General features: G+C 65.4%; 53 protein-coding genes, 2 tRNA genes and 1 pseudogene (1 of these 56 running past the window's edge). 27 read left to right on the plus strand and 29 right to left on the minus strand.

Translation table 11 applies throughout. The features are described from left to right. The 3 genes from G7007_RS02530 to G7007_RS02540 all read left to right on the plus strand — a co-directional run. The coding region (locus tag G7007_RS02530) for a transposase (RefSeq protein WP_181098880.1) at positions 1 to 313 on the plus strand (313 nt) is incomplete at its 5' end. Positions 314 to 589: 276 nt separating this feature from the next. After that, positions 590 to 895, plus strand: coding sequence for a DUF6482 family protein (locus G7007_RS02535; protein WP_181098881.1), 306 nt, complete (start codon positions 590 to 592; stop codon positions 893 to 895). A gap of 85 nt (positions 896 to 980) precedes the next feature. Then, on the plus strand, positions 981 to 1,598 hold the full coding sequence (locus tag G7007_RS02540; protein WP_060392548.1) for an FKBP-type peptidyl-prolyl cis-trans isomerase: 618 nt from the start codon (positions 981 to 983) through the stop codon (positions 1,596 to 1,598). A 229-nt stretch (positions 1,599 to 1,827) separates the two neighbouring features. Here the strand turns inward: G7007_RS02540 and G7007_RS02545 are convergent, their stop codons facing one another. From G7007_RS02545 to G7007_RS02555, 3 genes are all read right to left on the minus strand, one after another. Continuing rightward, the gene (locus G7007_RS02545) at positions 1,828 to 2,073 is read right to left on the minus strand and encodes a PA4570 family protein (RefSeq protein ID WP_181098882.1); all 246 of its coding nucleotides are present in this window, start codon (positions 2,071 to 2,073) and stop codon (positions 1,828 to 1,830) included. Between the two features lie 150 nt (positions 2,074 to 2,223). Continuing rightward, a complete protein-coding gene (locus tag G7007_RS02550; protein WP_181098883.1) occupies positions 2,224 to 2,562 on the minus strand; it encodes a zinc ribbon domain-containing protein YjdM in 339 nt (112 codons plus the stop codon). Positions 2,563 to 2,686: 124 nt separating this feature from the next. Further along, positions 2,687 to 3,655: a polyprenyl synthetase family protein gene (locus G7007_RS02555; protein WP_181098884.1), complete on the minus strand. Its 969-nt coding sequence runs from the start codon at positions 3,653 to 3,655 to the stop codon at positions 2,687 to 2,689. Positions 3,656 to 3,900: 245 nt separating this feature from the next. On the opposite strand from G7007_RS02555, the gene rplU reads away from it, so the two are divergent. The 5 genes from rplU (at position 3,901) to G7007_RS02580 (ending at position 7,693) form a co-directional block, all read left to right on the plus strand. Continuing rightward, positions 3,901 to 4,215 carry a 50S ribosomal protein L21 gene (rplU, locus tag G7007_RS02560; RefSeq protein ID WP_060392552.1) on the plus strand — a complete coding sequence of 105 codons (315 nt, stop codon included), beginning with the start codon at positions 3,901 to 3,903 and terminating at the stop codon, positions 4,213 to 4,215. A gap of 36 nt (positions 4,216 to 4,251) precedes the next feature. After that, positions 4,252 to 4,509, plus strand: a complete 258-nt coding sequence (rpmA, locus tag G7007_RS02565) for a 50S ribosomal protein L27 (protein ID WP_060392553.1) — start codon at positions 4,252 to 4,254, stop codon at positions 4,507 to 4,509. 207 nt (positions 4,510 to 4,716) lie between these two features. After that, positions 4,717 to 5,940, plus strand: coding sequence for an Obg family GTPase CgtA (cgtA, locus tag G7007_RS02570; protein WP_181098885.1), 1,224 nt, complete (start codon positions 4,717 to 4,719; stop codon positions 5,938 to 5,940). Positions 5,941 to 6,102: 162 nt separating this feature from the next. Beyond that, positions 6,103 to 7,221, plus strand: a complete 1,119-nt coding sequence (gene proB / locus G7007_RS02575; protein ID WP_181098886.1) for a glutamate 5-kinase — start codon at positions 6,103 to 6,105, stop codon at positions 7,219 to 7,221. Between the two features lie 10 nt (positions 7,222 to 7,231). Beyond that, complete coding sequence (locus G7007_RS02580; RefSeq protein WP_181098887.1) at positions 7,232 to 7,693, plus strand: CreA family protein; 462 nt, start codon at positions 7,232 to 7,234, stop codon at positions 7,691 to 7,693. Between the two features lie 336 nt (positions 7,694 to 8,029). Here the strand turns inward: G7007_RS02580 and mksF are convergent, their stop codons facing one another. From mksF to mksB, 3 genes are read right to left on the minus strand one after another with little or no spacing between them, the layout of a single operon-like run. After that, positions 8,030 to 10,873, minus strand: coding sequence for an Mks condensin complex protein MksF (gene mksF, locus G7007_RS02585; protein WP_181098888.1), 2,844 nt, complete (start codon positions 10,871 to 10,873; stop codon positions 8,030 to 8,032). Continuing rightward, the gene (gene mksE, locus G7007_RS02590; RefSeq protein WP_181098889.1) at positions 10,870 to 11,544 is read right to left on the minus strand and encodes an Mks condensin complex protein MksE; all 675 of its coding nucleotides are present in this window, start codon (positions 11,542 to 11,544) and stop codon (positions 10,870 to 10,872) included. The genes mksF and mksE overlap by 4 nt, the downstream gene beginning before the upstream one ends. After that, positions 11,534 to 12,811 (minus strand): Mks condensin complex protein MksB, encoded by a 1,278-nt coding sequence (mksB, locus tag G7007_RS02595; RefSeq protein WP_181098890.1) that lies wholly within the window; start codon positions 12,809 to 12,811, stop codon positions 11,534 to 11,536. The genes mksE and mksB overlap by 11 nt, the downstream gene beginning before the upstream one ends. Before the next feature lie 168 nt (positions 12,812 to 12,979). Here mksB and G7007_RS02600 point away from each other — a divergent pair, with 168 nt between their 5' ends. From G7007_RS02600 to can, 3 genes are read left to right on the plus strand one after another with little or no spacing between them, the layout of a single operon-like run. Beyond that, positions 12,980 to 13,777, plus strand: a complete 798-nt coding sequence (locus tag G7007_RS02600) for an energy transducer TonB (protein ID WP_181099049.1) — start codon at positions 12,980 to 12,982, stop codon at positions 13,775 to 13,777. Next, positions 13,770 to 14,225, plus strand: coding sequence for a ribosomal protein S18-alanine N-acetyltransferase (gene rimI / locus G7007_RS02605; RefSeq protein WP_060392560.1), 456 nt, complete (start codon positions 13,770 to 13,772; stop codon positions 14,223 to 14,225). Before G7007_RS02600 ends, rimI begins: the two co-directional genes overlap by 8 nt. Before the next feature lie 34 nt (positions 14,226 to 14,259). Continuing rightward, positions 14,260 to 14,913, plus strand: coding sequence for a carbonate dehydratase (gene can, locus G7007_RS02610; protein ID WP_181098891.1), 654 nt, complete (start codon positions 14,260 to 14,262; stop codon positions 14,911 to 14,913). A 42-nt stretch (positions 14,914 to 14,955) separates the two neighbouring features. Here the strand turns inward: can and G7007_RS02615 are convergent, their stop codons facing one another. Together G7007_RS02615 and G7007_RS02620 are read right to left on the minus strand one after the other, a co-directional pair. Then, positions 14,956 to 16,092: a hypothetical protein gene (locus tag G7007_RS02615; protein WP_181098892.1), complete on the minus strand. Its 1,137-nt coding sequence runs from the start codon at positions 16,090 to 16,092 to the stop codon at positions 14,956 to 14,958. Positions 16,093 to 16,275: 183 nt separating this feature from the next. Beyond that, positions 16,276 to 16,352: transfer RNA gene (locus G7007_RS02620), tRNA-Met, on the minus strand. A gap of 241 nt (positions 16,353 to 16,593) precedes the next feature. On the opposite strand from G7007_RS02620, the gene G7007_RS02625 reads away from it, so the two are divergent. The 5 genes from G7007_RS02625 (at position 16,594) to G7007_RS02645 (ending at position 23,379) form a co-directional block, all read left to right on the plus strand. Then, positions 16,594 to 17,805, plus strand: a complete 1,212-nt coding sequence (locus G7007_RS02625; protein WP_181098893.1) for an MFS transporter — start codon at positions 16,594 to 16,596, stop codon at positions 17,803 to 17,805. Between the two features lie 99 nt (positions 17,806 to 17,904). Continuing rightward, positions 17,905 to 19,089 carry an MFS transporter gene (locus G7007_RS02630; RefSeq protein ID WP_181098894.1) on the plus strand — a complete coding sequence of 395 codons (1,185 nt, stop codon included), beginning with the start codon at positions 17,905 to 17,907 and terminating at the stop codon, positions 19,087 to 19,089. Next, a complete protein-coding gene (locus G7007_RS02635; protein WP_181098895.1) occupies positions 19,082 to 19,723 on the plus strand; it encodes a DNA-3-methyladenine glycosylase family protein in 642 nt (213 codons plus the stop codon). The genes G7007_RS02630 and G7007_RS02635 overlap by 8 nt, the downstream gene beginning before the upstream one ends. 111 nt (positions 19,724 to 19,834) lie before the next feature. After that, positions 19,835 to 20,887, plus strand: a complete 1,053-nt coding sequence (gene ada / locus G7007_RS02640) for a bifunctional DNA-binding transcriptional regulator/O6-methylguanine-DNA methyltransferase Ada (protein WP_181098896.1) — start codon at positions 19,835 to 19,837, stop codon at positions 20,885 to 20,887. A 59-nt stretch (positions 20,888 to 20,946) separates the two neighbouring features. Next, positions 20,947 to 23,379 (plus strand): DUF3772 domain-containing protein, encoded by a 2,433-nt coding sequence (locus tag G7007_RS02645; protein WP_181098897.1) that lies wholly within the window; start codon positions 20,947 to 20,949, stop codon positions 23,377 to 23,379. Positions 23,380 to 23,400: 21 nt separating this feature from the next. Here the strand turns inward: G7007_RS02645 and G7007_RS02650 are convergent, their stop codons facing one another. Continuing rightward, entirely contained in the window at positions 23,401 to 23,664 is a 264-nt protein-coding gene (locus G7007_RS02650) for a DUF6429 family protein (RefSeq protein WP_181098898.1), read from the minus strand. A gap of 283 nt (positions 23,665 to 23,947) precedes the next feature. On the opposite strand from G7007_RS02650, the gene G7007_RS02655 reads away from it, so the two are divergent. Then, positions 23,948 to 26,842, plus strand: coding sequence for a PAS domain-containing protein (locus G7007_RS02655; protein WP_181098899.1), 2,895 nt, complete (start codon positions 23,948 to 23,950; stop codon positions 26,840 to 26,842). A gap of 42 nt (positions 26,843 to 26,884) precedes the next feature. Here G7007_RS02655 and G7007_RS22465 read toward each other — a convergent pair whose 3' ends face one another. The 12 genes and pseudogenes from G7007_RS22465 to G7007_RS02710 form a co-directional block, all read right to left on the minus strand. Continuing rightward, positions 26,885 to 27,754: a methyl-accepting chemotaxis protein gene (locus G7007_RS22465; RefSeq protein ID WP_375139473.1), complete on the minus strand. Its 870-nt coding sequence runs from the start codon at positions 27,752 to 27,754 to the stop codon at positions 26,885 to 26,887. Next, a pseudogene (locus G7007_RS22470) lies at positions 27,752 to 28,864 on the minus strand (Cache 3/Cache 2 fusion domain-containing protein); the annotation flags it as partial. The pseudogene G7007_RS22470 and the gene G7007_RS22465, both read right to left, overlap by 3 nt. Positions 28,865 to 29,077: 213 nt before the next feature. Further along, entirely contained in the window at positions 29,078 to 29,722 is a 645-nt protein-coding gene (gene ptuB / locus G7007_RS02665) for a retron Ec78 anti-phage system effector HNH endonuclease PtuB (protein ID WP_181098901.1), read from the minus strand. Further along, on the minus strand, positions 29,723 to 31,180 hold the full coding sequence (locus G7007_RS02670; protein WP_181098902.1) for an AAA family ATPase: 1,458 nt from the start codon (positions 31,178 to 31,180) through the stop codon (positions 29,723 to 29,725). 206 nt (positions 31,181 to 31,386) lie between these two features. Further along, complete coding sequence (gene ychF / locus G7007_RS02675) at positions 31,387 to 32,487, minus strand: redox-regulated ATPase YchF (protein WP_060392570.1); 1,101 nt, start codon at positions 32,485 to 32,487, stop codon at positions 31,387 to 31,389. 22 nt (positions 32,488 to 32,509) lie between these two features. Continuing rightward, on the minus strand, positions 32,510 to 33,094 hold the full coding sequence (gene pth, locus G7007_RS02680) for an aminoacyl-tRNA hydrolase (RefSeq protein ID WP_181098903.1): 585 nt from the start codon (positions 33,092 to 33,094) through the stop codon (positions 32,510 to 32,512). A 78-nt stretch (positions 33,095 to 33,172) separates the two neighbouring features. Continuing rightward, positions 33,173 to 33,772 carry a 50S ribosomal protein L25/general stress protein Ctc gene (locus G7007_RS02685; RefSeq protein WP_181098904.1) on the minus strand — a complete coding sequence of 200 codons (600 nt, stop codon included), beginning with the start codon at positions 33,770 to 33,772 and terminating at the stop codon, positions 33,173 to 33,175. 123 nt (positions 33,773 to 33,895) lie between these two features. Continuing rightward, complete coding sequence (locus G7007_RS02690) at positions 33,896 to 34,837, minus strand: ribose-phosphate pyrophosphokinase (protein ID WP_060392573.1); 942 nt, start codon at positions 34,835 to 34,837, stop codon at positions 33,896 to 33,898. Positions 34,838 to 34,885: 48 nt separating this feature from the next. After that, positions 34,886 to 34,960: transfer RNA gene (locus G7007_RS02695), tRNA-Gln, on the minus strand. A 33-nt stretch (positions 34,961 to 34,993) separates the two neighbouring features. After that, positions 34,994 to 35,839, minus strand: coding sequence for a 4-(cytidine 5'-diphospho)-2-C-methyl-D-erythritol kinase (gene ispE, locus G7007_RS02700; protein ID WP_181098905.1), 846 nt, complete (start codon positions 35,837 to 35,839; stop codon positions 34,994 to 34,996). A gap of 3 nt (positions 35,840 to 35,842) precedes the next feature. Next, the gene (gene lolB / locus G7007_RS02705; protein WP_181099050.1) at positions 35,843 to 36,457 is read right to left on the minus strand and encodes a lipoprotein insertase outer membrane protein LolB; all 615 of its coding nucleotides are present in this window, start codon (positions 36,455 to 36,457) and stop codon (positions 35,843 to 35,845) included. An 8-nt stretch (positions 36,458 to 36,465) separates the two neighbouring features. Beyond that, on the minus strand, positions 36,466 to 38,193 hold the full coding sequence (locus G7007_RS02710) for a tetratricopeptide repeat protein (protein WP_181098906.1): 1,728 nt from the start codon (positions 38,191 to 38,193) through the stop codon (positions 36,466 to 36,468). 169 nt (positions 38,194 to 38,362) lie between these two features. Between G7007_RS02710 and hemA the strand changes: the two genes are divergently transcribed. From hemA to murI, 5 genes are read left to right on the plus strand one after another with little or no spacing between them, the layout of a single operon-like run. Beyond that, entirely contained in the window at positions 38,363 to 39,640 is a 1,278-nt protein-coding gene (hemA, locus tag G7007_RS02715; RefSeq protein WP_181098907.1) for a glutamyl-tRNA reductase, read from the plus strand. Continuing rightward, entirely contained in the window at positions 39,637 to 40,719 is a 1,083-nt protein-coding gene (gene prfA / locus G7007_RS02720; protein WP_181098908.1) for a peptide chain release factor 1, read from the plus strand. The genes hemA and prfA overlap by 4 nt, the downstream gene beginning before the upstream one ends. Further along, on the plus strand, positions 40,720 to 41,550 hold the full coding sequence (gene prmC, locus G7007_RS02725; RefSeq protein ID WP_181098909.1) for a peptide chain release factor N(5)-glutamine methyltransferase: 831 nt from the start codon (positions 40,720 to 40,722) through the stop codon (positions 41,548 to 41,550). Continuing rightward, a complete protein-coding gene (locus G7007_RS02730) occupies positions 41,544 to 42,299 on the plus strand; it encodes a molybdopterin-synthase adenylyltransferase MoeB (protein WP_181098910.1) in 756 nt (251 codons plus the stop codon). The genes prmC and G7007_RS02730 overlap by 7 nt, the downstream gene beginning before the upstream one ends. Continuing rightward, positions 42,292 to 43,089 carry a glutamate racemase gene (gene murI, locus G7007_RS02735; RefSeq protein ID WP_181098911.1) on the plus strand — a complete coding sequence of 266 codons (798 nt, stop codon included), beginning with the start codon at positions 42,292 to 42,294 and terminating at the stop codon, positions 43,087 to 43,089. Before G7007_RS02730 ends, murI begins: the two co-directional genes overlap by 8 nt. Positions 43,090 to 43,135: 46 nt before the next feature. On the opposite strand, the gene G7007_RS02740 is transcribed toward murI, so the two are convergent. The 5 genes from G7007_RS02740 to G7007_RS02760 form a co-directional block, all read right to left on the minus strand. Then, a complete protein-coding gene (locus tag G7007_RS02740; protein WP_181098912.1) occupies positions 43,136 to 43,831 on the minus strand; it encodes an SDR family NAD(P)-dependent oxidoreductase in 696 nt (231 codons plus the stop codon). Between the two features lie 9 nt (positions 43,832 to 43,840). Continuing rightward, complete coding sequence (gene phrB, locus G7007_RS02745; protein WP_181098913.1) at positions 43,841 to 45,265, minus strand: deoxyribodipyrimidine photo-lyase; 1,425 nt, start codon at positions 45,263 to 45,265, stop codon at positions 43,841 to 43,843. After that, entirely contained in the window at positions 45,256 to 46,176 is a 921-nt protein-coding gene (locus G7007_RS02750) for a MerR family transcriptional regulator (RefSeq protein WP_181098914.1), read from the minus strand. Before G7007_RS02750 ends, phrB begins: the two co-directional genes overlap by 10 nt. After that, on the minus strand, positions 46,166 to 47,134 hold the full coding sequence (locus G7007_RS02755; protein WP_181098915.1) for a YbgA family protein: 969 nt from the start codon (positions 47,132 to 47,134) through the stop codon (positions 46,166 to 46,168). Before G7007_RS02755 ends, G7007_RS02750 begins: the two co-directional genes overlap by 11 nt. Before the next feature lie 96 nt (positions 47,135 to 47,230). After that, positions 47,231 to 48,217, minus strand: a complete 987-nt coding sequence (locus G7007_RS02760) for an NAD(P)/FAD-dependent oxidoreductase (RefSeq protein WP_181098916.1) — start codon at positions 48,215 to 48,217, stop codon at positions 47,231 to 47,233. A 190-nt stretch (positions 48,218 to 48,407) separates the two neighbouring features. On the opposite strand from G7007_RS02760, the gene G7007_RS02765 reads away from it, so the two are divergent. Together G7007_RS02765 and hemH are read left to right on the plus strand one after the other, a co-directional pair. Next, positions 48,408 to 49,325 (plus strand): TIGR01777 family oxidoreductase, encoded by a 918-nt coding sequence (locus G7007_RS02765; protein WP_181098917.1) that lies wholly within the window; start codon positions 48,408 to 48,410, stop codon positions 49,323 to 49,325. A gap of 13 nt (positions 49,326 to 49,338) precedes the next feature. Further along, the gene (gene hemH, locus G7007_RS02770) at positions 49,339 to 50,355 is read left to right on the plus strand and encodes a ferrochelatase (protein ID WP_181098918.1); all 1,017 of its coding nucleotides are present in this window, start codon (positions 49,339 to 49,341) and stop codon (positions 50,353 to 50,355) included. Positions 50,356 to 50,419: 64 nt separating this feature from the next. Here the strand turns inward: hemH and G7007_RS02775 are convergent, their stop codons facing one another. Both G7007_RS02775 and upp read right to left on the minus strand, forming a co-directional pair. Next, the gene (locus G7007_RS02775; RefSeq protein ID WP_181098919.1) at positions 50,420 to 51,685 is read right to left on the minus strand and encodes a uracil-xanthine permease family protein; all 1,266 of its coding nucleotides are present in this window, start codon (positions 51,683 to 51,685) and stop codon (positions 50,420 to 50,422) included. A 1-nt stretch (position 51,686) separates the two neighbouring features. After that, positions 51,687 to 52,325 (minus strand): uracil phosphoribosyltransferase, encoded by a 639-nt coding sequence (gene upp, locus G7007_RS02780; RefSeq protein ID WP_181098920.1) that lies wholly within the window; start codon positions 52,323 to 52,325, stop codon positions 51,687 to 51,689. Between the two features lie 163 nt (positions 52,326 to 52,488). On the opposite strand from upp, the gene G7007_RS02785 reads away from it, so the two are divergent. The 3 genes from G7007_RS02785 (at position 52,489) to G7007_RS02795 (ending at position 54,011) form a co-directional block, all read left to right on the plus strand. Next, on the plus strand, positions 52,489 to 53,046 hold the full coding sequence (locus tag G7007_RS02785) for a hypoxanthine-guanine phosphoribosyltransferase (protein ID WP_181098921.1): 558 nt from the start codon (positions 52,489 to 52,491) through the stop codon (positions 53,044 to 53,046). A 136-nt stretch (positions 53,047 to 53,182) separates the two neighbouring features. After that, positions 53,183 to 53,653 (plus strand): hypothetical protein, encoded by a 471-nt coding sequence (locus G7007_RS02790; protein ID WP_181098922.1) that lies wholly within the window; start codon positions 53,183 to 53,185, stop codon positions 53,651 to 53,653. 67 nt (positions 53,654 to 53,720) lie between these two features. Beyond that, a complete protein-coding gene (locus G7007_RS02795) occupies positions 53,721 to 54,011 on the plus strand; it encodes a PA4642 family protein (protein WP_181098923.1) in 291 nt (96 codons plus the stop codon). A 47-nt stretch (positions 54,012 to 54,058) separates the two neighbouring features. Here the strand turns inward: G7007_RS02795 and mqo are convergent, their stop codons facing one another. After that, positions 54,059 to 55,331: the 3' portion of a malate dehydrogenase (quinone) gene (mqo, locus tag G7007_RS02800; protein ID WP_181098924.1), read on the minus strand. 233 nt of this gene lie beyond the right edge of the window; the window shows 1,273 of its 1,506 coding nt (coding positions 234-1,506); the start codon falls outside the window, past its right edge — the gene reads right to left on this strand; it ends in the stop codon at positions 54,059 to 54,061.

A 55,331-nucleotide genomic window follows, 5' to 3' on the forward strand; every position in this document is an offset into this window, starting at 1 on the left:
GCCTGAACTTGGATCAGTGAGTGGGAAGCATATCGCTGCACTTGTCGGTGTAGCACCCTTCAACAATGACAGCGGCGACAAGACGGGTGAGCGACATATCTATGGTGGTCGCGGCAGGCTACGTCGTGCGTTGTACATGTGCGTGTTGAGCATGACTCGATTCAACCCAGTATTCAAAGCCAGGTATGCAGCCCTTAGAGCACGAGGCAAATGCGCCAAAGTTGCCATGGTGGCCTGCATGCGGGTATTGGCTGTACGCCTCAACGCCATGATCAAAAACGACCAGGACTGGATGGATGATCCAGTCCGATAGACGGTCGCTGAAGACAGTTGCTCCCACACGATGTTTGCGCAGCCGTGGTCATACCGGCAGGCTGCAGAAGTCTGGGTGGGAGCTGGCTTGCCAGCGATAGGGCCTTGTCAGGCGCCTCCTGCATCATGGGCAAGCCCCACAAGGTCTATGACAGTTGGCTTCACTGCGGCCATGGGGGAGCGATCCCAGGCGGGCTCCCATCGCAACACGCACGACCGTTGTCCTTTCCCGCGAATCCTGCCCACAATGCGTCTCTCCATCCAGCGAGGCCGTCCCATGAACCTTCAGCAACTCGACCTCGAGATCCAGGCCGGCCGCGTCCAGGAACTGAACGTGATCTCCATCGAAGGTGGCGACTACCTGCTCGAGGCCCTGATCGGCGAGCGTGTCTGCCCGATCAAGGACGCCGACGGCATCCGCTTGCGCGCGCGCTCGGTCGAGCACATCCGCCAATTGGTGCAGACGCTGCCCGAGGTCCCCATGCACCTGGTCCACCCGTCGGCCTACGACGAGATGTGCGGCCTGGGCGAACATCCGCGCAACGTGCTCAAGGTGCCGATCTCGCAGCGCTCGGCCTGGTAGCTGATGCGCCACCCACAGTGTGCTAGGCTGCGGACCCATTTCATCAGGGGCGCAGCGTGCTGACGCCCCGCAGCGGAGCACGTTCATGTCCGAAATCAACCTGTCCACCGACGAATCCCGCGTCAGCTACGGCATCGGCCGTCAGCTGGGTGGCCAGCTGCGCGACAACCCACCACCGGGTGTGAGCCTCGAGGCGATCCTGCTGGGCCTGACCGATGCGTTCAACGGTCAGGACAGCCGTGTCAGCGAAGCCGATCTGTCGGCCAGCTTCAAGGTCATTCGCGAAGTCATGCAGGCCGAGGCCGCTGCCAAGGCCGAAGCCGCGGCTGCCGTGGGCAAGCAGTACCTGACCGACAACGCCACCCGTGAAGGCGTGATCACCCTGCCATCGGGCCTGCAGTACGAAGTGCTGGCCACCGGCGACGGCGCCAAGCCGGGCCGCGAAGCCACCGTACGCACCCACTACCACGGCACCCTGATCGACGGCACCGTGTTCGACAGCTCCTACGAGCGCGGTCAGCCGATCGAATTCCCGGTCACGGGCGTCATCGCCGGCTGGACCGAAGCCCTGCAGCTGATGAACGCTGGCAGCAAATGGCGTCTGCACGTGCCGAGCGAGCTGGCCTACGGTGCCCAGGGCGCGGGCAGCATTCCGCCCCACAGCGTACTGGTGTTCGACGTCGAGCTGCTCGACGTTCTGTAAGCGGTAAGCGGTAAGCGGTAAGCGGTAAGCGGTAAGCGGTAAGCGGTAAGCGGCAAGCGGCAAGCTTCGAGCCTCAAGCGAAAGCAGCGCGCGGTGAGTCATCGAGCGAGAACGCACAGCCAGTGCGGACTCGCTTTGGCTTGTAGCTTGTAGCTTGTAGCTTGTAGCTTGTAGCTTGTAGCTTGTAGCTTGTAGCTTGTAGCTTGTAGCTCACGGCTCGCCGCAGCGGTCAGTGCCACTCACGGCCACCCGGCCGCAGTGCGCGGGCATAGCTGAACAGGAACAGGTTCCTGACCATTTCCTTGAGGACACTCGGTTCGCTGGAGTTCAGGCAACCCAGGTCCAGGTCGCCCTGGTCACGCAGCTCATCGAGCGCTTCTTCTTCGAGCACGGCGCACACGCGCCCGGTCTCTCGGTGCAGGATGCGCAGATAGGGGTGGGGGCGGTCCAGCCAGGCGTCGATCAGGTAGGTCATGAGGCGTCTCCTCGAAAGCAGGTTTCGATGAGAATAATTCTTATTATCTAAATAGCAAGCCCCTATCGGCGGTTTTCATGTCGCCTTGCCGGCTGCCCGTTGCGGGACGACCAGGGGCTGCCAGGTGGGCAGCCCTGGCTGGCACAGGGCTCAGACCTTGCGCACGAACTCCGATTTCAGCTTCATGGCGCCGATACCGTCGATCTTGCAGTCGATGTCGTGGTCGCCGTCGCACAGGCGGATGTTCTTGACCTTGGTGCCGACCTTGACCACCAGGGAAGAGCCCTTGACCTTGAGGTCCTTGATCACCGTGACGGTGTCGCCGTCCTGCAGGACGTTGCCGACCGAGTCCTTCTTCACCACCTCGTCAGAAACTTCGTCGGACGCGACGGCGGACCACTCGTGGGCGCACTCGGGGCAGATCAGCTGGGTGCCATCCTCGTAGGTGTATTCGGAGTTGCAGCGGGGGCAGGGTGGCAAGGTGCTCACAGGGGTTCCTCGGAAGTGGGCGAAAAAAGGCGCACATTATATGAGGTTTTGACCGTGAAGCGATATGCCCGTCGTGTTGGACCAGGCGTAGGATGCGGTCCCGGACAGGCCGGGACGCAGGAGGTCAGTGCGTACGGGCGACGGCGAACTCGCTCAGTTCCACCAGGGCATCGCGGCACTCGCTGGCCGGCAGCACTTCGAGGCAGGCGATGGCGCGGGCCACGTAGTCGCGCGCCATGCGTGCGGTGTAGTCCAGGGCGCCGGAAGCTTCCACCGCGGCGCGGATGCGCTCGAGGTCCTCGATGCCGCCCTTCTGGATCGCCTGCCGGACCAGCGCAGCCTGCTCGGCCGAGCCTTCACGCATGGTGTAGATCAGCGGCAGGGTCGGCTTGCCTTCGGCCAAATCGTCGCCGACGTTCTTGCCCAGGGTGTCGGAGTCGCCCTTGTAGTCGAGCAGGTCGTCGACCAGCTGGAAGGCCACGCCCAGGTGATCCCCGAAGGTGCGCAGGGCTTCGCACTGCTCGGCGGTGGCGCCGGCCAGGGCGGCGGCGCTGTGGGTGGAGGCCTCGAACAGCATCGCGGTCTTGCCGCGAATGACCTCCATGTAGACCTCTTCGGTGGTGCTGGCATCGCGTACCCGCGACAGCTGCAGCACTTCGCCCTCGGCGATCACCCGGGTGGCGCGGGAGAGGATCTGCATGACCGGCATGGAGCCCAGCTCGACCATCATCTCGAACGAGCGCGAATAGAGGAAGTCGCCGACCAGCACGCTGGGGGCATTGCCCCACAGGGCATTGGCGGTGGAACGGCCACGGCGCATGCCGGACATGTCGACCACGTCGTCGTGCAGCAGGGTGGCGGTGTGCAGGAACTCGATGGTCGCCGCCAGCAGGCGCAGGTCGTCGCCCTCGCGGCCCAGGGCCTTGCCGCAGAGCAGCACCAGCAAGGGCCGCAGACGCTTGCCCCCGGCCGACGTGATGTAGTCGCCGATCTTCGATACCAGCGGCACGCGCGACGTCAGCTGCTGCTTGATGATCTCATCGACGGCGCTGAAATCTTCGGCCACCGCGCGATAGAAGGTCTGGGGTTGCATCGGTTGCTCCATTGAGGTTGCGCGGCATGCTAGGTCGCAGGTCCCGGTGTGTCAAGGCACGCGGGGCAGGGCGGCAGGGCGAGACTTGCGTGCCGGGCGCCGGTTGCGTACAATCGCGCACCCTAACTTTCCTGGGCAGCACCTGCCTTACGCAATTGCACCGGGTCGTTCCAGCCCCGTGCAGCCATGCCAGCCAATACTTATCCTATAAAGCGCTGGGTGAGCAGGATTATCGGAGAAATACCATGTCTTACGCAGTAATTGTTACCGGTGGCAAGCAATACAAAGTCGCCGAAGGTGAATACCTGAAGATCGAGAAGCTCGAGATCGCCACCGGCGAATCCGTGACCTTCGATCGCGTTCTGCTGGTTGCCAACGGTGACGACGTCACCATCGGTGCACCCGTTGTCGCCGGTGCCAAGGTCGTTGCCGAAGTCATTTCGCAAGGCCGTCACGACAAGGTTCGCATCATCAAGTTCCGTCGTCGTAAGCACCACATGAAGCGCATGGGCCACCGCCAGTGGTTCACCGAGATCAAAATCACCGGTATTCAGGCTTAATCGCCTCGAACCCTGAATTGTTTGGAGAATTGAACCATGGCACACAAAAAAGCTGGTGGTAGTACCCGTAACGGTCGCGACTCAGAATCGAAACGCCTTGGCGTGAAGATGTATGGCGGCCAGGTCATCAAGGCCGGCAACATCATCGTGCGTCAGCGCGGCACCCAGTTCCACGCCGGCTACGGCGTTGGCATGGGCAAGGATCACACCCTGTTCGCCAAGATCGAAGGCGTGATCAAGTTCGAGAAGAAAGGCGAGTTCAATCGTCGTTACGTGAGCGTCGTCGCGGCCTGATCGCGTTGTCGCTGGAAAAGCCCCGTCACGCGACGGGGCTTTTTCGTTTCTGCGGAGCCTCTTGCAAAGCTGTTTGTATGGGCTGCCGGCGCTGAGTGTGACCACACAGGCCACCACGGTCGTTGACGGGGGTCGCCGCGCTCATTTTTGCAAGAGCCTCATGTTCTTGAGTCATTTCACCTCGTCCACCGACGAGAGGCGGTTTTTATGAAGTTTGTTGACGAAGTATCGATTCGGGTCAAAGCCGGCGACGGCGGTAATGGGTGCATGAGCTTCCGTCGCGAGAAGTTCATCGAGAACGGCGGCCCTAACGGGGGCGACGGCGGTGATGGTGGGTCGGTCTACATGGTCGCCGACGAAAACCTCAATACCCTGGTCGACTACCGCTACACCCGCCACCACGAGGCCCAGCGCGGCTCCAATGGCGGCAGCACCGATTGCACCGGCAAGAAGGGCGAGGACCTGTTCCTGCGCGTGCCGGTCGGCACCACGGTGATCGACGCCACCACCCAGGAAGTGATCGGTGACCTGATCGCCCCGGGGCAGAAACTGATGGTCGCTCAGGGCGGCTGGCACGGCCTGGGCAACACCCGCTTCAAGTCCAGCACCAACCGCGCGCCGCGTCAGACCACGCCCGGCAAGCCAGGCGATCAGCGCGACCTGAAGATGGAGCTCAAGGTGCTGGCCGACGTCGGCCTGCTGGGCCTGCCGAATGCCGGCAAGAGCACCTTCATCCGCTCCGTTTCGGCCGCCAAGCCGAAGGTCGCCGACTACCCGTTCACCACCTTGGTGCCGAACCTGGGCGTGGTCAGTGTCGACCGCTGGAAGAGCTTCGTGATTGCCGACATTCCAGGTCTGATCGAAGGTGCGTCCGACGGTGCTGGCCTGGGCATCCGTTTCCTCAAGCACCTGGCGCGTACCCGCGTGCTGCTGCACCTGGTCGACCTGGCGCCGCTCGACGAGAGCAGCCCGGCCGATGCCGCCGAAGTCATCGTCAACGAGCTGACCCGCTTCAGCCCGTCGCTGGCCGAGCGTGAGCGCTGGCTGGTGCTGAACAAGACCGACATGCTCATGGACGACGAGCGCGACGAGCGCGTCAAGGACGTGGTCGAGCGCCTGCAGTGGGAAGGCCCGGTCTACGTGATCTCGGCCATCGCCAAGCAGGGCACCGAGCAGCTCAGCCACGACCTGATGCGCTACCTCGAAGACCGTGCCGACCGCCTGGCCAACGACCCGGCCTATGCCGAAGAAATGGCCGAGTTGGACCAGCGCATCGAAGACGAGGCCCGCGCCCAGCTGCAGGCCCTGGACGATGCCCGCACCCTGCGCCGTACCGGCGTGAAGAGCGTGCACGATATCGGCGACGATGACGATTGGGATGACTTCGAAGACGACGAGGACGGCCCGGAAATCATTTACGTGCGCGACTGACCGGTTGCAGTACACTGAACGCCGCGCCTTGGTGCGTGGTGCTCGGTCGAGGTGGGCTGGCCCTGCGGAACGTATCCGCGAGGGTAGGCCGTTCGAATCCTCGCACCGACACCACGCCCAGGCGCGGCGTTTTGGTATCTACACGACATAGGTTGGAAGAAGATGCGAGACAAGGTGACGGGCGCGCAGCGCTGGGTCGTGAAGATCGGCAGTGCCCTGCTGACCGCCGATGGCAAGGGACTGGACCGCGGCGCCATGGCTGTCTGGGTCGAACAGATGGTCGCCCTGCGCGAAGCGGGCGTCGAGCTGGTGCTGGTGTCCTCCGGGGCCGTGGCCGCCGGCATGAGCCAGTTGGGCTGGACCCAGCGACCGAGCGCGATGAACGAGTTGCAGGCTGCCGCCGCGCTGGGCCAGATGCGTCTGGTGCAGGCCTGGGAATCGAGCTTCGGCGAGCACGGCAAGCACACCGCGCAGATCCTGCTGACCCATGACGACCTGTCCGACCGCAAGCGCTACCTCAACGCGCGCAGCACCCTGCGTACACTGGTCGAGCTGGGCGTGGTGCCGGTGATCAACGAGAACGACACCGTGGTCACCGACGAGATCCGCTTCGGCGACAACGACACCCTGGCGGCGCTGGTGGCCAATCTGGTCGAGGCCGACCTGCTGGTGATCCTCACCGACCGCGACGGCATGTTCACCGCCGACCCACGCCACAACCCCGATGCCCAACTGATTCACGAAGCCCGTGCCGACGACCCGAGCCTGGATGCGGTGGCCGGCAGCACGGGCGGCGCCCTGGGGCGCGGTGGCATGCAGACCAAGCTGCGCGCCGCGCGACTGGCCGCTCGCTCGGGTGCCCACACCCTCATCGTCGGCGGTCGCCTTGAGCGCGTGCTCGATCGCTTGAAGGCCGGTGAACGTCTGGGCACGCTGTTGTCGCCAGAGCGCGGCATGCTTGCCGCGCGCAAGCAGTGGCTCGCCGGGCATTTGCAGACACGCGGCACCCTGGTGCTCGACGCGGGCGCCGTACAGGCCCTGCGCCAAGCCAACAAGAGCCTGCTGCCGGTCGGCGTGAAAGGCGTGCAGGGCAGCTTCCGCCGGGGCGAGATGGTGGTGTGCGTCGATGCCGACGGCCTGGAAGTCGCCCGGGGCCTGGCCAACTACAGCGCCGTCGAGGCACAGAAGATCATCGGCCAGCCGTCGGATGCCATCCAGACCGTGCTCGGCTACGCGGCTGAACCGGAACTGGTACACCGCGACAACCTGGTCCTGGTCTGAGGAGGTCATCATGCGTAGATCCCTGCTTGCCCTGGCGTTGTTGGCTGGCGTGTCGTCGATGGCCGGTGCCGAGGAGATCGGTCAGGTCTCGACGGTGTTCAAGATGGTCGGCCCGAACGACCGGATCGTGGTCGAAGCGTTCGATGACCCCAAGGTGGAGGGGGTGACCTGCTACCTGTCGCGGGCCAAGACCGGGGGCGTCAAAGGCGGACTGGGCCTGGCCGAGGACCGCGCCGAGGCCTCCATCGCCTGCCGTCAGGTCGGGCCGATTCGTTTCAAAGGCGACCTGAAGGACGGCGACGAAGTCTTCAAGCAGCGCACCTCGCTGGTGTTCAAGACCATGCAGGTGGTGCGCTTCCTCGACAAGAAGCGCAACACGCTGGTGTACCTGGTGTACAGCGACCGCGTCGTCGAGGGCAGCCCGCAGAACGCCGTGACGGCGATCCCGATCGTGCCGTGGCCGCAGCAGTGAGCGTACCGGGCTAGGCCAAGGTAGCGGATCCCGCGGCCCCAGCGGGGCCGATGCCGCCCGTTGGCGCCGCTTTGCCTACGCGTCAGCGCTGCATCCTCGCCAGTGCTGGAAAAGCTGGCAGGCTGCACTGGCTCCTGTGGGAGCTGGCTTGCCAGCGATAGGGACCCTGCACCCTCCTCAAGTCGACAGGACAGCGCTCGACCTGTTGACGAAGCGGCGACGCTACCGCCGCCATCGCGGGCAAGCCCCCACAGGTGACCGCGATGGCCTGCAACACCGTGGTGCGACTACGGGATCACGCCGAAGAACGGCGCCTTCTCAGGCGCCTGCGTCCCATCAGCCTGGCATCGCCTCTTCTTCGACGTCCCGCACGTCCTCTGTTTCACCCGCCTGCGCCTCCAGCCGACTGATGTACTTCCAGTCCGCCTCATCGATATAGATCCCGTTCGGCCCACTGCCGCCCTCCAAGTCGATCGCCACCCGCGCCGACACCTGCGGCTTCACGCTGGCCAGGATCGGCACGAAGCCCAGCTGCTGGCTGGTCTCCAGCAGCGCCGTCTGGTTGCGCTCGTCGATGTCCGCAGCCTCGTCGAGGTAGTAGGGCAGGCGCACGCGCCCGGCCAGGTCGCGGTCCATCAGGTGCAGCAACAGGTACATGTTGGTCAGCGCCTTGATGGTCATGGTGGTGCCGTTGGAGGCCGCGCCGTCGATGTCGGCGTGGATCACCGGCTGGCCGTTGACCTTGGTGATCTCGAAGGCCAGCTCGAACAGGTCCTTGAGCCCCAGCTGGTTGTGGTTGGCCGCGACCAGGCGGGCCAGGTACTCCTTGGCCTCCTCGTTCTTGTGGTCCTGCTCGGCCGTCTGGCTCAGGTCGAACACCGACAGCGTCTCGCCTTCCTCGTACTGGCCGGCGCTGTGGATGATCTGGTCGATGTGCTTGAGCGCCTCCTTGTTCGGGGCCAGTACCACGCGGAAGCTCTGCAGGTTGGATACCTGGCGCTTGTTGATCTCGCGGTTGAACAAGGCCAGCTGGTGCTCGAGGCTGTCGTAGTCGCTGCGGATGTTGCGCAGGGTCCTGGCGATGTCGGTGACCGCCGCGCGGCGGGCCTTGGCCAGGGTCAGCGCCTCGTCGCTGCGGTGGGCGTAGGCATTGATCAGCAAGGTCAGGCGACGCTCCATGTCGTCCTCGCTGTCGAACTTGGCCACGCCCTTGAGGCGCACCTGGGCGTACAGCGCCTCGATCTGGTTGTCGACCCGCTGCAGGCCCTGCCAGCTGTCCTGGTAGTCGTTGAGCAGCGGCAGCAGGTTGTCCAGGCTGTCATCGACCGGCTCCAGGTACGGCGTGCCGAAGGGCAGGTCGGCTGGCAGCAGGTGGCGACGACGCAAGGCATCGTCGAGGGTCCGCTGACGTGCCTCGAGGTCGGCCAGCTGTCGACCGACCAGTTGCAGCTTGCTCGACAACTGCTGCACGCGCTCGGTGAAGGCATCGCTGGAGCGCTTGAGCTCGTCCTGGGCCGCCTCGAGCTGGGCCAGCTGTTCCAGCTTCTGGGCTTCCTCGGCGCCCAGGGTCTGGGCGCGGCGATAGTCTTCCAGGGCCTTCTGCGCATCCAGCACCGCCTGGTACAAGGCGTCGCTCTGGGTCTTGCTGGCGATCCGGTCGGCGCTGACCGACTGCTGGGTCTGCAACTGGCGCAGTTCCTTGTCCAGGCGGTCCTTCTGCTCGCGCAGTGCCGCACGATCGACCAGCGCCCGCAGGGCCGGCGGGTCGATGTGCGACAGGTCGATCGACAGGCCAGGTGCCTCGAAGCGCTCGCCATCGAACCCTTCCAGCACGCGTTCGAGGGTCTTGACCCACTGATCGTCGGCATCGAGCGCAAGGCCGGACGGTCCCAGGGGCAGGCTGAACAGCGCGCCGTTGAACAAGCGCATCAACCGCTCCAGGTCCTGCTGGGAGAATTCCTCACGCAGACGGGCATAGCTGTTGTTGTCGGCATGGTCGAGCTGCTGACTGACGGACTTGAGCCGCGCCTGTACATCCTGCACTCGCTGATCGAGATCCTCGGCGCTGAACTGGCGCGACTGCGCCAGGGCACCGGCCAGTTCGTCGTGGGCGTCCTTGGCGGCCAGCAACTGCTGCTCCAGTACCCTGACGTCGTCCACCAGCGCGAAGCGGTGCTTGAGCGCCGACAGTTCGCCCAGCCAGCGCTGCACACCGGTCAGCTCGCGTTCCAGGCGCATCAGCTCCTGGGTGCTGTTGCGCTGGGTGTTCTGCAAGTTGTCCTGTTCCTGCTGGTAATGCTCGGCCTGGATGACCAGCTCTTCCTTGCGGGCGGTGCCGTAGTCCTGCCAGGTGCCCAGCAAGTGGTCGAGCAGTGGCGAGAGCCGATGCAGCTTGCCGCGCAGGGCATCGCGCTGGGCGACGCCACTGGCCAGCGACTCGACCAGCGGCCCGGCGGCGACCAGGGCGTTGTAGTCCTGCTCCATGCGTCGCACGTCACGGAACGCTTCTTCGCAGGCAGCGATGTAGTCGATGCTGCCCGAACGCAGGCTGTGCTCGAACGCGTCCAGAAACAGCTGCTTGAGCTTGGCGGCGGTGATCTCGCGCATGTGCAGCAGGTTGATGAACAGCGCGCGGAAGGTCTTGAGGCTGTGCTCGCTGGTCGAGCGCAGCGGGATCAGCGTCAGGTCGAGCGGCACCGAGGTGTGCCCGCCGACCAGCAGGCGGCGCAGCTCGTCGGGCTTGAGCTCGTAGGCCTTCAGGCCGTGGCGGTCGAGGTTGGCGAACAGTTCCTTCTGCCGCAGGCAGGTGTCGTCGCGCTGGTAGTGGGCCAGGTCCAGCTCGCCGGCGTAGGCGAAGAACTGGTGGCCGAAACCACCCCCTGGTCCACGCCCGACCACGCCGATCACATGGGGGCCGTGGGGCAGGTTGAGCTCGCAGAGGATGTAGCTGGTGTCGCTGGCGAAGTAGAACCGGCGCGACTGCTCCAGGCTGTACTTGCCAAAGCTCATGTCGGACATGCGCGCCAGGATCGGGAACTGCAGCGCGTTGATCGAGGCCGACTTGCCCAGGTTGTTGGCGCCGTACACCGACAGCGGTTCCTCCAGCGGGAACACCCCCAGGCTGTAGCCGGCGGTGTTGAGCAGGGCGAAGCGGCGGATTCCGTAGCGTTCCTGGCTCACGGGTAGGCCTCCTGCTGTTCGTCGGCGATGGCGCGGGCCAGGGCCTCGTCGTCATTGTCATCGAGGGCGTCGAAGCCGGTCGCTCCGTCATCCTCGGCCAGGGTCGGGGTTGGCAGCGGCAGGTCGCTGTGCAGCGTCGCCGCCAGGTCACGGTCCTGCTGCACCGACAGGCAGACATCCAGGAAGCGGTGCATCGGCGGCAGGAAACGGTAGAGGCCGCCTTCCTCATGGGCGAAGCCCAGCTGGGTCATGCGTCGCAGGATCTTCTCTTCCAGGTCGTCGACGCTCTGCACCTCGGCCTGGACGAACAGGTCGCGGTACTTGTCCAGCAGCGCGGGCAGCTCGTCGCGGCCCAGGCTGCCGCCGTCGAGCACGGCGATGGGGTCACGACCCTGGTCGGCCAGGTGCTCGACCAGGATGAAGGTCATCAGCGACAGGCGCTGGGCCGTCTTGTTGACATGGGCGGCAGCCTGCTCCGGCACGAAATAGTAGAACCCCCGGGTGTCGCAGACCAGCTCGAAGCCCAGGGCCTTGAACAAGGCCCGGTAGGCGTCCTGGAACGTCGACAGCTGGGCGTACAGCTCCGGGTCGCGGCGGCTGATGTGGAAGCCTTTGTAGAGCTCGCGGAACAGCGGGGCGAGCTGGGACAGTTCGGAAAGATCAAGATGCATGGGCAGGGCCTGGCGTGACGTCGGGCGAAGGTGCGCGACGGGAGGTCAGGGCGAACGAGCGCAGGCTGACCTTGTGTTCATGGGTGAAGTAGTCGCGGCGCTCGAGCCGCTCGCGCTGGAAGCGCTTTTCGCGCGACAGGCGCGAGAACCAGTACAGCAGCTCGTCGGTGTCGCCCTCCGGCTCCTGCTCGAGCAGCCAGCTCATCAGGTCGGGAAGTGGCAGGGCCTGCTCGCAGCGGTCGAGCATTTCCTTGACCGTGCGCGGTGCCTTGGACGGGGCGTCCTTGTCGGTCTTGTGCGCCTTGGGAAAGCGCGCCGGCTTGGGCTCGAAGCGCGCCAGGGCATAGACGTAGGCCTCGACCTGGCTGGCGCTGCCGAGAAAGGTGCTCTGCGGCCGGGTGAACAACGGCAGGGCGGCGTGGGGCAGGGCGTCGAGCCCCTTGCGCCGGATCACCGCCAGGGCCAGCGCCGCGCCACGGGTCACCGTGTTGTGCCGACGCGCCTCTTCGCGCAGGGGCAGCAGCAGCTCGCGGGCATGACGCAGGGTCAGCTGCGCGCTGGTCTGCATCTCCAGGATCCGCGCATGGGTGCGCAGCAGTCGGTCGTCGTCGACCAGCTGGCCCAGACGCGCCTGTTCGCTCAGCAGGTGCAGCAGCACCGTCTCGACCTTGCGCACGCCCTGCTCGAAGGCGCCGTCGGCGTTGACCAGCTGGATCATCGGCTCGACGTACTCGTCCCAGGTCGCCAGCACTTCGGCATAGCGCTGGCGTAGCGGAATTTGCCGGTCGCGGGTCTTGGCGCGCTCGGCCACTGCCACCAGCGCCTGCTCGTCGTTGTCGAGCTTCTTCAGCACGTCGCGCACGCGCATGTCGAGCAGGCGCAGCTGCCGGGCCAGGTCGTCGCGGTCGCGGGTCTCGAAGGCATCCTGGATGTGCCCGGCCAGGCGTTCGAGGTGACGCAGGTAGGCCTCGATCTCCAGGCACAGGCCCAGCCGATGCTCGCGGCGCAGGTAGGCCAGGAAGTCATGGATCTGCGCGTTCAGCTCGAAGCGGTTGGGGCTTTTCGCCACGGGCACCAGGATGTCCAGGCGGATCCACAGGTCCAGCAGGTGGGTGATGTCCTGTGGCGTCGCTTCGCCGGCCTGGCGGGCCAGGTGCTGGCGCAGTTCCACCAGGCTCAGGGTGCCCTGGTCGAAGCGGGCGCACAGCGGTTCGAGCAGGGCCCAGTGCTCGGCGAGGGCGCGCAGGACGCGCTTGGGTTCGATCATCGACGGTCGGCTCGCTGCCAGGTCAAAAGCGCCAATTGTACTGTATCGCAGGGGCAGGGTTTCACCTCCCTGGTCGTTACGGCGGGTTTCCCATCGATCCAGTGCGGCGCGCGCGTGGCAACGGCGGTAGAATGGCCGACCGTTCGCTGACCCTGGATGACCCGTGCCGTGCTGACCGAGTCTCGCCGCCGCGCTTATTTGAACGCCATGCAGGTGGTGCACTGGCTGCCGCGCGCCGAACTGCCGTTCGCGGCGCCTTCGCGGCCCGAACTGCTGCAGCCGGTGGCACCGCCGAACGTCACGGTCTTGCCGAGCGTCGAACCTTCCCCAGTGGCGTCGCCTGCACCGCGCCCGGTTGCGGCGCCGCAGGCCCGTGGCAGCGAGCGGCCGAAGATCGAGATCCCGCGCCCGGCCGCGCTCGCCAAGCCCACAGCGGCCGCGCCCGCCGAGGCCGCCAGCCCCGCGCCGCGCCCGGTGCAGGTGCCACCCCCGCGCTTCGCCCTGCAACTGCTGCGCGCAGGGCGTTGCCTGCTGCTGGTGGAGCTGGCCACCGGTCAGCCGTTCCAGAGTCGCGACCCGTCCTACCTGCTGCTCAAGGACATGCTGCGCGCCGCCGGCCTGTCGGACGCGCCACAGATCATCGGCGAGCCGGTGCGCTGGCCGCTGTTGATGCGCGGCAACCTCGACCAGGGGCCGGAGGCGGCGCAGGATTTCGTCCAGGGGTTCATCCAGGCACGCCTCGAGGAGTCGCCCTGTGCATGCCTGTGGCTGATCGGCCTGCCAGCGATCCGGTTCGCCGGGCAGGCCGACGAGCAGGCGTATTACCGTGAAGTACCGATCGATGGCCTGGGCGATGCCTGGGCCTTGCCGGGTCTTGAAGTGTTGATGGACGAGCCGCAGCGCAAGGCGGACGTCTGGAAAGCCATGCGCCAGCTGATGGCGCGCTGGAACGCATTGAATGAGTGAATCGATCAGTTTCCGCCCGATGACCGAGGCGGATCTGGATGCCGTGCTGAAGATCGAATATGCCGCGTTCAGTCACCCCTGGACCCGCGGCATCTTCCAGGATGCGCTCAAGTCGTACGAGGTCTGGCTGATGTTCGATGGCCAGCAGCAGGTCGGGCACGGCGTGATCAACGTGATCATCGACGAGGCGCACCTGTTGAACATCACCGTCAAGCCCGAGAACCAGGGGCGTGGCCTCGGCCTGCGCCTGCTCGAGCATTTGATGGCGCGGGCCTGGGCGCTGAACGGGCGCGAGTGCTTTCTCGAAGTCCGGGCCAGCAACCAGTCGGCCTACCGCTTGTACGAACGCTATGGCTTCAACGAGATCGGGCGCCGCCGCGACTACTACCCCGCGCCAGGTGGCCGCGAGGATGCGCTGGTGATGGCCTGCACCTTGCTCGAAGCCTGATCCGACGATGCCGCTGCACTGACGAGGCACGACCATGCATGACCTGCAGGAACTGATCGACAACAACGCCCGCTGGGCCGACGCGATCAACGCGCGCGACCCCGAGTTCTTCGCCAAGCTGGCGCGCCAGCAGACCCCGGAATTTCTCTGGATCGGCTGCTCCGATGCCCGGGTGCCGGCCAACGAGATCGTCGGCATGCTGCCGGGCGACCTGTTCGTGCACCGCAACGTGGCCAACGTGGTGCTGCACACCGACCTCAACTGCCTGTCGGTGATCCAGTACGCGGTGGACGTGCTCAAGGTCCGGCACATCCTGGTGACCGGGCATTACGGTTGCGGCGGCGTACGCGCGGCGATGCAGGATCGCCAGTTCGGCCTGATCGATGGCTGGCTGCGCTCGATCCGCGACCTGTACTACGAGAAGCGTGGCGAGCTGGCGGTGCTCGAGGACGAGGAAGCCCGCGTCGATCGCCTGTGCGAGTTGAACGTGATCCGCCAGGTGGCCAACGTGGCGCACACCAGCATCGTCCAGAACGCCTGGCACCGCGGTCAGCCCTTGTCGATCCATGGGTGCATCTACGGCATTAAGGATGGCCGCTGGAAGAGTCTGGACACGACCATCGAGGGGATCGAGCAAGTGCCTGCGCAGTACCGGTTGCGGCCGGTGGAGGCAGGCACGAAGGCTTGACGCGTCTCGGTCAGGCCTCGCTTTCCACAGGACGACTGGACGTTAGATCGGCTTGCGCAGCTCGCGCAGGCGTCGCGTCATCTCGCCCGTGTTGCATTTGGCCGCCGCCTGCTCGGGCGTGTACGTGCGCACCGTGCGGAAGAACAGCTCGCACGTCTGTTTTTTCTGCGTGACCTGCCAGCGGGTCGAGCAGGACTCCAGCGTCTGCCTGGCATCGGCCTGGAGATCGCGTCCCATGCCCGCCTGCCAGCAGGCCGCGGTCAGGTCCTGACCCATCATCTTCAGACCCGCCACGTCGGCTGCGTCCTGATCGCCACCGTGGCTGTTCTTGTTCGCCGCATACCAGATCGCACTGGGGTGATTGGCGCCCAGCACCGGCACCTGCGCACCGGGCTGCGGGCTGATGCTGACCAGGTCCAGCACGCCGACCTTGGCCCCGTACTGCTGCTCGATCCAGGTGTGCACCGGGGCGCCGAAGGCGACCATCGGCAACGGGTGGGCAGCGCTCTGCAGAGTCATCTCGCGGACCATGCGCACCTGATAGTCCTTGAAGTAGCCGTAGGTGTCCGCCAGGGCGGCACCTGCGCTGGCGGGCGCCGCGATCGGGGCGATGTCGACGATGGTCTGGTACGCCGGCGTCTGCTCGGCCTCCACGCCGTTGAAGGTCAACAGCTCGGCCCAGCGGTCGGTGGTGCTGGAGCGCAGGTAGTCCTGGGCCTGGGTCAGCGAATAGTCGGGCGGAAAATGCAACAGCTCGATGCTGCGGCGATTCTGCAGGGCCATGCCCAGCGGCAGGAACAGGTACCAGTCATAGGACCATTTGCCGTCCTTGTTCAGCCGGGTGGCGCCGTCGTAGGCCAGTTCACCGCTGTCGAGCAGCCTGCGCAGCGGTTCGGCGTAGCCGGCGGGCACCTCGCTGAAGGTGGCGTGCAGGTGGTCGTGATCACGACGGACCTGCACCTGGGCGTTGGCATAGCCGTCGCGGCGTACGCTCTGGGTCAGGTAGTGCTCGACGGTCTGCTCAAGCGTCCAGTTGCGGTAGCAGATCACATGGCAATTGTTGGGAAAGCCAAACAGGCGCGTGACACGCTGGGCGTCGCCCAGGTCGATGTTCGCGTCGGCCATGGCCAGGCCGCAGAAGGCGAGGGCGGCGAGGCCCGGTAAGGCGGTTTTTGTCATGCTCGATTCCTTGTCAGGACCGCCCGGTTGGGCGGTCGCACTCATACTGGGGCAGGGCGCTTGTCGTTGAGAAGGGCAAGCGTGCTGCGAGTGATGAGAAAGACATTGCGTGATGCCGAGCCTGTGCCCGTTTTTTCCAGGCAAAAGAAAAGGGCCTACCTTGCGGTAAGCCCTTTTCGGATTTGGTGGCTACACAGGGACTTGAACCCCGGACCCCAGCATTATGAATGCTATGCTCTAACCAACTGAGCTATGTAGCCAATGGCGCGCATTATTCCCTCGTGCAGGACCTGTGTCAACACTCACCTCAAAAAAAATTTGCACGGTTTCAAATGCTTAGCGGCCCAGGCGAGGGTTGGCCGACGAACAGCACGAGGCCGGGCACCCTCCAGAGGGGACACGCGCCGCCGCCCAGAGGCCGCGCACGCGAGAAAACAGTAGCGATGTCTCCGGTCGATTCCCGATAATCCGCTTCCACACCTGCGCCGGGAATCCACGCCAATGGCCACCAGCAGCACCTCCACCGCCAGCACCGGTACGGCGAACGCCGCCAGCCCGCTGGTGATGCGCATCATCACCTTCTGTGCCCTGGCGCACCTGATCAACGACCTCATCCAGTCGGTGCTGCCGGCGATCTACCCGATGCTCAAGGCCAGCTACGACCTGAGCTTCGCCCAGATCGGCCTGATCACCCTGACGTTCCAGATCACCGCTTCGCTGCTGCAGCCGTGGGTGGGCTTCTACACCGACCGGCGACCCAACCCCAACCTGCTGCCCCTGGGCACGCTGTGCACCCTGGTCGGCATCGTCATGCTGGCCTTCGTCGGCAGTTTCCCGATGATCCTGCTGGCCTCGGCCCTGGTCGGCATCGGCTCGTCGACGTTTCATCCGGAAACCTCGCGCATCGCCCGGCTGGCCTCCGGTGGCCGCTTCGGCCTGGCGCAGTCCAGCTTCCAGGTCGGCGGTAACGCCGGTTCCGCGTTCGGCCCCTTGCTGGCTGCCGCTATCGTGATTCCGTTCGGGCAGACCCACGTGGCCTGGTTCGGCCTGGCCGCGCTGTTCTTCTTCGGCGTGACCCTGCTGCTGCGCCGCTGGTACAAGGCCCACCTCAACCAGTTCAAGGCCCGTCAGGGCCAGCAGGCCAGCCACGGTCTGTCGCGCCAGCGGGTCCTGCTCGCGCTGGGCGTGCTCGGGCTGCTGGTGTTCTCCAAGTACTTCTACATGGCCAGCCTGACCAGCTACTACACCTTCTACCTGATCGAAAAGTTCGGCGTGACGGTGGCCAGCTCGCAGCTGCACCTGTTCCTGTTCCTCGGCGCCGTGGCGGCCGGGACCTTCTTCGGCGGGCCGATCGGCGACCGGATCGGGCGCAAGGCAGTGATCTGGTTCTCGATCCTCGGCGTGGCGCCGTTCACCCTCGCCTTGCCCTATGCGGACCTGTTCTGGACCACGGTGCTCAGCCTGATCATCGGTTTCATCCTGGCCTCGGCGTTCTCGGCGATCGTGGTCTATGCCCAGGAGCTGGTGCCCGGCAACGTCGGCATGGTCGCCGGGATCTTCTTCGGCCTGATGTTCGGTTTCGGCGGGATCGGCGCCGCGCTGCTGGGCTACCTGGCCGACCTGCGCGGTATCGAATACGTCTACGGCCTGTGCTCGTTCCTGCCGCTGTTCGGCGTGCTGGCGGTATTTCTGCCGTCCACCGGTAAGCGCTGAGCGGTCGATTGACGAAGCCAAGGGACTGGCTTAGGGTCCTGCCGGTCGCAGGATCACGGTCGAGCAGGCGCCAAGGCGTCCCGACCTTCAGGAGTGGACATGAACACACGTTTGCTGGCGGGCCTGCTGTTCGCCGTCTCGGTCGTCGGCTTCAGCCTGGGCGCCAGCCTGCCGCTGGTCTCGTTGCGCCTGCTCGATGCCGGCGCCAGTACCCTGCAGATCGGCATCGTCTCGGCGATCCCGGCAGCGGGCATGATGCTGTCGGCCTTTCTGGTCGATGCCTGCTGCCGCTACCTGACCCGACGGGTCATCTACCTGGGCTGTTTCAGCCTCTGTGCGGCGAGCATCGCCTTGCTGGAGTGGGGCTTCGCCTCCATCGCCTGGCTGGCGGCCCTGCGCCTGGCGCTCGGGCTCGGCATGGGCATCGCCATCATCCTGGGCGAGTCGTGGGTCAACGAACTGAGCCCGGAGCACAACCGCGGCAAGATCATGGCGCTGTACGCCACCAGCTTCACCGGTTTCCAGGTGCTCGGCCCGGCCCTGCTGGCGCTGCTCGGCGCCCACGGTCCCTGGCTGATCGCGATCGTCTCGGTGGCCTACCTGCTGGCGCTGGTGTGCATCGTGCTCACCGTGCCGAACGATCGGGTGCGCCACGAGGGCGATGACACCAAGACCTTCACCCTGGGCGGCTTCCTGCGGGTGGCGCCGGCCTTGTGCATCGGCGTGCTGTTCTTCTCGTTCTTCGACGCCGTGGTGCTGTCGCTGCTGCCGGTGTATGCCACCGGCCTGGGCTTCGCGGTCGGCGTGGCCGCCCTGATGGTCACCGTGGTGTTCGCCGGCGACATGCTGTTCCAGTTGCCGTTGGGCTGGCTGGCCGACCGTGTGGAACGCACGGGCCTGCACCTGGCCTGTGGGCTGGTGGTGCTGGCGATCGGCATGGGCCTGCCGTGGCTGATGCAGGCCCAGGCACTGCTCTGGCCACTGCTGGTCCTGCTCGGAGCCGTGGCAGGGGGCATCTATACCTTGGCCCTGGTGTTGATCGGGCAGCGCTTCAAGGGCCGCGACCTGGTGACCGCCAATGCCAGCGTCGGATTGCTCTGGGGGGTGGGTAGCCTGATCGGCCCCTTGGTCAGCGGTGTGGCCATGGACATGGCCCCTCATGGCCTGCCCATGGCCCTGGCCGCGATGGCCGGGTTGTTCGTGTGCGCGGCGTGGCCGGCCTACCGGCGCGCCGAACGGCGCTCGAGCCTGACGCATGGGGCCGGGGAGGGCAGTGATGCCTGAGCACGACAGCGACCCGACGGCGAACGAGCCCGATGGCTACCACCAGGCCAGCCTGCACCTGGCCGTACAGGATGCCGACTGGGCCCGGCACATCGCCGCCATCGGCCCCTGCCAGCACCGGGCGACCCTGCACCGCGAACCCTTCGAGGCGCTGGTCAGGTCGGTGGCCTACCAGCAGCTCCATGCGCGTGCCGCCGAGGCGATTCTCGCTCGCCTGCTGGCCTTGTTTCCCGATGTGACGTTCCCCAGCGCGCAAGCCCTGCTCGCGACCGACCCGCAGCGTCTGCGCGCCTGTGGCTTCTCGGCGCGCAAGCTGGCGACGCTGCACGCGCTGGCCGAGGCGCGGTTGACGGGGCAGGTACCGACCCGGCAGGAGGCCCAGGCCTTGACCGACGAGGCCTTGATCGCACGCCTGGTCACGCTGCCGGGTATCGGCCGCTGGACGGTCGAGATGCTGCTGATCTATGGCCTGGGGCGTCTGGACGTGCTGCCGGTGGACGACTACGGGGTGCGCGAGGGCTATCGCCGTCTCAAGGGGCTGGACAAGGCCCCGACAGCCGCGCAGATGCGTGCTCTGGGGCAGGCGTGGAGCCCTTACCGGACCGTGGCGGCCTGGTACCTGTGGCGGGCCTGATCGCCTGAGCGAAAGCGAGCGCGTCTTTTTCCAATTGCCGCGCCAGAATCGGAGTGCCCACGCTGTCAGGGCCTGCCAGACTGTCACCCTTGACATCCCGAGGTGCCCAGCATGCCATCTCCCTCTGCCTACCCCACCGACAGTCAACGCTGGCAGGCGGTGGTCACCCGTGACCAGGCCGCTGTCGGGCAGTTCGTCTATGCCGTGCTCAGCACCGGCATCTACTGCCTGCCTGGTTGCGCGGCCCGTACGCCCAGGCGTGACAACGTGGTGTTCTTCGATGATTCTGGCGCCGCTGCCCAGGCCGGCTACCGGGCCTGCCAGCGCTGCTGGCCCCGCCAGGCGCCGGCGGACTGGGTCGCCCAAGCGTGCCGCCTGCTCGAGGCCGATGAGGTGCCTCTCGGTCTGCATGCGCTGAGCGCGCGGTTCGGCCTTAGCGTCGGGCACGTGCAGCGACGCTTCAAGGCCGACACCGGGCTGACCCCCAAAGCCTATGCCGACGCCTGTCGAGCGCGGCGCCTGCACCAGGCGCTCATCGCCCGGCAAGGCTCGGTGACCGAGGCGATCCACGACGCCGGCTACGGTTCCAGCAGTCGGGTCTACGAGCGCGCCCAGCAGCGCCTGGGCATGCAGCCACGTCAGGTGCAGCGCCAGGGGGCTGGCATGACCGTGCGCTTCGCCATCGGCCAGTGCAGCCTGGGCGCCATCCTGGTGGCGCAGAGCGAGCAGGGGATCTGCGCCATCTGGCTGGAGGACGATGCCGATACCCTGCTGCGCCAGGTGCAGGACTGTTTTGCCCAGGCCGAGCTGGTCGGTGGCGATGCGGCGTTCGAGCAAGTGGTCGCCGAGGTGGTGGGCTTCGTCGAGCAGCCGGCGCTCGGCCTGCACCTGCCCCTGGACATTCGCGGCACGGCCTTCCAGGAACGTGTCTGGCAGGCGCTGCGTGCCTTGCCGGTGGGTGCCCGGGTCAGCTACCGCGACATTGCCACGCGCATCGGCGCACCCAGCGCCGTACGCGCGGTGGCCAAGGCCTGCGCCGCCAATCGAGTCGCCGTGGCCATTCCCTGCCACCGCGTGGTGCGCAGCGACGGCGCGCTCAGTGGCTATCGCTGGGGCCTTGCGCGCAAGCGTGCCTTGCTCGAGCGTGAAGCCGAGGCGCCCTGAGCCAGGCAAGCAGCGTAGAATCCGTCGATCGAATGACGATGGACAGAGAGGACACTTCGATGAGGCGCCTACGCCTTGACCGTTTTTGCGCAGGGTTGCTGGCCCTGCTGTTGTGGGTCGCGCTGCCGGCCTGGTCGGCCCCCGAGGCACCGGCACGCACTGCGAGCGGCGAACTGCCGGTGCTGGCTGAAGACGCCAGCCTGGCCCAGTTGAGCGACCGGCTCGACCTGATTCGCCAGGGCGTCTCGAGCAATGCCAACGACGACCTGCTGGCCCAGCTGCGTCAGGCGAGCCTGCAGGTGCAGCGTCAGGCCAGCGCGCTGGCCGCGCAACGCACCACCGACATCGCCCGCCTGGACGATCAGCTCAACGTGCTGGGGCCGGTGCAGGCCGACGAAGCCGATACCCTGACGCGCCAGCGCCGTGACCTCACTGCCGAGCGCAAGGGGCTGGTGGCCGAACAGACCCAGGCCACGCAGCTGGCCCAATCGGCCACCGACCTGTCGATGCAGATCGTCAACCTGCGCCGCAGCCAGTTCAACTCGCAGGTCAGCAGCCGTGCCGCCAGCCCCTTGAGCCCGGCGTTCTGGTCCAGCCTGATCCGCCCGACCGACGAAGACCTCACGCGCCTGCGCACCTTGCGCAGCGAAGCCGCCGATGCCCTGGCCAGCGCCTGGAGCCCGGAGCACCGCACGCTGTTCATCGTCAGCCTGGTGGCCGCGCTCCTGGTCTGGACCTTGGTGCGGCGTGTCTTCGAGCGCCTGCTCGCGGCCGCCATGCTGCGCTGGATCCCCGAAGGCCGGTTGCGGCGCAGTGCCTTGGCCTTGAGCGTGGCCGTGGCCACCCTGACCACCATCGGTGGTTCGGTCTCGCTGGTGCGCTGGGGGCTGGAGAACAGTGCCACGCTGGGCGACAACACCTCGGCGTTGATCGATCACATCCTCACCCTGGTGGTGCTCACCGCCTTCATCGCCGGCCTGGGCCGCGCCATGCTGATGCTGCAGCGGCCGTCCTGGCGCCTGCCGCCGATCCCGGACCAGGTCGCCAGCGCGCTGGCCTGGTTCCCGCAGGTGCTGGCGCTGGTGCTGATGCTGTTGCTGACCCAGGAGCGCATCAATAGCGTGATCGGCACCAGCCTGGCCTTGACGGTGGCCACCAACGGCCTGACCGCACTGGCCCTGGCGGTCCTGTATGCCGCTGCGCTGATCGGTTACCGACGTGCCCGCCGTCAGCATCAGTTGCAACGTCCGAGCGGCTTGGCCGGTCTGGTACCGTTCGTGCTGACGGTCTGGGTAGTGGTGATCCTCGCAGCGCTGCTCACCGGCTACCTGGCGCTGGCCTACTTCCTCGCGACCAAGCTGTTGTGGATCAGCCTCGTGGCCACCTGCGCCTACCTGCTGACCTGCGTCTTCGTCGACCTGTGCGAAACCCTGCTGTCCCCGCGTCATCCAGGCGGCCTGGCGCTGGCATCGGCCCTGGGCCTGGCGCAGCGTCATCAGGCACAGGCCAGCACGTTGCTCATGGGCGTGGGCAAGACCCTGCTGCTGTTCACCGCGCTGCTCTTCGCCTTCCTGCCATCGGGCACCAGCCCGGGCGAACTGGTCATGAGCCTGGCCGAATGGGATGGCAGCGGCGGGCGCATCCTCGGCAACCTGAACCTGGTGCCTGGCGACATCTTCCTGGCCGTGACGATGTTCTTCATCGGCCTGTTCGCCATCCGCGTGCTCAAGCGCTGGCTGGGCGAGCGCCTGCTGCCGGAGACCGAGATGGACGCCGGCATGCGCGCCTCGCTGGTGACGCTGGTCGGCTACCTGGGCTTCCTGTTCCTGGCCAGCCTGGTGATGTCGGTCCTGCACATCAACCTCAGCAGCCTGACCTGGGTGGTCAGCGCGCTGTCGGTGGGGATCGGTTTCGGCCTGCAGGCCATCGTGCAGAACTTCATCTCCGGCCTGATCCTGCTGACCGAGCGCCCGGTGAAGGTCGGCGACTGGGTCAGTCTGGCGGGCGTGGAGGGGGACATCCGGCGCATCAACGTGCGCGCCACCGAGATCCAGATGTCCGACCGCTCCACGGTGATCGTGCCCAACTCCCAGTTCATCTCGCAGAACGTGCGCAACGTGACCATGGCCAATGCCCTGGGCGTGGTCGGTATCACCCTGACGCTGCCACTGGACACCGACGCCCAGCAGGTGCGTGAGTTGCTGCTCCAGGCCTACGCCGAACACGACGCGATCCTCGATACACCAGCGCCCTCGGTGTCGTTCAAGGACCTCACCAACACGGGGATGGTGCTGGCCGTCAGCGGGTATGTGACCGGGCCACGGGTGGTGGGCGGCACCCGCAGCGACCTGCTGTTCACCATTCTGGGGCGCCTGCGCGAGCAGGGCATCGCCTTGTCGGCGCCGCAGAGCATGGTCTTGCTCAGCGATGGCACTCAAGCAGTCGGCCCGGCGCCTGCGCCGACGGCGACGCCTGCACCCACGCAAGGTTGAGTCAGGCGACCCGTACTGGTCTCACGACCGGTGCGGGTCGCCAGGTGCCGATTCGGGTTCGGACACGCCGAACAGGCGCTCGGCCACTTGACGACCGAGCGCCTCGCCTTCTTCGGTCAGATGGATCGATTTACGCTTGCCTGCCGGCTGGGTGATCAGACCGCGCTCGTGCAGGCGGTCCATCACGTCCCAGTCATAGCTCTTCCAACTGCGGCCTCCTTGGAACGAGAACGTCTCCAGCAGGGCCAGGACCGCGTCGTCGATACGTGCTTCGTCGTACTGCATGGCAAGCTCCCTTGGTGGTTCATTGCAAGAGTGGAGTATAGGAACAGAATGAGCATTGCCAAAGGGGCAGACAGGCTGACGGGGACAGCGCACGTACAGGAACGTGAGCATTCCAGCCATGGCCGTGGTCCCAAGCCCGCTGCAGGCTTGACGCCCGCCCTGGCGGGCCTCACTGTGCGCTACGCGGCGCTCGCAGCGTGAACCGGCCGCCAGCGGCAATATTGAAGTGCAGAGAGGACAGATCCTGAAAGACCTTACCCGTGAAGCGCTCGAGCTCGAGGTCATGCGCCTGCGTGCACGGCTCGAGCAGGCAGGGATCGACCCGCAACCCCCTGCGCCCATGCCCGCCTCCTGTCGCAAGGGCCAGTTGGCCTGCGTCCGCGACGCCGCACGGCAACGTGCGGTGTTCGACAGCGCCATCGACTTCGCCATTGTCCTCACCGACCCCGATGGCATCATCACCGACTGGAACGCCGGTGCCGAACACTTGATGGGCTGGAGCGCGGCGCAGATGCGCGGACAGCACATCGCCCGCATCTTCACGACCCAGGACCGCACGCAGGGCCACATCGAGCAGGACATGCAGATGGCGCTGCACGAAGGGCGCGCCAGCGACGAACGCTGGTACCAGGGTGAGGGCGATCGTCGTCTATGGGGCTCTTGCGAGATGATGCCGCTGCTCGACGAGTCCGGTACGCACCTGGGGTTCATGAAGATCCTGCGTGATCGCACCCGCGAGCACCTGGCCGGACGTGCCATGGCGCAGACCCGCGAGCGTTATCGACTGGCCGCCAAGGCGACCAACGACGCCATTTGGGACTGGGACCTGGTCGGCAACCACGTGCTCTGGAACGACGCCCTCGAACAGGCCTACGGGCATCCGCTGGCGCAGATCGAGACCACCGGGCAATGGTGGCTCTCGCAGATCCATCCCGAGGACCGGCAGCGCATCCACGATTCGATCCACGGCGTGATCGATGGCCAGGGCAGCGCCTGGAGCGATGAGTACCGCTTCCGCCGCCAGGACGGTTCCTATGCCGAGGTCCTCGACCGCGGTCACCTCATCCGTGACGGTGAAGGCCGTGCCATCCGCATGATCGGCGCGATGCTCGACCTGACCAGCATGCGTCACGCCCAGACTGCCCTACGCAAGAGCGAGGAGCGTTTTCGCACCGTGGTGGACACCATCGAGGCGGCCTTCGCCATCGTCCAGGTCAAGTTCGACGATGATGACAAGCCGATAGACTACCGCTTCATCGAGGTCAATCCGGCCTTTGCCCGCGAGTCCGGCGTGGACCTGCGCGGCAAATGGGTCACCGAGTACGCGCCAGACCTGGAGCCCTTCTGGTTCGAAACCTATGGTCATGTGGCCAAGACAGGCGAGCCGGCCAACTTCGAGAACTATGCCGAAGCCTTCGAACGCTGGTTCGACGTGCGTGCCACACGGGTGGGCGATCCAGCCGAGCGGCAGATCGGGATCGTCTTCAACGACGTCACGGCTCGGCGTAACGCTCAGGACCGCCTGCAGGCCAGCGAAGCCCTGGCCCGCGAGAACGTCGAACGTGTGCAGCTGGCCCTGGCCGCCGGCGCGATCATCGGCACCTGGCACTGGCACCTGCCGACCGACTGCTTCACCGTCGACGAAGCCTTCGCCATCGCCTTCGGCCTCGATCCGGCCCTGGGCCGCAGCGGGCTCAGCCTGGAGCAGGTGATCACCACCGTGCACCCCGACGATCGCCAGGGCCTGATCGATGCCATCGACGATGCCATCGCCCGGGGTGGCGCCTACGCGCACCAGTACCGTGTGCGCCGCGCCGATGGGCACTACTACTGGATCGAGGCCAATGGCCGGGTCGATCGTGCCGAAGACGGCACCCCCACGGATTTCCCAGGCGTCTTGATCAACGTGCAGGAGCGCCGTGCCATCGAAGCCGAGCGCGACCGGGCCACCAACGCTTTGCGCGCGCTCAACGACACCCTCGAGCAGCGCGTCGCCGAGCGCACCACAGCCCTGATGCAGGCCGAGGAAAAGCTGCGCCAGTCGCAGAAGATGGAGGCGGTCGGGCAGTTGACCGGCGGCCTGGCTCACGACTTCAACAACCTGCTGGCGGGCATCTCCGGTTCCCTGGAGCTGATCGGCGCGCGCATCGCCAAGGGCCGCGCCAACGAGGTGGACCGTTACCTGCACGCGGCCCAGGGGGCGGTCAAGCGCGCCGCCTCGCTGACCCACCGTCTGCTGGCCTTCTCCCGACGCCAGACCCTCGACCCCCGGCCCACCGACGTGAACATCCTGGTCGCAGGCATGAGCGAGCTGATCCAGCGCTCGGTAGGCCCGGGTATCCAGGTCGAAACCGTGCCGACGGCCGGGCTGTGGCCGGCCCGGGTCGATGCCAGCCAGTTGGAAAACGCCTTGCTCAACCTGGCGATCAATGCCCGGGATGCCATGCCCGAGGGTGGACGCATCATCATCGAGACCAGCAACCGGCGCATCGGCGACGAGCTGGCCATGGCCCTCGACCTGGTCAGCGGGCACTACCTGTGCCTGTCGGTCGCCGACACCGGCACGGGCATGAGCGAGGACATCATCGCCAAGGCCTTCGACCCGTTCTTCACCACCAAGCCGTTGGGGCAGGGGACCGGCCTGGGGCTGTCGATGATCTACGGGTTCGCCAAGCAGTCCGGCGGCCAGGTGCGCATCCACTCCCTCGTCGGCCAGGGCACGACGGTGTCGATCTACCTGCCACGGCACCTGGGTGACGTGGTGCGCGACGAAGACCAGGACGGCGACTTCCCGGCTGCGTCCACCGAGTCGGGCGAGACCATCCTGGTGGTGGACGACGAACCGACCGTGCGCATGCTGCTCACCGATGTGCTGGGGGATCTGGGCTACACCGTGCTCGAAGCAGGCGACAGCCTGTCAGGGCTGCAGCTGCTGCGCTCGGACCTGCACATCGACCTGCTGGTCACCGACGTCGGGCTGCCAGGTGGCATGAACGGACGGCAACTGGCCGACGCCGGGCGCGAGCTTCGGCCTGGCATGCGCACCTTGTTCATCACCGGCTATGCCGAAAGCGCGGCGCTCGACGACAATTACCTCGGCCCCGGCATGCAGGTGCTGACCAAGCCGTTCGCGGTGGATGCCCTGGCCATGCGGGTCAAGGAACTGATGAGCCATTGACCCGAAACCGGGCGCTCGCACGGCGCCTGGTGCTGCCCTGGATCAGGCGTTGACCCTGAAGCGATCCACTTCCCGGCGCAACTGTGCGGCCAGCCCTTCGAGTTCCTTGGCCGTCGCGGCCAGGTCGTTGGCCACCTCGTGCTGCTGCCCGTTGGCCTGGGCGATGCTCTGCAGGTTGCGGCTGAGCACGGTCGCCGTGCTGCTCTGTTCTTGAGTGGCGGTGTTGATCAGCGTGAACTGTTCCCCCGCCGCACGACTCTGCTCGTCGATCTGGGCCAACGCCTGGGCGACCTGGTCGTTGCGGGCCAGGCCTTCGTGCATCAGCTGGTTACCCTGGGCCAAGGTGCCGATCGCTTGCTCGGTCTGCTGCTGGATGCTGGCGATCATGCCTGAGATCTCGTCGGTCGCCTGACGCGTGCGCCCGGCCAGGCTGCGGACCTCATCGGCCACCACCGCGAAGCCACGGCCCTGCTCGCCCGCGCGTGCGGCTTCGATGGCGGCGTTGAGCGCCAGCAGGTTGGTCTGCTCGGCAATGGCGGTGATCACCCCGACGATGCCACCGATCTCCTGGGAGCGCGCACCCAGCGTGTCCATTGCCGCCGCTGTGCCGCCCAAGGCGTCGGCGATCTGCCGCAGCGAGGTCGAGGCTTCGTCCATGGCGCTGCGTCCGACCCGGGTCTGCTGGGCATTGTCCCGCGCGGTACGCTCGGTGCCCGCCATGGTGTCGGCGATGTCCAGGGACGTGGCGCTGAACTCTTCCACGGCGCCCGCCATGCTGGTGATCTCGCCCGACTGCCGCTCCATGCCCTCGCAGGCCGCGGCGGAGAGACCGGCCAAGGCATGCGCCCGCTCGCTGACCTGCCCGGACGCCTGGCGAATGTGCTCGACCATGGTGGCCAGGGCATCGGCCATCTGGTTGAAGCTGCCGGCCAGTTGCCCGATCTCGTCCTGGCTGGTCACCGGCAAGCGTGCGCCGAGGTCGCCCGCGCCCAAGGCCTGGGCCTGGGTCACCAGCCCGGCCAGTGGCCGCAGCTTGCGTCGCAGCAGCCAGAGCGTAGCGGCGATGGCGAGTGCCATGGCCAGCAGGCTGCCGATGGCCAGGCGCAGGCCGACGCTCCAGGTCACTTCCTCCAGTTCGGTCTCGGGCATGCTCGCGACCACCGTCCATGGACCTTCGGCGAAGGGTGTCGTGACGCTGAACAGCATGCGCTTGCCGTCCTGCCAGAAGTGCCCCGGCTGGCTGTCCATGCCTGCAAAGGCCTGGCTGGCTGCCGTGAGGTCGTTCACCTCGGCCGGTGCGACGAGCCAGGTGCCATGTTCGTCGAGCAGGGCCAGCGAGCCGGTCTGGCCGATGCGAAACCGCTTCAGGTTGGCGAACTGGGTATTCTGCGCGTCGGTGTAGTCGAAGCCGACGAATAGGACGGCGATCACATGCCCACCACTGTCGCGTACCGGGACATAACGGGTCATGTAGTTGCGCTCGAACAGCACGGCACGACCGACGTAGGTCTGACCTGCCAGCAGGCGCGCGTAGGCGGGGTGCTGACGATCGAGCCGGGTGCCCAGGGCGCGGCTGCCATCCTGCTTGGTCAGCGACGTGCTGATGCGCACGAAGTCGTCGCCGCTGCGCACGAACACGGTGGCCACGCCTGCCGTCATGTCCTTGAAGTCATCGACCTGCTGCACGTCGTTGTTCAGCAACCGGTCGTTCAGGTAGAGCGCGGGCGTGGCTTCTCCGGCCACCGTCACCGTCTCGCCACCTCGCAAGGCCAGGCCCGTGGCGAAGCGCCGCTCGAACAGGCCGCTCAGGCGCTGGGTGTTGTCCTTGAGCGAGCCGTGAAAGGTGTCGAGCTGGTCGGCCAGCAGCCGTGCTTCGCTGAGCAGATGTTCCTGGCGGGTTTCGAGGTTGGCGTCGTTCAGCGCATGCAAGGCGAACAGGGTGCTGCCGGTGATCACGACGGCCAGCACGACGGCGAGAGCGACGCCAAGCTGAGAGGCGATATGGGTGCGGGGGCTGGGCATGCAAGGCTCCTGGCGAAAGGGCAGAGTGACCGAATCGTGTTGATCGGTCTTTTCTTGTCCAGGCCGTCCATGTCCAGTTCAGGGGCGCTGGTGCCATTGGATCGACACCTGGCTAAATTTCTTGAGGAAGGAGAGATGTGCGGCGTGGCGGATGCTTTCACCGCTCATATCGAGAAAGCAAAACAGTTACACCATGGGGCGTTTCTCTTTTGCTCATTCACTTTGGCGCGTCAGCACATGCCTGATAGCAGTCGCAAACGGTAAGTGCGAGGTGTTGTCGACTTCTCGCTGTAGCTCCTTGACCCATTCCTCGTCTTCGGGAAACGCCTCGGCGTACTCAACGAAGTATTCCAGTGTTTGAAGATAACCGCACAACTCTGCGCGACGAATCTCATTCAACGCCCCGTCCAATCCGAGAATCCGGATGGTTTCACATGCTCGATGACGATCAATCCTATTCAAGCCTGCCCGGGGCTCCACCGTACCGCTGGGGGTGAACACCAGAAAAGCATCCGGGTCATCCACGTCTGGCTTGATCAGAACGTCTGGTCGATAGGATCCGCACTGATCCTTGGCTTTCCCACAGCTGCCTGCGCGGTTGCACGAGCCAAACAGGTTGCTCCAGTCGAACGTGCCCTCAGGATAGGTTCGACGTTGGCGGAAATGTTCGATGTGACGGTTGTCCGTGCCCATCGGCCCTTCGCAGTAGGCGCATCGATCACCCTGCATGAGTTCCAGAGCTGTCCAGATATCCTGGCGTTCCTCTTGCGTCGGGCAGGTATGACTCCACTTATCCTGACCGTGTCGATAACGCTTCAAACCCGAGCGCGGCTCGTGTATCCGATGCAGGCGGCGCACTCAGTGTTCTCTCTTGCCAAGAGGGTGCGGGAGGCGCTGCTTTATGAGCTGCAAACGAATTTGTCGTTCACAGTCGCGGAGCACTGGATGTTCTGCGCCAAAGTGAGCGTCTAGCTTGCTTCTCAACGCCTGTCCTTCAGGTTGTTCATGCAGATTTTGCTGGATCAGCGCCTGATAGTCGGACACCCACATGGCTTCAGGCACCTGAGGCACGGGGTCTACGCCCATGATTCGAGCCATCAGGTCGGAGCTGGCAACACCGCGTGTCTGCCACTGCGGCGTGGTGACGGTGGTCAATCGACTGGACGTCGTAGGGTCCAGTTCGGTGCGCAGTATCCGAACGTTGTCCGAGGCTACTGTACTTAATACCTGAGGGCTGTGAGTCGTGACGATAAACTGCATGGCCGGAAAGGCTTCAGCCAGGTTGAGCAATACCACTTGCTGCCATTCGGGGTGAAGATGCATGTCGACTTCATCGATCAGCACCACGCCAGGCGTCTTTTGCGCAGCCTGTGCCCCAAGGTGTCCATTGAGCTTGGTTGCCCGGAATGCGATATCGGCCACCATACCGATCATGTTGCGAATGCCGTCGCTAAGCCATTCTACCGGCAGTTCCCCAAGCTGTTCGTGACGGGCGACCAGAGCGTCGCGCGTGAAAGAATACTGAATGCCGCTCCAGCCGGCGGGTTGGATGCAGGTGTCCACAGCACGACTCACTGAGTGAAGGTAGCCATGGAATTCAGTCTCGATAGCATTGACGCCTGCTTCCAGTGCTTTGAGTTGGGCTTCCTTGGCGTTGAGACTCCAATAACGAAACCACTGCACGAACGATTTGTAGCTGGAGGCTGGGTCCAGGCAGTCGGTATAGCCTACGGTCCTGGACGTACGCTGGATACGCTTTGCGTCTGTCAGTTTCTTCTGCTGCCATAGTCGACCTGTGCCGTAGTAAGCGATCAACGGAAGGACAGTGTCAGCACCTTGTGTACGCGCTGCTTCCTGCATGCGCTTGCCGTAGCTTACCAACACCTTGGCATCTTTGACCGACGTCTTGGTTTTCGTGGTGCTCGATAGATGACGGTGCCAGACGGAAGGCAGCACATCATGAGCCAATTGATCGGGCGAACGGCCAGGAATGATCCCGGTCGCCTCGATCCGCGCACCTTGAGGCGCATGTTCCATCTCATTGGTATGGGTTCGTCGGGCGCGGAACTGGCGTATGTCACTGGGTTCCAGGTGCTTGCCCACGGCCTCGTCGAACGCTCCTACATAGGGTCCGAAAGCTACAGCGATGGCATCCAGAATGGACGTCTTGCCGACACCGTTAGCTGCAACCAGTACGGTCAAGCGCGGATGGAAGTCTATGTCGATCATTTCGAAGCAACGGAAATCATGCAGCTGCAATCGGGAAAGCCGAAGCGAATCTGTTTCGGCACTTGCCGTGTTTTCTTGCGCGCCCATGAGAACTCCAAGCCAGTGCTTAAAGCACTAGTCTACCTGTTGGTCGTCTCCCGGTGCAGCGGCAAAGCGGCCCTGAGCTGACGACCATAATGCAGCCATGGACAACGCGTGAAAGCGCGAAAGCCCCAAACAAGGGGCTTTCTGGAGGGATCTATCCGGCGTACGCACAGCGTGCGTGCGTAATCATCTGCACTACTGTTTGTACATCAGACGTTGAAGCGGAAGTGCATCACATCACCGTCCTTGACGATGTAGTCCTTGCCTTCCAGGCGCCACTTGCCAGCTTCCTTGGCGCCGCTTTCACCCTTGTACTGGATGAAGTCGTCATAGGCGACCACTTCGGCACGGATGAAGCCCTTCTCGAAGTCGGTGTGGATGACGCCGGCCGCCTGGGGCGCGGTGGCACCGATGCGCACGGTCCACGCACGGACTTCCTGCACGCCGGCGGTGAAGTAGGTCTGCAGGTTGAGCAGGCCATAGCCGGCACGGATCACGCGGTTCAGGCCGGGTTCTTCGAGGCCCAGGGCTTCGAGGAACATGTCTTTCTCTTCGCCTTCGTCGAGTTCGGCGATCTCGGCTTCGATCTTGTTGCACACCGGCACCACGACCGCGCCTTCTTCCTCGGCGATGGCCTTGACCACGTCCAGGTGCGGGTTGTTCTCGAAGCCGTCTTCAGCCACGTTGGCGATGTACATCACCGGCTTGCTGGTCAGCAGGTGAAAACCACGGATCACCGCCTTCTCGTCGGCGCCCATGTCCTTCATCAGGCTGCGCGCGGGCTTGCCTTCGGTGAAGTGGGGGATGAGCTTCTCGAGAATGGCTTTCTGCGCCAGGGCTTCCTTGTCACCGCCCTTGGCATTGCGGGTGACCTTCTGCAACTGCTTCTCGCAGCTGTCGAGGTCGGCGAAGATCAGCTCGAGGTCGATGATCTCGATGTCGCGCTTGGGGTCGACGCTGTTGGAGACGTGGATCACGTTCTCGTCTTCGAAGCAGCGCACCACGTGGGCGATGGCGTCGGTCTCGCGGATGTTGGCCAGGAACTTGTTGCCCAGGCCCTCACCCTTGGAGGCACCGGCCACCAGGCCGGCGATGTCGACGAACTCCATGGTGGTCGGCAGCACGCGGTTGGGCTTGACGATGGCGGCCAGGGCATCCAGGCGGGCGTCGGGCATCGGTACGATGCCGCTGTTCGGCTCGATGGTGCAGAAGGGGAAGTTTTCCGCCGCAATGCCCGACTTGGTCAGGGCGTTGAACAGGGTGGATTTGCCCACGTTGGGCAGGCCGACGATGCCGCAGTTGAAACCCATGGGTATTCCCCTCTTGGTGAATTCAGGCCTTCTGGCTGTGCAGTTCGCGCATGGCCTTGGCGAAATCGCCGGCCAGGACGTCCGGCAGCACGCCGAGGGCACAATCGATGCTGGCGTCGAGCTTGTCCTGTTCGGCGCGCGGCGCACGACCCAGGACGAAGTTGGACACCAGCTTGGCGTCACCCGGGTGGCCGATGCCGAGCCGCAGGCGGTGGAAGTCGTTCTGGTTGCCGAGCTGGGCGATGATGTCGCGCAGCCCGTTGTGCCCGCCGTGTCCGCCGCCGCGCTTGAGCTTGGCGACGCCGGGGGGCAGGTCGAGTTCGTCGTGGGCCACCAGGATCGCTTCCGGCTTGATGCGGAAGAAATTCGCCAAGGCCGCCACGGACTGGCCGCTGCGGTTCATGTAGGTGGTGGGGATCAACAGACGAACGTCATGGCCCTGATGGCTGAATTTAGCCGTCAGGCCGAAATACTTGCGGTCAGCGGTCAAGGTGACGCGCTGGGCGCTGGCAATGCGTTCAACGAAAAGAGCCCCTGCGTTATGCCGGGTCTGTTCGTATTCGGGGCCGGGGTTACCCAGGCCGACGATCAACTGGATGGCGGTCACGTCAGGGGCTCTTCCTTGGAGTTGGTGGGTCACCGTGCGCAGGGCAGGGTGACCCGGTCAACGCCGGCGTGCGAGTGATTACTCGGCAGCGCCTTCTGCTTCGTCTGCGGCTTCGACGCGTGGCGCGTGAACGTTGGCAACCGCCTTGTCGTCGCCGTGGGCCAGGGCCACGAACTCGACGCCCTGAGGAGCCTTGAGGTCCGACAGGTGGATGATGGTGCCGATTTCAGCGTTGGCCAGGTCCACTTCGATGAACTCAGGCAGGTCCTTGGCTTCGCAGGAGACTTCGATGTCGTTCTCGGTGTGCGAGATTTCGCCGCCTTTCTTGACCGGGGCTTCTTCGTTGATGAAGTGAACCGGAACCTTGGCGGTCAGCTTCTGGCCAGCGACGACGCGAACGAAGTCGGCGTGCATGATGAAGCCTTTGGACGGGTGACGCTGCATCGCCTTGACGATGACGTTCTGCTTGGCGCCGTCGACGTTCAGTTCGATCACGTGGCTGAAGGCCGCTTCGTTTTCGAACAGCTTGGCGATTTCCTTGGCCACGATGGTCAGGGATTCGGCGTCCTTGTTACCACCGTAGACGACGGCAGGGATGTTGGCGGAGTGACGCAGGCGGCGGCTCGCACCTTTCCCCAGGTCAGTACGCGCTTGGGCGTTCAGGATGAAATCGGTCATGTTGTTTCTCCAAATAAGCCTTCCGGAGGGTGCTTGCGACCAGCACCGGACCGGAGAGGGCAAAAAAGCCCCGCCCCGGCGCGAACGTCGGGGCGGGGCGTATGTATCAGCGTGACGTCCGCGTTAGCGGAACATCGCGCTGATCGATTCTTCGTTGCTGATGCGGCGGACCGCTTCGGCAACCACCGGCGCGATATCCAGCTGGCGGATACGGTCGCAGGCTTGAGCCGCGGCCGACAGCGGGATGGTGTTGGTCACCACCAGCTCGTCGAGCACGGACTTCTCGATGTTCTCGATCGCGCGACCCGACAGGACAGGGTGCGTGCAGTAGGCATAGACCCGTGCAGCGCCGTGTTCTTTCAGGGCCTTGGCCGCGTGGCACAGGGTGCCGGCGGTATCGACCATGTCGTCTACCAGGATGCAAGTGCGCCCTTCGACGTCGCCGATGATGTGCATCACTTCGGAGTGATTGGCCTTCTCGCGGCGCTTGTCGATGATCCCCAGGTCGACGCCCAGGGACTTGGCGACGGCACGTGCACGCACGACGCCACCGATGTCCGGGGACACGATCATGAGGTTCTCGAAGCGCTGGTCCTCGATGTCGTCGACCAGTACGGGCGAGCCGTAGATGTTGTCGACGGGGATATCGAAGAAGCCCTGGATCTGGTCTGCGTGCAGGTCGACGGTGAGTACACGGTCGATACCCACGACCGTGAGCATGTCAGCGACCACTTTGGCACTGATGGCAACACGAGCCGAACGCGGACGGCGGTCCTGGCGGGCGTATCCGAAGTAGGGAATCACGGCGGTGATTCGGGAGGCTGAGGAGCGGCGGAAGGCATCAGCCATCACCACCAGTTCCATCAGGTTATCGTTGGTTGGCGCGCACGTAGGCTGAATGATGAAGACATCCTTACCGCGGACGTTTTCATTGATTTCAGTGCTGATTTCGCCGTCGGAGAACTTGCCGACAGAAACATCACCCAGAGGGATGTGCAGCTGACGTACGACACGCCGAGCCAGATCGGGGTTGGCATTCCCCGTAAAGACCATCATCTTGGACACGCGCAGTACCTGAAGGCTGAGGGTATACCTGGATGAGTATAAGGAAAATGGCAGGGGCGGCTGGATTCGAACCAACGCATGGCAGGATCAAAACCTGCTGCCTTACCGCTTGGCGACGCCCCTGTATCTGTTGCTTTCGAGTGCGATACTCGATACCTAGAGCAGGCTTTGAAGCGTTCGGTGCAGCATCGAAACGTTGCTGCCCTTGGCGACGAACCCTGTTTGGGTCTCTGAAAGGAGGGCCAGAACTCTATCAGCTTCGGCTTTGCTTGGGAAGGACCCAAACACGCAACTTCCAGTCCCGGTGAGTCGAGCCTCAGTGTACTGGCCCAGTTCATTCAATGCTGCGCGAATGGCTGGATAACTGTGCTCTACCACAAGTTGGCAGTCATTTCGACTGTTTCCCTCGGGAACGGGGCGCATCTTAAGGGGGAGGGAATCACGTGTCAACTGTGGATGTGAAAAAATTTCCGCAGTGCTGACAGACACTTGCGGCACCAGCACCACGTACCAGGGCTCGGCTGGATCGACCGGGGTCAGCCGCTCGCCGACTCCCTGCGCGAACGCCGCGTGCCCGCGCACGAACACCGGCACGTCGGCGCCCAGCGTCAGACCCAGTTCGGCCAGGCGATCATGGCTCCAGTGCAGTTGCCAGAGATGATCGAGCGCCAGCAGGGTGGTCGCGGCGTCCGAGCTGCCGCCGCCGATGCCGCCGCCCATGGGCAGGACCTTGTCCAGCCAGATGTCCGCACCCAGCGTGCAACCCGACGCCTGCTGCAGGCCGCGCGCCGCGCGCACGATCAGGTTGCTGTCGTGGGCCACCGAGGCGAGGGTGTCGTGCAGGCGGATCTCACCGTCCTGGCGGACTTCGAAGCTCAGCTGGTCGGCATGCTCGAGAAACTGGAACACGGTTTCCAGTTCGTGGTAGCCGTCGGCCCGACGGCCGAGGATGTGCAGCCACAGGTTGAGCTTGGCCGGGGCCGGCAAGATCAGGCGCGCCATGGATCAGTGCCCCAGCTGGCGCGGCTGCCAGTCCTTGATCACCAGCGTGACGTCCAGGTCCTGACCGTGCAGCTTGATGCGCTCGGGCACGGTGAAGCCGTTCTGCTCGGTGTAGCTCAGGTACTGCACCTGCCAGCCGTCCTGGTTTAGGCTTGCCAGGTGGCTGTCGCCATCGAGCGTCAGCTGGCTCTTGGTGTCCGGTGCCGGCAGGCCGCGGACCCACCAGACCAGATGGGAGACCGGCAGCTTCCAGCCCAGCTGTTCTTCCAGCAGGGCCTCGGGCGAGGGCGATTCGTAGCGGCCCTGGTTGGCGACTTCCAGCACCACGCCGCCCGGACGACCGGTCAGGCGTGCTGCGCCGCGACCGAGCGGGCCGGCCAGGCGTATGTCGTAGTAATCCTGGCGTTGCAGCCAGAACAAGGTGCCGCTGCCCGAGTCCTTCGGGGCGCGGATGCCGATCTTGCCGTTGATCTGCCAGCCGTCGAGGTTCGACAGCTGCTGTTTGTGGGCTTGCCACTGCTGTGGATTGCCGTGCCCTTGCAGGGCCTCGCGCGAACCGGTGCCGGCGCAGCCGGCGAGCAGGGCGATCAGGAAGAAGGTGGTGCAGTGGCGCAGCATGGACATGGTCAAAGACTCTCGGATCCGGTCAGGCGCAGGACGGTCTTGCGCAGGAGGGGGCTGTCAGGCTGGGCAGCGAAGCCCTTGGCCCAGAACTGGCGTGCTTCACGGCGCTTGCCGTTGGCCCAGAGCACTTCGCCCAGGTGGGCCGCGACTTCAGGGTCGGGGAACTGCGCGAAGGCCTGGCGCAACAGGCGCTCGGCTTCGTCCAGATGGCCCAGGCGGTAGTTCACCCAGCCCAGGCTGTCGAGCACGGCCGGGTCGTCCGGCGTCAACTGGTGCGCCTGCTCGATCAGCGCCTTGGCTTCGGCGTAGCGGGTGGTGCGGTCGGCCAGGGTGTAGCCCAGGGCGTTCAGGGCCATGGCGTTCTGCGGCTCGCGGGCCAGGATGGCGCGCAGGTCGCGCTCCAGACGCGGGATGTCACCGCGCTTCTCGGCCAGCATGGCATGGCTGTAAAGCAGGTTCAGGTCGTCCGGGTAATGCTTCAGCGCCTGGGTCAGCACCGCCTCGGCCTGGGTGTCCTTGCCGTCGTTACTGAAGGCCTCTGCCTCCACCAGGTACAGCTGGACGGCCAGGTCCGGCTGGGCTTCGCGCGCTTGGTCGAGCAGGCGCGAGGCTTCCTTGTCCCGGCCTTGGGTGATCATGATGGCCGCCTGACGCAGGTGAGCGGCCAGGTACTGCTCGCCAGGGCCGACCAAGGCGTATTCGCGCAGGGCGCCAGCCGCATCGCCACGGTCCTCGCGGATGCGCCCGAGGTTGAGGTGGGCGGCATCGACGTTGCTGTCACGGTCGATCAATTCCTGCAGGTAACCCTCGGCTTCCTGCCAGTCCTGGGTCTCGATGCTCACCAGCGCCAGGGAGTAGCGCAGCTCGTCGTCGTCCGGGTACTGCTGCAGCAGGCTGGCGAACTCGACCTTGGCTTCGGCCAGGCGGTCCTGTTCGACCAGGGTGCGCGCGTAGGTCAGGCGCAGGCGCTTGTCGTCGGGGTTCTCGCGAATCGCCTTCTGCAGCAGGGGCAGCGCTTCAGGCCCGCGGTCGAGTGCCTGCAGCAGCCGGGTGCGCAGCAGCATCGGGGCGATGTCGTCGCCCTGGGCCGGGTGCGCCTCGAGCAGGTCGAGGGCCTCCTGGGTCTTGCCGTCCTGGTTCAGCAGCAAGGCCTTGCCGAACAGCAACTGGCCGTTGTCGGGGTGCTTGGCCAGCAGCCGGTCGAAACTCTTGAGCAGGCCGTCGCGGGTGGCCTGGTCGGTCTCGGCCGCCGACAGCGCGAGGAAATCGAAATGCGTGTCGCCCTGGCCCTGCAGCACGCGCTCCATGTAGGTCATGGCGTCGTCGTAGCGCCCGGCGCGGGCCAGCTGGATGGCGGCGGCGCGTTGAGCGTCCAGGCTATCGGGGGCATGCCGTGCCCAGATCAGGGCGGTGTCCAGTGCCGGCTGGTCGGCGCCCAGGTATTCGGCGATCCGGTAGGCCCGTTCGGAGACGGCCGGGTCCTGGGTCTTCTCGGCCTGGTCGACGTAGTTGTCCAGCGCGAGGTCGAAGCGGTTGCGCTGACCGGCCAGTTCGGCCACCAGCAGGCTGTACAGCGTCTCGGGCGCGAAGGAGCCATACACCACCGGCTTGGCCGGTTCGGCAGGCGCGGCCTCGGCCACGGGCGCAGCGCTCTGCGGCGTCTGCGACGGCAGGCTCTGGCAGCCCTGGAGCAGGGCGAAGGCGAGTAGCAATGCGTGGGATCTGGTCATAGAAGAGGCTTTGGAGGGCTCACCGGCAGTCGTGGCAATCATGACACAAGCGCTGGGGCAAACCCACCTGCGATGGCCAAGGCCTATTGAGACAATAGTGAACGGTGGTTGTTCTGGAACCTGCGAAGTAGGACAATTATCGGCTTCCTGTCATCACCAGCGATTTTGCATGGCCTTTCTCGCACTTGGCATCAACCACAAGACCGCTTCGGTGGACGTTCGCGAGCGCGTGGCGTTCACGCCCGAACAGTTGGTCGATGCCCTGCAGCAACTGTGTCGACTGACCGCCAGCCGTGAAGCCGCGATCCTCTCGACCTGCAACCGCAGCGAGCTGTACCTGGAGCAAGAGCACCTGTCGGCCGACGACGTGCTGCTGTGGCTGGCCGACTATCACCGCCTGAGCCTGGACGAACTGCGGGCCAGCGCCTATGTGCACGAAGAGCACGCTGCCGTGCGCCACATGATGCGCGTGGCCTCCGGCCTCGACTCGCTGGTCCTGGGCGAGCCGCAGATCCTCGGCCAGATGAAATCGGCCTATGCCGTGGCGCGTGAAGCCGGCACCATCGGCCCGCTGCTGGGCCGGCTGTTCCAGGCCACCTTCAGCGCTGCCAAGCAGGTGCGCACCGATACCGCGATCGGCGAGAACCCGGTGTCGGTGGCGTTCGCCGCCGTCAGCCTGGCCCGGCAGATCTTCAGCGACCTCGGACGCAGTCAGGCGCTGCTGATCGGTGCCGGCGAAACCATCACGCTGGTGGCCCGCCACCTGCACGAGCAGGGCGTGCGCCGGATCGTGGTGGCCAACCGGACCCTCGAGCGTGCCAGCCTGCTGGCCGAGCAGTTCGGGGCCCATGCCGTCCTGCTGGCCGACATCCCTCAGGAGCTGGCCAACAGCGACATCGTCATCAGCTCCACGGCCAGCCAGTTGCCGATCCTCGGCAAGGGCGCGGTGGAAAGCGCCCTCAAGCAGCGGCGGCACAAGCCGATCTTCATGGTCGACATCGCCGTGCCCCGCGACATCGAGCCGGAAGTCGGCGAACTCGACGACGTCTACCTGTATACCGTCGACGACCTGCACGACGTGGTGGCGGAAAACCTCAAGAGCCGCCAGGGCGCCGCGCAGGCCGCCGAAGAGCTGGTCGGCGCCGGGGCCGAGGACTTCATGGTGCGCCTGCGCGAACTGGCGGCCGTGGACGTGCTCAAGGCCTACCGCCAGCAGAGCGAACGCCTGCGTGACGACGAGCTGCAAAAGGCCCAGCGGCTGCTGGCCAACGGCGGCAACCCGGAAGAGGTGCTGGCCCAGCTCGCTCGAGGTCTGACCAACAAGCTGCTGCACGCCCCGAGCGTGCAGTTGAAGAAGCTGTCCGCCGAAGGCCGCGTCGATGCGCTGGCCATGGCTCAGGAATTGTTTGCCCTCAACGAAGGCCCCACGGACAAGACTCCGCAATGAAAGCGTCGCTGCTCAACAAACTGGACACGCTCCAGGACCGTTTCGAAGAACTGACCGCCCTGCTGGGCGATGCGCAGACGATCGCCGACCAGGCACGTTTCCGGACCTACTCGCGCGAATACGCCGAAGTCGAGCCGGTGATCGCCGCCTACCGCCAATGGTGCAAGGTTCAGGACGATCTCAAGGGCGCCGAAGCGCTGCTCAAGGACAGCGATCCGGACCTGCGCGAGATGGCCGTCGAGGAAGTCGGCGAGGCCAAGCAGCAGTTGCAGGCGCTCGAAGGCGGCCTGCAACGCATGCTGTTGCCCAAGGACCCCAACGACGGGCGCAACGTGTTCCTGGAAATCCGCGCTGGCACCGGTGGGGACGAGGCGGCGATCTTCTCCGGCGATCTGTTCCGCATGTATTCGCGGTACGCTGAAAAGCGCGGCTGGCGCCTGGAAATTCTCTCGGAAAACGAGGGCGAGCACGGCGGCTACAAGGAGATCATCGCCCGAGTCGAAGGCGACAACGTCTACGCCAAGCTCAAGTTCGAGTCCGGTGCGCACCGCGTGCAGCGTGTCCCGGAGACCGAGTCCCAAGGGCGCATCCACACCTCGGCTTGCACCGTCGCGGTGCTGCCCGAGCCCGATGAGCAGGCGGCGATCGAGATCAACCCGGCCGACCTGCGGGTGGACACCTACCGGGCCTCCGGTGCCGGTGGCCAGCACGTCAACAAGACCGACTCGGCGATCCGCATCACCCACTTGCCCACCGGCATCGTGGTCGAGTGCCAGGAAGAGCGCTCGCAGCACAAGAACCGCGCCCGCGCCATGGCCTGGCTGTCGGCCAAGCTCAACGACATGCAGACCAGCGCCGCGCAGAACGCCATGGCCAGCGAGCGCAAGCTGCTGGTCGGCTCGGGCGACCGTTCCGAGCGCATCCGTACCTACAACTACCCACAGGGCCGAGTGACCGATCACCGCGTCAACCTGACCCTGTATTCGCTCGACGAGATCCTGGCCGGCGGCGTCGATGCCGTGATCGAGCCGCTGTTGGCCGAATACCAGGCCGATCAACTGGCCGCACTGGGAGACTGAATGACCATCATCGCCAGCCTGCTGCGCGCCGCGCAGTTGCCGGGTTCGCCCACCGAGCGCCTGGATGCCGAGCTGTTGCTCGCCCATGCCCTGGGCAAGTCGCGCAGCTACCTGCACACCTGGCCCGAGCGCATCGTGCCCAACGAGGCGGCGCAGGCCTTCGCCGGCTACCTGGCGCGCCGCCGCGCCGGTGAACCCATCGCCTACATTCTCGGGCAGCAAGGGTTCTGGAAACTGGACCTGGAAGTCGCGCCCCATACGTTGATTCCTCGCCCGGAAACCGAGCTGCTGGTCGAGGCCGCGCTGCAGCGCCTGCCCGCAGGACCGGCACGCGTGCTGGACCTGGGCACGGGCACCGGCGCCATCGCCCTGGCCTTGGCCAGCGAGCGCCCCGCCTGGCAGGTCATGGCCGTGGACCGTGTCGAGGCGGCTGTGGCCCTGGCCGAGCGCAACCGTCAGCGACTGCGCCTGGACAATGTCCATATCCTGGCCAGCCACTGGTTCGAGGCGCTGGCCGACCAGCGCTTCGACGTGATCCTGAGCAATCCGCCCTACATCGCCAGCGCCGATCCGCACCTGGCCGTTGGCGATGTGCGCTTTGAACCCAGCAGCGCCCTGGTCGCCGGCCCCGATGGCCTGGACGACCTGCGCACGATCATCGTCCAGGCGCCGACGCACCTGGTGCCAGGCGGCTGGCTGCTGCTCGAACATGGATTCGATCAGGCCCCCGCCGTGCGCGAGCTGTTGCTGCGCCACGGCTTCGAAGCGGTCGACAATGTTCCCGATCTGGCAGGCCATCCGCGCGTCAGCCTGGGCCGCCTGCCATGCTGAGCGACCAGGCGCTGCTGCGCTACAGTCGCCAGATCCTGCTGCCGCAGGTCGACATCAAGGGCCAGCTGCGCCTGCAGCGCAGCCGCGTGCTGATCGTCGGCCTGGGCGGGCTGGGCTCGCCGGTCGCGCTGTACCTGGCGGGCGCCGGTGTCGGCGAGCTGCACCTGGCCGACTTCGACGACGTCGACGTGACCAACCTGCAGCGCCAGATCCTGCATGACACGCTCAGCGTCGGTGCGAGCAAGGTCGACTCCGCGCTGCAGCGGCTGACGGCGCTCAACCCTGAGGTGCGTCTGGTGGCCCATCGGCAGGCCCTGGATGACGAGGCCCTGGTCGAGGCCGTGGGCGCTGTCGACTTGGTGCTGGACTGTTCCGACAATTTCGCCACCCGCGAAGCGGTCAACCGGGCTTGCGTACGCCAGGAAAAACCCTTGGTCAGCGGCGCGGCGATTCGCCTGGAGGGGCAGTTGACGGTCTTCGACACCCGCCAGGTGCACAGCCCGTGCTACCACTGCCTCTACGGACATGGCAGCGAGGCCGAGCTGACCTGCAGCGAGGCCGGCGTACTCGGCCCGCTGGTGGGGCTGGTCGGCAGTGTGCAGGCGCTCGAGGCGCTGAAGCTGCTGGCTGGCTTTGGTGAAACCCTGGTCGGCCGGCTGCTGCTGATCGACGCGCTCGGCACGCGCCTGCGCGAACTTCGGGTCAAGCGTGATCCAGGGTGTGCCGTGTGTGGCCATCGCCATGAATGAGCGCAACGCGCCGATCGGCGTGATGGATTCGGGTGTGGGCGGGTTGTCGGTGCTGGCCGAGATCCGACGCTTGCTGCCCTGGGAAAGTCTGTTGTACGTGGCCGACGGTGGGCACGTGCCCTACGGGGAAAAATCCCCCGAGGCCATTCGCCAGCGCTGCCGGATCATCGCCGACTTCTTTCGGGAGCAGGGCGCCAAGGCCCTGGTCCTGGCGTGCAACACCGCAACGGCCGCCGCGGTCGCCGACCTGCGTGAGGCCTACCCCGGCTGGCCACTGGTCGGCATGGAGCCTGCGGTCAAGCCCGCAGCTTCGGCCACCCGCAATGGCGTGGTCGGCGTGCTGGCGACCACCGGCACCTTGCAGAGCGCCAAGTTCGCCGCCTTGCTCGACCGCTTCGCCAGCGACGTGCGGGTCATCACCCAGCCCTGTCCAGGGCTGGTCGAGCTGATCGAAGAAGGGAATCTGCACAGCCCGGCATTGCGAGCGTTGCTGGCAGGCTACGTGCAGCCGCTGATCACCGCCGGTTGCGATACCGTGATCTTGGGCTGTACCCATTACCCCTTCCTCAAGCCGTTGCTGGCCGATCTGCTGCCGTCTTCGGTCATTCTCATCGACACGGGCACTGCGGTGGCGCGACAGGTGCGCCGGCTGCTGGAAGAGCGTGCGCTGCTCGCCGCCCCTCCTGCGAATGCCACACGTTTCTGGACCAGCGGGGATCCGGTGGCCTTCGCGCGAACGCTGCCTGTGTTGTGGGGCGCTCCCGATGAGGTTCGGCGTTTGGCGCGGTGAAACCCGCCTTGCTCGCCAAGCCCGCCGAATACCCGAAGTCGACCCGCTAGAGGGGCCACAGCGCGTCCACGTTCAACGCTTCCAGAACCAGTTCAGGGTGCCGGCCTGGCAGCGTCTCGACGATCCGATGAGCCGCCTTCTCCGCGGTCCACTCGCCGGGCGGCATCGGTCGGCCGAATACGGGCAGCTTGATCGACGAGGGCGCGATCAGCGACAGGCCGACGCCCTGGGCCTGGAGAGGTTGACGTTGCTCCCTGAACCACTGCACCAGGCTGTTGCTGGTCGAGAGCGGCAGGGCCGGATCCCCTTCCTGAGCGGCTGAAGCCTGACTGAAAAGACCGAGCACCAGGGGCTTGCGCGCTTTCGCCAACAAGGGCATGGCAGCCTCGAGAACGTGCCTGGCGGCGCGCCGATTGGTCTGGATGATGCTAGCGAACAACGTATTGGCCGTGATCTGGGCAGGGACGTAGTCGCAGGTGCCCGCATTGAGGATGCACAGGTTCAGGCTACCCCAACGTGCCTCGATCATGGCGCTCGTCTCAACCGCGGCCTGCGCATCGGTCAACAGGTGGGGCACCAGCAACAAATTGTGCACATCCTCATGTCCTGAGAAGGGCGTGAGAGAGACATCAGGCCTGACGCTTGCGGCCACGCGATGACCTTTTTTCAGCAAGTAATTGATCAAGGCGTACCCAAGACCACTGGAAGCGCCAGTGACCCAGACGACCAGCGATTCGCCCACTTCAACTCCTTAGCCTTGAATACGAGGCAGCCCTTTGAAAGCCTCCAAGGCGCGTTTTCGACTCTCGCTCAACTCCACGATGGGTCGTGGATACCCATGGTTTTCAACTATGTCAGAAGTGAGCGGCGGGAGATGAACGTTTTTGAACAGATGATCAATTTCCGGTATCCATTGGCCGATAAAGCGCCCATTTGGATCAAATCGCCGTGATTGAGTGACGGGGTTGAAGATACGGAAATACGGCACCGAGTCCGTGCCTGTGGAGGCGCTCCATTGCCAGCCGCCATTGTTGGCGGCCAAGTCGCCATCGATCAGGTGGCGCATGAAGTAGCGCTCGCCTTCACGCCAGTCGATCAACAGATTCTTGGTCAGGAACATGGCGGTGATCATGCGCAACCGGTTGTGCATCCAGCCGGTGGCGAGCAACTGGCGCATGGCTGCATCGATCAATGGAAAGCCCGTACGGCCTTCTTGCCACGCCTTTAGCTCGTCAGGCGCATGACGCCAGGGCAGGGCCTCGGTCTGCGGTCGAAAGGCTCGATGACGGGACACGTGGGGGTAACCGGTCAGGATGTGCTTGTAGAACTCGCGCCAGAGCAGCTCGGTGATCCAGGTCTGCACGCCTTGGTTGCCACTGTCGAGGTCACCCCGGTTGTGGCCGAGGGCGGCATGCAGGCACTGACGTACCGAAATCACGCCTGCGGCCAGGTAGGCCGATAACTGGCTGGTGCCCTGTTTTGCCGGCAGGTCGCGAAGGTGGTCATAGTCTTCAGCGATCTCGTCCAGAAAGCGGGCCAGTCGATGCTGGGCCTCGGCTTCGCCAGCAGGCCAGAGCGTACGCAGCGACTCAGCGGGTGGGGCGAAGCCGTCGACGTGCTTGGGCAGCTGGCTGCTCGGGATGGACAAGGGAGCCTGCTTGCGAACCGACGGGACAATGGCGGGCAGGCTGCCCAAAAGGCGCTCCATGCAGGCCTTGCGGAATTGACCGAAGACTTGGAAGTAGTGCCCGTTGCGCGTCAGCACCGAACCAGGCTTGAACAGCAGTTGGTCCAGGTGATCGTGCGCTTCGATACCGGCGTCTTCCAGCGCGGTGCGTACGGCGGTATCGCGGGTTTCTTCGTTGACGCCGTACTCGGCGTTCCAGTGGACCGCCTCGATCACGTGTTGATTACAGAGCGCCAGCACGGTCTCCGGGACTTGGGCCCAGGTGTCGATATGACGAATCAACAGCGGGATGTTCATGGCATCCAGACGCGTGCGCAAGGCCGCCAGGTTGCGCAGCCAGAAATCGACCTTGCACGCCGCGTCGTCGTGCGCCTGCCATTGCCCTGGCGTGACCAGCCACAGCGCGACGGTCGGGCCTCGTTCACAGGCGGCCTGCAGCGCGGTGTTGTCGTCGAGGCGCAGGTCGCTGCGCAGCCAGGTCAGTTGCATGGGTGGTCTTCGTCAGGCAGAGAAAGGTAGTTGCTGGCATGCTTGATGGCTTGAAAGTGCCGCAACGCGGCGTGAGGCGTGTCGAACAGCGAGCGTCCTGTCTCGGCAAGGTCCTGGAGTCCAGTCCGGTGCAGGGCCAGTGATGGCCCTCCGAGCAACACGGGCACGTGGATACCCTCAAGCGTCCGGCGCAGTGTCGACACGTCGAGTGAGCGGCCCAGGTGCAGCATCACTGCACAAGGCGTCAGGCGCTCCACGGCCTGTTGCAACTGCCGGCCGGTCACCGGTTGCTCAAGCGTTTCCACGGCCTGTCCGCTGCTGCTGAGCAGCCAGGCCGCCAGCCAGAAATGGGCATCGAACGGCTCACGGTTGTCCGTGGCCAGCAGCACGGCAGGACCTTCCAGGGACTGGACGTCGTGGTACACCCTGGCGCCCAGCTTGCTGCGCAGCCAACCGTGGAAGAACACCGTCTCCAGCTCGGCTTCGAACGGTGGTTGCCAGCGCTGGGCCAGGTGCTCGAGCACCGGCAGCAGCAGGCGCTCGCACAGGGTGATGGCCGGGTAGAGGGCCATGGCCTGGTTGAGCTGCTGGTCGAGTGCGCGCTGTGACAGGCGGCCAATGGCGTCGATCAGTTGCCTGGCGCGCGTCTGCCACTCGCCCTCCAGCTCAGGCAAGACCGTCGATTGCTGTTCGAGCAGGGCGCGCACCTGACCCACCGACGCCCCCCGGTCGAGCCAGCCGAGGATGACGCGGACACGGCCGAGCTGTTCCTGTGAGTAGAGCCGGTGCCCCTTGGCGGTGCGTTGCGGAACGATCAGCCCATAGCGTCGCTCCCAGGCACGCAGCGTGACGGGATTGACGCCCGTCAGGCGGGCGACGTCGCGAATGGGCAGCAAGGTTTCAGATGACATTGCGCAGCCCCAGCTTTTCCGGGTGAGGGTTGAGATAGGCCTGCTGCAGCAGGTAAGGGTCAGGATGGTTGTGCAGGTGATGCTTGAGCAGGGTCATCGGCACGACCAGCGGAACGATGCCCTGCTGGTACTGGGTGATCAGGCGCTGCAGCTCGACCTTGTCATCGCTGCAGATGACGGGGCGCAGGTAGCCGACCAGATGCTGCAGGACGTTGCTGTGCGTGCCCCGGTTGGCGCAACGGCGCAGAGCCGTCATGAGTTGGCTGAAATAGCGCGTCCCGACCGCCTGAGGGTCGTCGTCGCGGGTCATGGTACCCAGCAGACGCCCCAGTTCGCGATAGGCCTGGGGGTTGTGGGCCATCAGCAGGTACTTGTAGCGCGAATGAAAGGCGATCAACGCGCCGCGGTCCAGCCCCTGGGCCAACTGTGACTGCCAGTCAGCGTAGGCATAGACGCGGCTGACGAAGTTCTCGCGCAACACGGCGTCATGCAGGCGTCCTTCCTCTTCCACCGGCAGGTCGGGCTTCTCGGCACAGAACGCCGCCGCATAGGCACCTCGGCCGCCCTTGAGGGCCGGATGGCCGTTTTCCTGGTAGACCTTGACTCGCTCCAGGCCACAGGAGGGCGATTTCTGCATGAAGATGTAGCCACAGATATCGCCCAGTTCCCCCGCCATGCGCTTGCCGTAATCACGCAGGGCAGGGCCGTAATCCTCATCAGGATCGCGCGTGGCGACTACGTTCGGCGCCTCCGGGTCACCGATCAAGCGGATGGGCTCGCGGGGCACGCCCAGGCCGATGGCCATCTCGGGACACAGGGTGACCCAGTCGAAATGCTCGTCGAACAGCGTGTGACACAGCGAGGACGACTTGTGTCCACCGTTGTAGCGGACTTCATCGCCCGCGAGGCAGGCGCTGACCCCGATGCGGGGCTTGCGGGAAGGCACGGACGTGTTCATCGTCATCTCCGGAAAATACCTGTACAGGGGACAGCGCGTGTACAGGGCAATTCCCTTGCAAAAACCGGCTTCATGCCACCGCTGCGCAGGCGAGTCTCACTCCAGGTGCTCCAGCAGGCGGCGCGCTGCTTCCAGGCCGCTGAGCCAGGCACCTTCCACCCGGCCCGAGAGGCACCAGTCGCCACAGGCGTACAACCCTTGGTCGGCGTCGGCCAGGGCGCCCCATTCATGGTGTCCTGCGGGCCGTGCATACAGCCAGCGATGGGCGACGCTGAAGTCCGGCTCGGGCACCGTGCACTGCAGCAGTTCGGCGAACTCGCCACGCAGTTGCTCGACCACGGCCTCCTTGGGCAGGTCGATGTGCTGCTTGCTCCATGCCGAGGCCGCGTGCAGTACCCAGGTGTCGAGCAGCTCATCGCGCCCTGGCTTGCTGCGATTGCGTGCCACCCAGTCCAAGGCACTGTCCTGCACGAAGCACCCCTGCATGGGGGTTTCCAGCGGTTGGGTGAACGCCAGGGCGATGGCCCAGACCGGCTCCATCTGCACGTTGGCGGCCACGGCGGCCAGCTTGGGCGTGGCCGCCAGCAGAGGCGTGGCCTGGGGCGCTGGCACGGCAATCACGACGCGGCTGTAAGGGCCGTGGTTGTTGCCGTCGGCATCCTGGAGATGCCAGTACGCCTGGCCACGGAACACTTCGGTGATCCGGCAGCCAAAGTTGACGGTATGGCCGTCGAGCAGCCCGCGGGTGATGGCGCTCATGCGGGGTACGCCGACCCAGCGTGGCTGTTCGTCGGGAGAAGGACTCAGCTCGCCATGGCGGTATTGGAACAATTGGGGTGACCAGAGCTTGGCCCAGCCGGCCTGGGTCCATTGCTGGACTTCATCGACGAAGCGACGATCACGGGCAGTGAAGTATTGCGCCCCCAGGTCGAGCGCGCCGACGTCGCTGCGCTTGCTGGCCATGCGGCCACCGCTGCCATGGCCCTTGTCGAACAGGTGGACGGAATGCCCGGCCTTTTTCAGGGCCTGGGCAGCGGACAGACCGGCGATGCCGGCGCCGATGATGGCGATGGGTAAGGTCATGTTGGCCTCTTCGAACCGTGCGTGAGGGCGGTCGGTGCCGCCAGGGCATACCTGTACAATCCTGCGGCGTTGTATAAGGTCTGATCCGCTCGATGCAACAGGTTGGCCTATGTTTATCGGAGAACGTATGCCCCGAAAAGTGCCTTGGTCTTGACGATAGACCATGGCTGAACCGAAGAGGATGCAAACCATGCATATCGTGCTGACCGGTGGGACCGGTCTGATCGGCCGCCATCTCTGCCGCCACTGGTTGGCCCAGGGCCATCGATTGACGATCTGGAGCCGCACGCCCGACCAGGTGGCGCGTGCTTGTGGACAGGCCGTGCGAGGTGTCGCTCGGCTCGATGACATCGCGTCCGATGACCCTGTCGATGCGGTGATCAACCTGGCCGGCGCGCCGATCGCCGACCGCCCCTGGAGCGCAGCGCGACGGCAACTGCTCTGGGCCAGCCGCATCGGCATCACCGAGCAGTTGCTGGCCTGGTTCGAGCGTCGTCGCCAGGCGGGCAGCACCTTGCCGACGGTATTGGTCTCCGGGTCGGCGGTCGGGTGGTACGGCGACGGCGGCGAGCGGGAATTGACCGAAGCGTCGCCTCCGGTCAAGGAGGACTTCGCCAGCCAGCTGTGCATCGCCTGGGAAGAAACCGCGCAGCGCGCCGAGGCGCTGGGCATTCGCGTGGCGCGGGTGCGCACCGGCCTGGTGCTGGCGTCGGACGGTGGCATGCTGGCGCGCTTGCGTGTGCCCTTCAAGCTGGGCCTGGGTGGCCGTATCGGCGATGGTCGGCAGTGGATGCCCTGGGTGCACATCGACGATCAGATCGCCTTGATTGATTTTCTTGTGCAGCACGGCGATTGCCGCGGTCCCTATAATGCCTGCGCCCCGGCGCCGGTGCGCAACCGCGACTTCACCCAGGCCTTGGCGCGTGCGCTGCATCGACCGGCCTGCCTGCCGGTACCGGCGTTCCTGCTCAAGGCCGGCCTGGGCGAGATGTCGAACCTGCTGCTGGGCGGGCAGCGCGCGATGCCGGAGCGCCTGCGCGAAGCGGGCTTCGTGTTTCGCTTCACTGACTTGAAATCGGCGCTGGACGCCCTGTCCGAGCGCCTCTGACATAGGATACGGCATGACCGATCATGCGTTGTTGTTGGTCAATCTGGGTTCGCCGGACTCCACGTCGGTGGCCGACGTGCGGCGCTACCTCGACCAGTTCCTGATGGACCCTTACGTCGTCGACCTGCCCTGGCCCCTGCGGCGGCTGCTGGTATCGCTGATTCTGATCAAGCGCCCCGAGCAGTCGGCCCATGCCTACGCCTCGATCTGGTGGGAGGAGGGCTCGCCCCTGGTGGTGCTGACCCGTCGCCTGCAAGCGGCGATGGTCGAGCACTGGCCGCACGGGCCGGTCGAGTTCGCCATGCGCTACGGCCAACCGGCCCTGCCGGACGTGCTCGAGCGGCTGGCCGCGCAGGGTGTGCGTCAGGTGACCCTGGCCCCGCTGTACCCGCAGTTCGCCGACAGCACCGTGACCACGGTGGTGGAGCTGGCGCGCCAGACCGTCGAGGCCAAGCAGCTGCCGCTGAGTCTGCGCGTGCTGCAGCCGTTCTACGACGCGCCCGTGTACATCGAGGCGCTGGCGGCCAGTGCCCGGCCTCACCTGGAACAGCCTTACGATCACCTGCTGCTCAGTTTCCATGGTCTCCCGGAGCGGCACCTCAAGAAGCTGTTCGCCAAAGGCGTCAAGCACGACCTGCGGGCGCCGGACTGTTGCCAGGACGCGGATGCGCAGACGCGAGCGGTGTGCTATCGGGGCCAGTGCCTGGCGACCGCTAAGGCCTTCGCGCGTCAGGCCGGCATCCCGGATGGCAAATGGTCGGTGTCCTTCCAGTCACGCCTGGGGCGCGACAAGTGGATCGAGCCCTACACCGAAACACGACTGGACGAACTGGCCAAGGCGGGGGTCAAGCGCCTGCTGGTGATGTGCCCGGCGTTCGTCGCCGACTGTATCGAGACGCTGGAAGAGATCGGTGATCGCGGACGTGAGCAGTTCGTCGAGGCCGGCGGCGAGGAGCTGGTGCTGGTGCCGTGCCTGAACGATGATCCGGCGTGGGCCAGGACGTTGGCCGGGATGTGCCGGGCGGTGTGAAACGAAAACGCCCTGGCCGCAAGGGCCAGGGCGTCGCTGACGTCGTCGGTGCACGAGGCGCCGATCAGTCGTCGGCGGCCTTGTGCTTCCAGCTGTCATTGCCTGGCAACAGCAGATTCAGGGCAATGGCTACCACCGCGCACAGCGCGATGCCTTTCAGGCCCCAGTCGTCCGGACCATCGCCGCTGCCGACCAAGACCCCACCGATGCCGAAGACCAGCGTCACCGAGACGATGACCAGGTTGCGCGCTTCGGCCAGGTCGACCTTGTGGCGGATCATGGTGTTGAGGCCGACCGCTGCGATCGAGCCGAACAGCAGGCAGAGGATGCCGCCCATGACCGGCACCGGGATGCTCTGCAGCAGCGCGCCGAACTTGCCGATGAAGGCCAGGACGAGGGCGAACACCGCTGCCCAGGTCATGATCTTCGGGTTGTAGTTCTTGGTCAGCATCACCGCACCGGTGACTTCGGCGTAGGTGGTGTTGGGCGGGCCGCCGAATAGGCCGGCTGCCGTGGTGGCGATGCCGTCACCGAGCAGGGTACGGTGCAGGCCGGGCGTCTTCAGGTAGTCACGTCCGGTCACGCTGCCCACGGCGATCACGCCGCCGATGTGCTCGATCGCAGGCGCCAGGGCGACAGGCACGATGAACAGGATGGCCTGCCAGTTGAAGGCCGGTGCCGTGAAATTCGGCAGCTCCAGCCAGGGCGCCGCAACGATCTTGGCGGTGTCGACCACGCCGAAGGCGAACGACAGGGCGAACCCGACCAGCACGCCGGCGATGATCGGCACCAGGCGGAAGATCCCCTTGCCGAACACGGCCACGATCAGCGTGGTGAGCAGCGCGGGCATGGAGATCAGCATGGCGGTCTTGTACGGCAGCAGGACACTGCCATCGCCTGACTTGCCCATGGCCATGTTCGCGGCGATGGGGGCCATGGCCAGGCCGATGGAAATGATCACCGGGCCGATCACCACGGGCGGCAACAGCCGGTCGATGAAGCCGGTGCCCTTGATCTTCACCGCCAGGCCCATGAAGGTGTAGACGAACCCGGCCGCCATCACGCCGCCCATGGTCTCGGCCAGGCCGAACTGGCCCTTGGCGAGGATGATGGGGGTGATGAAGGCGAAGCTCGATGCCAGGAAGACGGGCACCTGACGGCCGGTCACCACCTGGAACAGCAGGGTACCCAACCCGGCGGTGAACAGCGCCACGTTAGGGTCCAGGCCGGTGATCAGCGGCATCAGCACCAGCGCGCCGAAGGCCACGAAGAGCATCTGCGCGCCGGAGACGACCTGACGCCAGAGCGGGTCGTTGAAACCCTCCTGCATGTCAGGCGTCCTTCTGCTTGGTGCCGAAGATCTTGTCGCCCGCATCGCCCAGTCCAGGGATGATGTAGCCGTCCTCGTTCAGGCACTGATCGATGGAGGCGGTGTAGAGACGCACGTCCGGGTGCGCGGCTTCGACCGTGGCAATGCCTTCCGGCGCGGCCACCAGGACCATGGCGCGGATGTCGCGGCAACCGGCTTTTTTCAGCAGGTCGATGGTGGCGACCATGGAGGCGCCGGTGGCCAGCATCGGGTCGATGATCAGGGCCAGACGCTGATCGATCTCCGGGGCCAGCTTTTCCAGGTAGGTGTGCGCCTCGAGGGTTTCCTCGTTGCGGGCAACGCCCACGGCGCTGACCTTGGCGCCGGGGATCAGGCTGAGCACGCCGTCGAGCATGCCGATGCCGGCGCGCAGGATCGGCACGACGGTGATCTTCTTGCCGGCGATCTTCTCGACCGACACCTTGCTGTGCCAGCCGTCGATCTCGTAGGTCTCGAGCGGCAGGTCCTGGGTGGCTTCGTAGGTCAGCAGCGCGCCGACTTCCTGGGCGAGTTCGCGGAAGTTCTTGGTGCTGATGTCGGCACGGCGCATCAGGCCGAGCTTGTGGCGGATCAGCGGATGGCGGATCTCACGAATGGGCATAAAAGGTAAGCTCCGGAAGGCGGGCAAAAAAACCGCGCTAGATTAATCTATTCAGCACGGCATGTCGCAGTCATTCTGCACGTTAGTCCATAAACGCTTGATCTGGCGTCGACGGGTGCGTACCTTTGCCCGCTTTTCTCATCCGCGCCCCCTGGAGACCGTCATGTCCGTCGACCTCGAGCACATCAATCACGTCATGCGCGAAGCTGACTGCCTGTACACCGAAGCTGAGGTCGAGGCGGCGATCGCCCAGGTCGGCCAGCAGATCAGCCAGGTCATGGCCGACAAGAACCCCGTGGTCTTCTGCGTGATGAACGGCGGCCTGATCTTCGCTGGCAAACTGCTGACGCACTTGCAGTTCCCACTGGAGGTGTCGTACCTGCATGCCTCGCGCTACCGCAATCAGACCAGCGGCGGGGAGCTGTTCTGGAAAGCCAAGCCTGAAATCTCGTTCATCGATCGCGACGTGCTGATCGTCGACGACATCCTCGACGAGGGGCATACCTTGAGCGCGATCATCGACTTCTGCCGCCATGCCGGCGCGCGTGAGGTACACACCGCCGTGCTGATCGACAAGGACCACGACCGCAAGGCCAGCCCGGACCTGAAGGCCAACTACGTCGGCCTGCCGTGCGTGGACCGTTACATCTTCGGGTATGGCATGGACTACAAGGGTTACTGGCGCAACGCCAACGGCATCTTCGCGGTCAAGGGGCTCTGAACCCGCTCTAGGCGCAGCGCCGTGGCGTATCGGTTCCCAGGCGTCATGCCGGGCTGGGCGTGCGTCCAGGATTTCCACGTCCATTCGTCCTGAAGGCGCATGCTAGAGTGCGACTCCCTCTGCCAAGGAGTCCCTCATGCGCGTTTTCCTCCCCTTGTTGATGGCCGTGGCACTCCCCCTGTCCGCCGCCCCGTTGCACGGCCAGTTCCTGCCGCCGGATGACCTCAACGTCCGGCAGCAGGCCCCCGAGGGCCAACAGTTGCTGCAGGTCACCGAGTACTCGGTGGTCGTCGGCACGCAGCGCCAGTCCGACCAGCAACCGATCCCGATCACCTCGTCGGTGACCCTGCGCCTGAAGGGCAAGCCCTTGAGCAAGGGCGCGACCGTCGCGCAGGTGCTGCTCAGCTTCGATGGCGAAGGCGGCAAGAGCCTGAAGAAGCCCGTCTACGATGAGAAGACCCGCACTCTCAGCCTCAACTACCCGATCAGCGACTACCGGGTGATCATGGACCTGCTGCGCAACGACATCGTCTACGTGCAGTTCCTCACCTATGCCAACGGCCATGTTTGGGCTGACCTGCACACGGGAGCCGTACGCGCGCGTTGAGCGGCGTGACCGGCCGCAGGTACACTGCCGGGCTTCGTGTTAGTCCGATGGCCAAGGGGAGCCCGCAATGCGTAAAGACAAGAAACAGGTGATTGGCGACGAGATCAGTGACGACTACGTGAAGTCGTTCCTGGTGTTCGAACCTGCCGACGAGCTGACGTCGCCGTCGCTGCACAAGCTGGTCAAGGCCTATCGCGGGTTGCGGATCGACGACTTCGAACGGTTCGTGGGGTTCTTCAAGGAGGCCGGTCTGGACCTGGACGGCAAGGACGAGCACGGCAAGACGTTCGTCGAGGTCATCGCCGACCAGCGCAACGCGCCGGAGTACATCCAGGTCATCGAGCGCGCGCGCGGCTGATGCCGTGAACCCGCCGGCCTCGCGCGCGTGGAGGCCGGCGGCGGCGATCAGGCCGGTTGAACGGTGTGGTCCTGCGGCACCAGCTGCAGGGCCTCATCGTTGTAGGCACTGACCTTGCGGTACAGTTCGGCATCCACCGCCAGGGCTTTTTCGCGTGCCGGGAAGATCTCGTCGAGCTTGGGCTTCCAGGCGCCATTGGCCTGCTCCGGGAAGCAGCGCTGCAGCAGGTCGAGCATGATCGACACCGTCACCGACGCTCCCGGCGAGGCGCCCAGCAGGGCGGCCAGGCTGCCATCGGCGGCCGAGACCAGTTCGGTGCCGAACTGCAGCACCCCCCCTTTCTTCGGATCCTTCTTGATGATCTGCACGCGCTGGCCGGCCACTTCCAGACGCCAGTCCTCGGCACGGGCCTCGGGATAGAAGCGGCGCAGCGCCTCGAGCCGTTGCTCCATGGACTGCATCACTTCGCTGACCAGGTACTTGGTCAGGTCCATGTTGTCGCGTGCCACGGCGAGCATCGGGCCGATGTTGCCCAGGCGTACCGACAGCGGCAGGTCGAGCAGCGAACCATGCTTGAGGAACTTGGTGGTGAAGCCTGCGTAGGGGCCGAACAGCAGCGACTTCTTGCCATCGACCACACGGGTGTCGAGGTGCGGCACCGACATGGGCGGCGCGCCCACGGCCGCCTGGCTGTAGACCTTGGCCTGATGTTGGCGGACGATCTCGGAATTGTCGCAGCGCAGCCATTGGCCGCTGACCGGGAAACCACCGAAGCCCTTGCTCTCGGGAATGCCCGAGGCCTGCAGCAAGGGCAGGGCGGCACCACCGGCACCGAGGAAGACGAAGCGGGCGTTCACTTCGCGGCTGCTGCCGCTGTTGACGTCCTTGATGGCGACGGTCCAGCCGCTGCCGTTGCGGTGCAGGCCGACGACCTTCTTGCTGTACTTGACCTGGGCATCGGGCATGGCGCTCAACAGGGTGAGCAGCTTGTTGGTCAGGGCGCCGAAGTTGACGTCGGTGCCGCGGGCCACGCGGGTGGCGGCGATGTGCTGGTCGGCAGGGCGGCCAGGCATCATCAGCGGCATCCAGGCGTTCATCGTCGCCTTGTCTTCGGTGTATTCCATGTCGGCGAAGGCGTGATGCTGGCTGAGCAGCTCGAAGCGCTTGCGCAGGAATGCCACGCCCTTGTCGCCTTCGACGTAGCTCAGGTGCGGGACGGGGTTGATGAAGTCGCGGGGCGAGCCGAAATGGCCCTGCTGGCTCAAGTAGGCCCAGAACTGCCGGGACACCTCGAACTGGGCATTGATGTGCACGGCCTTC

Source organism: Pseudomonas entomophila, assembly GCF_013523125.1.
GTDB lineage: Bacteria > Pseudomonadota > Gammaproteobacteria > Pseudomonadales > Pseudomonadaceae > Aquipseudomonas > Aquipseudomonas entomophila_B.

What these genes read in the sequence shown, in the direction of transcription:
- lolB (WP_181099050.1), bottom strand. Translation starts at nt 36,457, where the DNA reads ATGCTGCGCCACTGCACCACCTTCTTCCTGATCGCCCTGCTCGCCGGC.
- G7007_RS02555 (WP_181098884.1), bottom strand. Translation starts at nt 3,655, where the DNA reads ATGCAACCCCAGACCTTCTATCGCGCGGTGGCCGAAGATTTCAGCGCC.
- G7007_RS22465 (WP_375139473.1), bottom strand. Translation starts at nt 27,754, where the DNA reads ATGGCCGATGCCCTGGCCACCATGGTCGAGCACATTCGCCAGGCGTCC.
- G7007_RS02635 (WP_181098895.1), top strand. Translation starts at nt 19,082, where the DNA reads ATGCCTGAGCACGACAGCGACCCGACGGCGAACGAGCCCGATGGCTAC.
- G7007_RS02750 (WP_181098914.1), bottom strand. Translation starts at nt 46,176, where the DNA reads ATGTCATCTGAAACCTTGCTGCCCATTCGCGACGTCGCCCGCCTGACG.
- can (WP_181098891.1), top strand. Translation starts at nt 14,260, where the DNA reads ATGCATGACCTGCAGGAACTGATCGACAACAACGCCCGCTGGGCCGAC.
- mksE (WP_181098889.1), bottom strand. Translation starts at nt 11,544, where the DNA reads ATGCATCTTGATCTTTCCGAACTGTCCCAGCTCGCCCCGCTGTTCCGC.
- G7007_RS02765 (WP_181098917.1), top strand. Translation starts at nt 48,408, where the DNA reads ATGCATATCGTGCTGACCGGTGGGACCGGTCTGATCGGCCGCCATCTC.
- upp (WP_181098920.1), bottom strand. Translation starts at nt 52,325, where the DNA reads ATGCCCATTCGTGAGATCCGCCATCCGCTGATCCGCCACAAGCTCGGC.
- G7007_RS02785 (WP_181098921.1), top strand. Translation starts at nt 52,489, where the DNA reads ATGTCCGTCGACCTCGAGCACATCAATCACGTCATGCGCGAAGCTGAC.
- G7007_RS02655 (WP_181098899.1), top strand. Translation starts at nt 23,948, where the DNA reads ATGCGCCTGCGTGCACGGCTCGAGCAGGCAGGGATCGACCCGCAACCC.
- ispE (WP_181098905.1), bottom strand. Translation starts at nt 35,839, where the DNA reads ATGGCGCGCCTGATCTTGCCGGCCCCGGCCAAGCTCAACCTGTGGCTG.
- murI (WP_181098911.1), top strand. Translation starts at nt 42,292, where the DNA reads ATGAATGAGCGCAACGCGCCGATCGGCGTGATGGATTCGGGTGTGGGC.
- G7007_RS02755 (WP_181098915.1), bottom strand. Translation starts at nt 47,134, where the DNA reads ATGAACACGTCCGTGCCTTCCCGCAAGCCCCGCATCGGGGTCAGCGCC.
- ychF (WP_060392570.1), bottom strand. Translation starts at nt 32,487, where the DNA reads ATGGGTTTCAACTGCGGCATCGTCGGCCTGCCCAACGTGGGCAAATCC.
- G7007_RS02625 (WP_181098893.1), top strand. Translation starts at nt 16,594, where the DNA reads ATGGCCACCAGCAGCACCTCCACCGCCAGCACCGGTACGGCGAACGCC.
- prfA (WP_181098908.1), top strand. Translation starts at nt 39,637, where the DNA reads ATGAAAGCGTCGCTGCTCAACAAACTGGACACGCTCCAGGACCGTTTC.
- proB (WP_181098886.1), top strand. Translation starts at nt 6,103, where the DNA reads ATGCGAGACAAGGTGACGGGCGCGCAGCGCTGGGTCGTGAAGATCGGC.
- hemH (WP_181098918.1), top strand. Translation starts at nt 49,339, where the DNA reads ATGACCGATCATGCGTTGTTGTTGGTCAATCTGGGTTCGCCGGACTCC.
- G7007_RS02545 (WP_181098882.1), bottom strand. Translation starts at nt 2,073, where the DNA reads ATGACCTACCTGATCGACGCCTGGCTGGACCGCCCCCACCCCTATCTG.
- G7007_RS02790 (WP_181098922.1), top strand. Translation starts at nt 53,183, where the DNA reads ATGCGCGTTTTCCTCCCCTTGTTGATGGCCGTGGCACTCCCCCTGTCC.
- G7007_RS02710 (WP_181098906.1), bottom strand. Translation starts at nt 38,193, where the DNA reads ATGACCAGATCCCACGCATTGCTACTCGCCTTCGCCCTGCTCCAGGGC.
- G7007_RS02730 (WP_181098910.1), top strand. Translation starts at nt 41,544, where the DNA reads ATGCTGAGCGACCAGGCGCTGCTGCGCTACAGTCGCCAGATCCTGCTG.
- rpmA (WP_060392553.1), top strand. Translation starts at nt 4,252, where the DNA reads ATGGCACACAAAAAAGCTGGTGGTAGTACCCGTAACGGTCGCGACTCA.
- G7007_RS02685 (WP_181098904.1), bottom strand. Translation starts at nt 33,772, where the DNA reads ATGACCGATTTCATCCTGAACGCCCAAGCGCGTACTGACCTGGGGAAA.
- G7007_RS02540 (WP_060392548.1), top strand. Translation starts at nt 981, where the DNA reads ATGTCCGAAATCAACCTGTCCACCGACGAATCCCGCGTCAGCTACGGC.
- hemA (WP_181098907.1), top strand. Translation starts at nt 38,363, where the DNA reads ATGGCCTTTCTCGCACTTGGCATCAACCACAAGACCGCTTCGGTGGAC.
- G7007_RS02650 (WP_181098898.1), bottom strand. Translation starts at nt 23,664, where the DNA reads ATGCAGTACGACGAAGCACGTATCGACGACGCGGTCCTGGCCCTGCTG.
- G7007_RS02795 (WP_181098923.1), top strand. Translation starts at nt 53,721, where the DNA reads ATGCGTAAAGACAAGAAACAGGTGATTGGCGACGAGATCAGTGACGAC.
- G7007_RS02775 (WP_181098919.1), bottom strand. Translation starts at nt 51,685, where the DNA reads ATGCAGGAGGGTTTCAACGACCCGCTCTGGCGTCAGGTCGTCTCCGGC.
- ada (WP_181098896.1), top strand. Translation starts at nt 19,835, where the DNA reads ATGCCATCTCCCTCTGCCTACCCCACCGACAGTCAACGCTGGCAGGCG.
- phrB (WP_181098913.1), bottom strand. Translation starts at nt 45,265, where the DNA reads ATGCAACTGACCTGGCTGCGCAGCGACCTGCGCCTCGACGACAACACC.
- rimI (WP_060392560.1), top strand. Translation starts at nt 13,770, where the DNA reads ATGAGTGAATCGATCAGTTTCCGCCCGATGACCGAGGCGGATCTGGAT.
- G7007_RS02670 (WP_181098902.1), bottom strand. Translation starts at nt 31,180, where the DNA reads ATGGGCGCGCAAGAAAACACGGCAAGTGCCGAAACAGATTCGCTTCGG.
- G7007_RS02580 (WP_181098887.1), top strand. Translation starts at nt 7,232, where the DNA reads ATGCGTAGATCCCTGCTTGCCCTGGCGTTGTTGGCTGGCGTGTCGTCG.
- mksB (WP_181098890.1), bottom strand. Translation starts at nt 12,811, where the DNA reads ATGATCGAACCCAAGCGCGTCCTGCGCGCCCTCGCCGAGCACTGGGCC.
- prmC (WP_181098909.1), top strand. Translation starts at nt 40,720, where the DNA reads ATGACCATCATCGCCAGCCTGCTGCGCGCCGCGCAGTTGCCGGGTTCG.
- G7007_RS02630 (WP_181098894.1), top strand. Translation starts at nt 17,905, where the DNA reads ATGAACACACGTTTGCTGGCGGGCCTGCTGTTCGCCGTCTCGGTCGTC.
- G7007_RS02615 (WP_181098892.1), bottom strand. Translation starts at nt 16,092, where the DNA reads ATGACAAAAACCGCCTTACCGGGCCTCGCCGCCCTCGCCTTCTGCGGC.
- G7007_RS02760 (WP_181098916.1), bottom strand. Translation starts at nt 48,217, where the DNA reads ATGACCTTACCCATCGCCATCATCGGCGCCGGCATCGCCGGTCTGTCC.
- G7007_RS02645 (WP_181098897.1), top strand. Translation starts at nt 20,947, where the DNA reads ATGAGGCGCCTACGCCTTGACCGTTTTTGCGCAGGGTTGCTGGCCCTG.
- cgtA (WP_181098885.1), top strand. Translation starts at nt 4,717, where the DNA reads ATGAAGTTTGTTGACGAAGTATCGATTCGGGTCAAAGCCGGCGACGGC.
- rplU (WP_060392552.1), top strand. Translation starts at nt 3,901, where the DNA reads ATGTCTTACGCAGTAATTGTTACCGGTGGCAAGCAATACAAAGTCGCC.
- G7007_RS02535 (WP_181098881.1), top strand. Translation starts at nt 590, where the DNA reads ATGAACCTTCAGCAACTCGACCTCGAGATCCAGGCCGGCCGCGTCCAG.